Source organism: Ancylobacter dichloromethanicus (genome assembly GCF_018390645.1).
In the GTDB taxonomy this organism is placed as follows: Bacteria; Pseudomonadota; Alphaproteobacteria; order Rhizobiales; family Xanthobacteraceae; genus Ancylobacter; species Ancylobacter dichloromethanicus.
Genome location: NZ_JAHBGC010000029.1, coordinates 113141 through 168676 on the forward strand (window position 1 = coordinate 113141; position 55536 = coordinate 168676).

Sequence of the window (55536 nt, forward strand, 5' to 3'; positions counted from 1 at the left end):
GAAGGTCTCGCCTGGATCGAGGAGCCGACCCGCTACGACGATACGGCCGGCCATGCCCGTATCGCGGCCGAGACATGCACGCCGCTGCAACTCGGCGAAAACCTGTGGGGACCGGCGGCGATCGCCGAGAGCCTCGCGGCCGGCGCTTCCGACCTGATGATGCCGGACCTCATCAAGGTCGGCGGCGTCACCGGCTGGCTCGCCGCCGCCGCCATCTGCCAGGCCGCCCGGGTGCCGGTGAGCAACCACTTCTTCCAGGAGGCGAGCGCCCATCTCATGGCGGTGACGCCGACCGCCCAATTCGTCGAGTTCTTCGATCTCGCCGGACCGGTGCTGCGCACCGCCCTGACCGCGCGCGACGGCGCGGTGCGCGCGGGCGAGGAGCCCGGCCTCGGAATCGACTGGGACGAAGACGCCATCGCCCGCTACGCCGCGTGACGCCGACCCCGGGAAACCAACGGAGGACATCCCCATGAAGACCTACCCGCGATTCAAGGCGGCGGCCTGCCATGCCGCCCCGGTCTATTTCGACGCCGACGCCACAGTGGAAAAGGCCTGCGCCTGGATCGAGGAGGCGGCGAACAACGGCGCCGAGCTGATCGCCTTCCCCGAGGCCTTCATTGCCTCCTTCCCGGTATGGTCGGCGGTCTGGGCGCCCGTGGACGTGCACGATTTCTTCCGCGCCCTCGTCGGGTCCTCGGTGCGGGTGAACGGCCCGGAAATGGCGCGGATCCGTTCCGCCGCCAGGCGTCACGGCGTTTTCGTCTCGATCGGCATCAACGAGGCGACGCCGATCAGCGACGGCTGCGTCTTCGATACCAATGTGCTGATCGGTGACGACGGCGCGCTGCTCAATGTCCACCGCAAGCTGGTGCCGACCTATTGGGAGAAACTCACCTGGTCGAATGGCGACGGCAGCGGGCTGCGTGTCGCCGAGACGCGCATCGGACGCATAGGAGCCCTCGTCTGCGGCGAGAACACCAACGCCCTCGCCCGTTTCACCCTGCTCGCGCAGGGCGAGAACGTGCACATCTCCTCGTTCTCGCCGCGCTGGCCGACTCATCCGCCCGGCGAGCCTGCCTACGATCTCGAGGCGGCGATCCGGCTGCGCGCCGGCGCCCACGCCTTCGAGGGCAAGCTGTTCAACATCGTCGCTTCCGGCTTCCTGCCCCCCGAAGCCATTGACCTCATCAGCCGCGACAATAGCCGCGCGCGGCAGTTGCTCGAGGAGGCGTCCAAGAGCGTATCGATGATCATCGGCCCGGACGGTCAACCGATGGGCAAGACCCTCAAGGACGAGGAAGGCATCATCTATGGAGAGATCGACCTCGCACGCTGCGTGGTTCCGAAGCAGTTCCAGGATGTGGTCGGCTACTACAACCGCTTCGACGTGTTCCAGCTCAAGGTGAACCGTCGCGCGCTGGTTCCGGTGGAGTTCGTCGAATTCTCAGCCGAGAGTCCGTCCGCCGCCGAATTCGTCTCGCCCGGATTCGAGTTCGAGGAACCCACGACCTGAACCACTCCCCGCGAGGCCGCGCGCGGCGTGTGTGCCGGATCGCACCGGCGGGACAGGGCCAGAACGGCTGCTGTGCCTCGGTGCGATCATGGCCGAAGCGGGAGCGCGAACCGTCAGGCCGAGGGGGCGAAGGCTCCCTTTCGTCGACGCTGGCGCCCGCGCGGCCATCCCGGTCGCCATTGGCACCCGGCGGCGCGCGCCCTGTTTCGATGGCGTCACCTATGGCAGCACTCCCAGCCGCGGGGGCGCGTTCGCGATATGATCGGTCATCGTGGTTATAAGGGCCCGCAGCCGCTGAGACCCGCTATCTGACTTCCGATCACCTGCGGCAGGACGGCGATGCCGATGCCTTGCGGGCACATGCGACCCTGCACGTTCCGATTGTTCGAGCGGAGGGCGGGCCGCGCATTCGGGAAGCTCTATGGGGGCGGCCGTGGCCGTTGGAATTTCCACACGGTCCTCGGCACGCGCGCCGATGCGGCGGCCCTGCCGGGCACGCGCGAAAACGCCCGGCCGAAGACCGGCTCGGCCGCAGAGGGCGTTCCCCGCGAAGGCCATCGAACAGAGACGACATGCGGTCAACCATCGGTCGAGACGGTCACGGCCTTCCACGCCTCAATCTCATGCTTCAGGCGTTCGATCCTGTCCGACACGAGACCGAGGGCATCACTGCCCATCAGAAGCTGCGGCGGCGGGTTGCCGGACGCGATCAGGTCCAGGACGGCGGTCGCAAGCTTGTCGGGATCGCCAAGCTGCTTGCCGCTCTTGACCTGCCGCGCCTGCCGGATCGGATCGAACAGCGCGTCGTAGTCCGCGATCGAGCGCTCGGTCCTGATCATCGAACGTCCGGCCCAGTCGGTCCGGAATGAGCCGGGGCACAGCGCCGTCACATGGACGCCGAACGGCGCCATCTCCGCACGCATGACTTCCGAGATGCCCTGGAGGGCGAACTTACTCCCGCAGTAATAGGCGATGCCGGGCATGGTGATCATGCCGCCCATCGAGGTCACGTTGACGATGAACCCGCTGCGCCTTTCGCGGAATCGCGGCAGGAAGGCCTTGGCGACCGCGACCGCGCCGAAGACGTTCACGTCGAACTGGCGCCGCATCTGTTCGAGTGGCGCCTCCTCCAGAATGCCCTCATGACCGTAGCCGGCATTGTTGACCAGCACGTCCACCGGCCCGTTGTCCTCCTCTGCCTGCCGGACCACGTCGGCGATCCGGTCGAACTCCGTGACGTCGCAAAGGATGGACTGCACCGCCGGCAAACGCGCCGCGAGGCTCGCCCGTGACTGTTCCGAGCGAACGGTGCCGATGACCTTGTGGCCCCGGCGGATCGCGGCCGCGGCGATCGCGAAGCCGAAGCCCGAATTCGCGCCGGTGATGAAGAAGGTCTTCCCTGACATGATTGCACCTCGTTGCTACTGAGTGCCATGACGGATAATCTTCGGAACGGCGGCTCTCCAGCGTGAGAATTATGAAGTTCTTGCCAAATCCTATGAATGCGGAGAACGAGCACCCGGCGCGCCGTGAACTGGTGGCGCTGGCCGGGCTGCTTGCGCCCCGCCATGGCTACAACGCGACCGGGCTCGCCAATGTCCGCCTTCTCAGGACCGAGGCGGTGCTTCACGATATCCCCGTGCTCTACCGGCCGGGCGCGGTGTTCGTGCTGCAGGGCCGCAAGCAGGGCATGCTCGAGGGTGAGGTCTATCTCTATGACGAGGAGCACTATCTGGCGGTGTCGGTGCCTGTTCCCTTCCGGATGGAATCCGTGGCCAGCGCCGGGCGCCCGCTGCTTGCCGTCTATGTCGAATTCGACCTGCGTCTGGCCGCCGAGATCGCCTCGGAAGTGGGCGCGAGGCGTTCCGAGGCTGTGGCGGCCAGGGTAAGGGGTCTGGCCTCCAGCCGGATGGAACCGGAGATCGAGGACGTGGTGCGGCGTCTGCTGCGGGCGCTGCGCGATCCGGTCGAGTGTGCCGTTCTGGGGGCCGGCATCCTGCGCGAACTGCATTACCGGGTGCTGATCGGCCCGCAAGGCGGCGCGATGATTTCGGCTCTGCAGCAGCGGGGGCCGTCCGGCAGGATCGTGCAAAGCCTGGCCCGGCTGCGCGAGAGCTATGGTGCCACCATTTCCGTCGCCGCTCTGGCCAGCGAGGCGGGGATGAGCGTTCCCTCCTACCACGTCCACTTCAAGGCGCTGACGGGCAGCACGCCGATCCAGTATGTGAAGGCGATAAGGCTGCACGAGGCGCGGCGGATGATCGCCCGCCGGGACGGCACGATCGCTCAGGTCGCCGCATCGGTCGGCTATGCCAGTCCCGCCCAGTTCAGCCGTGACTTCAAGCGGCATTTCCGCCGGACGGCATCGGAGGAGGCCAGATGGGTTCGCCAGCATCTGGGCGAACTGGGCTGAACGGCGCGAGGTTTCCCGGTTGACCCCTGGACGACGCGGGAGTTGACAGTCTTCCTACTAGAAGGTAGACAGAGGCATGAGCAACCTGTCCACTACCTCCGACGACATCCTGACCTGTGCCCGTTCGCTGATCGTCGCCGGCGGCTATAACGGTTTCAGCTATGCCGACATCGCCGACGTGGTCGGGATACGCAAGGCAAGCATCCATCACCATTTTCCCAGCAAGGCCGATCTCGTCCGCACGCTGGTGGCGCGCTATCGCAAGGAAGCCGAGGCGGGGATGGCGAATCTCGAACGCCAGGTGTCCGATCCGCTCGAACGGCTGCGGTTCTATCTCGGCTACTGGGAGGCCTGCATCACGGACGCCAGCGCGCCGTTCTGTGTCTGTGCGCTGCTGGCAAGCCAGCTTCCGGTCCTTCCCGAGCAGGTGGGCGTGGAGGTCCGGGCGCATTTCCGCGCCTTGTCGGCGTGGCTGGCTTCCTTGCTGGAGCGCGGCGCGCTGCATGGCCGCCTTCAACTGGTGGGCAGCCCTTCCGCCGAGGCCGAAACCTTCATGGCGACAGTTCACGGCGCGATGCTTTCGGCACGCGCCTATGGCGATCCGAAGATATTCGCCGTCGTCACGGGCCCACTCCTGGAACGGCTCGCCGCGCGCTCGCCTTTGTGACGGAAGGCGCGCGCGGGCCGTCACAACCGAGAATCATGGCCGCCGGGTGATCGCGAAACCGACCCTCCTGCCGGCCGACGGATCCGAGCCCATCCGCACCTGCTGCGGGCAGGGCTGAACGAACGGCACTTTTCGTCGCCGGGAGACGCCAGATCGGTTGCGGCCGACTTCCGTCGAACGGCCCGGGGCGGCGGTGACGCTCGCCTCGCAAATCTACCTACTAGTTGAAAGGATTTTCCGATGACAATGACTCAAGACAATCTCGCCCCTACCGGGCAGGAACAGTGGCTGAAGCATTATTATTTCGCCCGCACGGTGTTTTCCGCTGCCTGGGTGGCGGCGGCGTTTACGGTCGGACGGCAATCCCCGACGATCGGGACCATCCTGCTCGTCGCATATCCCGCCTGGGACGCCCTGGCCAATTACATCGATGCGTCGCGTAGCGGAGGATTGGGCCGCAATCGCACGCAGGCGATCAACGTCGCCGTCAGCGTGGCGACAACGCTGGCCGTCATTCTCGCCCTGACGATGAGCATGAATTGGGTCATCGGGGTGTTCGGCGTCTGGGCGATCCTGTCCGGCCTGCTTCAGCTCGGCACCGCGCTGCGCCGGTGGAAAAGCTCCGGCGCGCAGTGGGCGATGATCCTGAGCGGGGCGCAATCCGCGCTGGCAGGCACCTTCTTCATCGTGCAGTCGCAAATGCCGATGCCGCCATCGATCGCCAACATAGCCGGCTATGCGGCTGTCGGCGCGCTCTACTTTCTGATTTCGGCCGTGTGGCTGACCGTCAGCCAATCGCGCAGGAAGGCCGCATAGGCCCTCCTATCCCGGCGGGGCCGGCCGTCCCGGCGACAACTGTCCACAGGAAGACACAGGCGCGCCGGCAGACGGCCGAACGGCGGGGTCCTTCGGGAGGCTGAATACCGCACGCCCGCCGGTCATCGCGTCCTGCCCCGTCGCGCGGAAGCCGATGGGAGAGCCGCCAGCCGTCTTCAAAGCCGAGCAGGCGGCAGGATGCGCCGGCCCGTATCGCCGCGCTTCGAAAAAGCCGCGAACCCGGGGCGGCCTGGTTTCGATCAGGAAGATGGAAAGGGAGATGGGCGGCCCTGGTCCCCGAATCGTCAGTCTGGGGAAATGGTGCCGCTTGTCAGACTCGAACTGACGACCTCCGCATTACGAATGCGATGCTCTACCAACTGAGCTAAAGCGGCACGCGCGGCTCTGATAGCGGCGAAGCGCGGCTTTTTCAAGCGCCGCGGCGCGCGGATGCGGCCTGAGGCGCCCGCCCCGGACCGATTCGAGGCTTCCGACAGGCTCAGCCTCAGCCCCAGGGCCCGCGCCGCTCCCCGCCGGAGCGGCGACGTCCCCACACCGCGCTCGATGGCTGCGACCGGCTGGCGCCCGCCCACGGGCCACCCTGTGGCGCGGCGCTCGGGCCGGCATCCGGCGACAATCCGCCTTGGGCGCCCATCTGCCGGGCCAGTGCCTCAAGCGCGGCGATCCGGTTCTCGGTGGCCGGATGGGTCGAGAACAGGCTGTCCATCCGCTCGCCCGACAACGGGTTGATGATGAACATGTGCGCGGTCGCCGGGTTGTGCTCGGCCGGCATGTTGGGCACCTGGTGCACGGCATTGGAGATCTTCGCCAGTGCCGAGGCCAGCCGCAGCGGCTGGCCGCAAATCTGCGCGCCGAGCTTGTCGGCCTCATATTCGCGCGAGCGCGACACCGCCATCTGCACCACCATGGCGGCCAGCGGGGCGAGGATCATCATCGCGATGGTGCCGATGATGCCGAACGGATTGTTGTTGTTGCGGTTGCCGCCGAAGAACATGGCGAAGTTCGCCAGCATGGAGATCGCGCCCGCCAGCGTGGCGGTGATCGTCATGGTCAGCGTGTCGTAATTCTTCACATGCGCCAGCTCATGCGCCATCACGCCGGCGACCTCTTCGCGCGAGAGCGAATTGAGCAGGCCGGTGGTGGCGGCCACCGCCGCATTTGCGGGGTTGCGGCCGGTGGCGAAGGCGTTGGGCTGCGGGTTGTCGATGATGTAGACGCGGGGCATGGGAAGCTGCGCGCGGGCCGCCAGTTCCTCGATCATGGCATGGAAGTCCGGCGCGCTGGCGCGGTCGACTTCGCGGGCGCCGTACATGGACAGCACCATGCGGTCGGAATTCCAGTAGCTGAACACGTTCATGCCGGCCGCGACCAGCAGCGCCAGCACCATGCCGCCCTGCCCGCCGATCATGTAGCCGACGCCCATGAACAGGGCGGTCATGCCCGCGAGCAGGATCGCCGTACGGAAATAGTTCATCGTTCCCTCGTTCGTGCCGCCTGTCGCGGCTTGTCGACGAAGAGAATGGGAAGCGCCGGCCCGCCGCGCAAGATTGCCGGCAGGGGGCCGGGCGCGGGACGGCCGGAGGCTTGACGCGGGCGCGCGCCCGGTGGTTCCAATGGAGCATGAGCCAGAGCGATCCCACCGGACCGATCGTACCGACGATCCACACCATCGGTCTCACCGGTCAGCCCGACCCCCCGCCGGCGCCGGCCCCGCGCCGGCCGCTGACCCCCGCCGCCGAGCGGGCGCTGGCCAAGGCCGCCGCCGGCCGCGCCGCCGCAACAGCGGTAGAAGCGCCGAAGGAGATCGATGGGCGCGGCGGCCCGGAGCCGGTCCGTTACGGCGACTGGGAAGTGAAAGGAATCGCCAGCGATTTCTAGGGGTTGGCGCCAGGCGTCAGTCCTCCGGGCCGGATGACGGGCGGTCGCGGCGCAGCGCCTTGACGCCGGCGCGCCGCGTCTTGCCCTCCAGCCGGCGGATCTTCGAGCCGAGCGTCGGCCGCGTCGGGCGGCGGGTGACCGGCACGAACGCCGCCTCGCGCACCAGTTCCACCAGCCGGGCCAGGGCGTCGGCGCGATTCTGCTCCTGTGTGCGGTAGCGCTGCGCCACCAGCACGAGGACGCCGTCCTTGGTGAGACGCCGGCCGGCCAGCCGCTCCAGCCGCTCTTTCACGTGGTCGGGCAAGGTCTTGGAGCCGCGCACGTCGAATCGCAGTTGCACCGCGCTCGACACCTTGTTGACGTTCTGTCCGCCCGGTCCCGAGGCACGCACGAAGGTCTCGTCGATCTCTTCCTCGTCGAGCCAGACCCGTGGCGTGACCGGGATCATGATCCCCTCTCGCCGTCGATCGCCTCCAGCCGCGCACGGACCCGGTCGAGGTCGGCGAGCGTGGCCGAGACCCTCTCGCTCAGCCGGCGCGTCAGTTCGCGCGCCGCATCGGGATAGCTCTCGAGCGTGCGCAGGAACACGTTGCGGGGAATGCGCACCACCTCGCCCGGCTCCAGCGCCGTCGCCGTGGCCGGCCGCCGGGTCTCGGTCAGCAGCGCCATCTCGCCGATCAGCGCGCCCTCACCCACCCGTGCCGAGTTGCCCGGCCGCGTGGCAAGATCGGGATCCTCCGGCGCGATGAGAAAGGTGCCGCTGCGCACCACATAGGCACAATCGGCGGGCTCCCCTTCGTGAAACAGCGCCTGTCCGCGCGTCAGCGTGAAATGCTCGACGCTGATGGCGATGACGCGCAGTGCCTCACGCCCCATCAATGCGAGCGTCGGCACACGTTCCAGGAAGGCGATGTCGTCCTCGATGGACATTCGGCGGGCGAAACTCCAAGGCAGGACGAATCAATCGGCCTGTCAGGGCAGCAATTTGTATCCCCCGGCCTCGGTGGCAAGCAGGCTGGGGTGGGACGGGTCCTTCTCGATCTTCTGACGAAGGCGATAAATATGCGTCTCGAGGGTATGGGTCGTCACGCCCGAATTATAGCCCCAGACCTCCTGAAGCAGGATTTCGCGCGCCACCGGCTTCTTTCCTGCCCGATAAAGGTATCTGAGTATTGCCGTCTCCTTTTCCGTGAGACGAATTTTCGAGTTGCGCTCCGTCACCAGCATCTTGGCGCCCGGCCGGAAGGTATAGGGCCCGATGGTAAACACCGCGTCCTCGCTCGCCTCGTGCGAGCGCATCTGCGCTCGGATGCGCGCGAGTAGCACCGCGAAGCGAAAGGGCTTGGCGACATAGTCATTGGCACCGGCCTCGAGCCCCATGATGGTGTCGCTGTCGGTATCGTGGCCGGTGAGCATGATCACCGGCGCCTTGAACCCGTTCTGGCGCATCACCCGCACGGCCTCGCGACCGTCCTTGTCCGGCAGGCCGACATCCATCAGCACCAGATCGACGCGGCTCGCCTCGACCTCGCTGATGGCCGCCTGGGCGCTGTCGACGGAAACGACCTCGAATTCGTCGTAGAGCGAGAGCTGTTCCACCAGCGCCTCACGCAGATCCTTGTCGTCGTCGACCACCAAAACTCGCTGAGCGTTCGCCATGTCGCTTTCCCGAATAGCCGCGTTCCTGAAAGGCCGCTGGCCGAAGCCCTTGTTCGTGGCGCCTCGCGCGTCCACTCTCGCGCGGTGCTGGAGTGAAATGCCGTCTGTCCCGAGTAGGCAGGCGGAGCACATTCGGCAAGAGACGATGGTCGCGCACGACGAAGTAGCTGCGGGTTCGTGACGTGATCGTGAACGGAAATCGCGTGAAGAAGAAGTCCCTTCGTACAGAAACACACGGGAAATCCCGATCCGCCTCCCGTCTGCGGGTGATCGCGCGCGCCGCCCGCTACCTTTTTGGCCGGCAGCGCGGCTGGCTGATCCTGGACGGCCGGCCGATTCCCGTGGCGCTCGGCCGCTCGGGCATCCGCGCCGACAAGCGCGAGGGCGACGGGGCGACGCCGAAGGGGGTGTGGCACGCGCGCGAGCTGCGCTATCGGGCCGATCGCGGGCCGCGCCCCATCACCTCCCTGCCCGTGCGCCCGATCCGCCGCGACGACGGTTGGTGCGACGACCCGCGGGACGGGCGCTACAACCGGCCGGTCCGTCTTCCGTTCAGTGCCTCGCATGAGGAAATGTGGCGGGCCGACGGGCTCTACGATCTCGTCGTGGTGCTCGACCACAACAGCCGGCCGCGCCGTGCCCGGCGCGGTTCCGCGGTGTTTCTGCACCTCGCCCGTGCCGGTTTCGAGCCGACCGCGGGCTGCGTCGCCTTTCGCCCGGCCGATCTGCGGCGGGTCCTCGCGCGACTGACCCGCGCCACGGCGATCGAGATCGTCTAGAAGATGGCCGCGACAGGTGGACCCCACCTGTCGCGGAACGTATGTCAGCGCCAGACATACCAGCAGCGGCGGACGCGACGGCCCCAGCGGTCACGGCGCCAGCCGCAGACCCGGCGCCGCCGACGCCGCCGCCGGCCCGGAGGCGGACCGGGAGGTCCCCACTGGGCGGGCTCGATGGAAGTGCCGTCGGGGGTGCTGCCACCGGCAGCCTCCCGGGGAAGTTCTTCGGAAAGCTTTCCGGGAATTCCTTCCTTGAGCTGGCCAAGCACCGCCGCCTGAGCCGGGGTGAGCAACGTGCCTGCCGCGGCCGCCGCTCCGAGGGCCCCAGCGAAACCGAGTAGAAAGCCTCGTCTGTCCATGTCGTCCTCCGCAATTTCCACCCGCACAGCCACGACGGCTTGCGATCCGGTAACGCAGCACGGGGTAGAACGTTCGCCGACCAACGGCAGGCTGGGCCACGATCGCGGCTTTCCCGCGGCATCCTGCCCTTAAGGAAGGGGCTCCGGAACACACTTGCCGCCCGCCTGCCGGCGACCGCTCGAATTGCGGCTTCCGCGCGCCGTCTCGCCCGCCCGCGGCATCGCCTCTTGCCGCCGGCACGGACGCGAGTGATAGTCGGGCAGACGAATCGCGGGGGTCGATCATGAGCGCCTTGGGAACGACGATGCGGGGCGGGCTTGCGATGGCCATCGCCCTGCCGCTGCTGGCGGTGAGCCCGCCCGCCGAGGCGAGCAATTCCACCGGCGCTCTTATCGGCGGCCTTGTCGCCGGGGCACTGGTCGGCTCGGTGGTGACGGCCGCCGCGACCAAGCCCAAGACCTATTACTACGCGCCCCCACCCCCGCCGCCGCCCGGCTATTATCCGCCGCCGCCGCGCCCAACCTATGGCCCGGGCTATTGCGGCGCGCCGCCCTATCCGCCGTGCCGCACACCGGTCTATTGAAGCGTCATCGTCCCGTTCTTCCGGTCAAGCACCAGAGCTTCCCCATGCTGAAGACGACCGTTACCGCGCTCTGCCTGCTGCTGGGCCTTGTTGCCGCCCACGCGCAGGAATCGACCGGCCCTTCGGCCGCCGTGGCCCCGCCGGCCCCGGAGGGGGATACACTCCCCGCCCCGATCGCCTGCTCTTTCGAAAAGGTGTTCGTGTGCGAAGCGTCGGGCTGCGCGCCGTCGCAGGAACTTGGCACGATTGACCTGCCGGCGCGGTTTCTCATCCATTTCGGCGAACAGATCATCGCCAGCACGTCGGATGACGATTTGCCTCATATCAGCTCGATCCAGAGCGTGATCGGGGACGGCGACACGCTGATTCTCGACGGCAACGACAACATGTCCGCCTGGGCCATTGAGCTGTCGCCGTCGAAGTCGGCGGCAACGCTCACCACACTCGCCGGCGGCAAGGTGCTGAGCGCGTTCGGAACCTGCCAGCCAGCGCCCTGAGCGGCGGTGGCCTCAACACCGGCCAGGCGCGCCACCCGCCGGGCGCTGCGGTGAATTTCCGTTCCGGCTTTTCGTCGCCGGCTTGCCACTTGGCGCCGCGCTCTTTTTCGTTATAGAGAACCGCACCATGCGGGCGTGGCGGAACCGGTAGACGCGACGGACTCAAAATCCGTTTCTGGTGACAGAGTGTCGGTTCGAGTCCGACCGCCCGCACCAGTTTTCCAGCATGGCGCTCGGCTTTCGAGCGACACTCGCGGACCGCGGCCGCTGCAGCAGTTCTTGCGCCTACGGCAGTTGGTGCAGCCGGTCAGCCGAGATATCCCTTCTTCAGCAGATAATCGAGAATCCGCTCCGCCGCCGCCTCGGCGGCGAGCGCGCCGCCGGCGATGGTGATCTCGGCGTGAAGCGGAGGCTCGTAGGGGCTGTCGATGCCGGTGAAATTGCGGATCAGGCCGGCGCGGGCGCGCTGGTAGAGGCCCTTCACGTCACGTTCCTCCGCGACCTCCAGCGGGGTATCGACGAAGATCTCGACGAACTCGCCCTCCTCGACCAGTTCACGGGCCATCTGCCGTTCGGCGCGGAACGGGGAGATGAAAGAGACCAGGACGATGAGTCCCGCATCGACCATCAGCCGAGACACTTCCGCGACGCGCCGGATGTTCTCGACGCGGTCGACATCGGTGAAGCCGAGGTCCTTGTTGAGGCCATGGCGGACATTGTCGCCGTCGAGAAGGTAGGTGTGCTTGCCGAGCGCGGTGAGGCGCTTCTCCACCAGATTGGCGATGGTCGACTTGCCGGCGCCGGAGAGGCCGGTGAACCACAGCATCACCGGCTTTTGGAGCTTCAGCTCGGCCCGGCTCGCCTTGGAGACGTCGAGTGCCTGCCAGTGCACATTGGTCGCCCGCCGCAGCCCGAAATCCACCATCCCAGCGCCGACCGTCTGGTTGGACATGCGGTCGATGACGATGAAGGCGCCGGTCTGCGGAATCGCGGCGAAGGGGTCGAGCGCGACGGGATCGTGGGTGGCGACGTTGACGACGGCGACATCGTTGAGCGACAGGGTCTTGGCGGCAAGCTTCTGGAAGGAGTTGACGTCGATCCGGTGCTTGATCTCGGTCACCGACATGCCGACGGTGCGGGTGCCGATCTTCATCAGATAGGGCCGGCCCGGCAGCAGCGGCTCCTCGTGCATCCAGATGAGGTGGGCGGCGAACTGGTCGGACACTTCCGGCCGCGCCCCGGCCGCCGCGATCACGTCGCCGCGGGAGGCGTCGATCTCGTCTTCGAGGGTGAGGGTGATGGCCTCGCCGGCGCCGGCTTCCGCCAGTTCGCCGTCGGCGGTTACGATGGCGGCGACGCGCGAGGTCGCACCAGACCCGGCCACGACCACCGGCTCGCCGACCCGCACCGTGCCGGACGCCACCGTGCCGGAGAAGCCGCGGAAATTCAGGTCGGGGCGGTTGACCCATTGCACCGGCAGGCGGAACGGACGCGTATCGGCGCCGCTTTCGACGTCCAGCGTGTCGAGATGGTCGAGCAGCGAAGGGCCGTCATACCAGGGTGTATTGGCGCTGCGGGCAATCACGTTGTCGCCGTGGCGGGCCGAGATTGGAATCGGCACGAGGGTGCGGAAACCGAACTCCGCCGCGAAGGCGCGGTAGTCGGCGACGATCCGGTCGAACACGGACTGCGAATAGTCCATGAGGTCGATCTTGTTGACCGCCAGCACCACGTCTTTCAGCCCGAGCAGCGAGACGATGAAGGAATGCCGGCGGGTCTGGGTCAGGATGCCCTTGCGGGCGTCCACCAGGATGACCGCCACGTCGGAATTGGAGGCGCCGGTCGCCATGTTGCGGGTGTACTGCTCGTGGCCCGGCGTGTCGGCGACGATGAACTTGCGCCGTTCGGTGGCGAAGAAGCGGTAGGCCACGTCGATGGTGATGCCCTGCTCGCGCTCGGCGGCGAGCCCGTCCACCAGCAGCGCGAAGTCGAGATCCCCGCCGGCGGTGCCGTGCTTGCGTGAATCGGAGGCCAGCGTCGCCAGCTGGTCCTCGAACAGCAGCTTGGTGTCATAGAGCAGTCGGCCGATAAGGGTCGACTTCCCATCGTCCACGCTGCCGCAGGTGAGGAAGCGCAGCAGCCCCTTGGCCTCGTGGGCCGCGAGATACTCGGCGGTGCCGAACGGCGCGATGGCTTCGTTCATCAGAAGTATCCCTCGCGCTTCTTCTTTTCCATCGAAGCGGCCTCGTCATGGTCGATGAGGCGGCCGGCGCGTTCGGAAGTCCGCGCCAGAAGCATCTCGCCGACGATGGCCTCCAGCGTGTCAGCGTCGCTTTCGATGGCGGCGGTGAGCGGGTAGCAGCCCAGCGTGCGGAAGCGCACCCGCTTCATCTGCGGCACCTCGCCGGGCGCCAGCGGCAGGCGCTCGTCGTCCACCATGATGAGCTGGCCGTCGCGCACCACCACGGGGCGCTCGGCGGCGAAATACAGCGGCACGATGGGGATGTTCTCGGCGAGGATGTACTGCCAGATGTCGAGTTCGGTCCAGTTGGAGAGCGGGAACACACGGATCGATTCACCGGGCCGGACGCGGGCATTGTAGAGGTTCCACAGCTCCGGCCGCTGGCTCTTCGGGTCCCAGCCATGGTTGGCGGTGCGGAACGAGAACACCCGTTCCTTGGCCCGGCTCTTCTCCTCGTCGCGCCGGGCGCCGCCGAACGCGGCGTCGAAGCCGTGCAGGGTGAGCGCCTCCTTCAGCGCTTCCGTCTTCATGACATGGGTGTAGAGCGAGGAGCCGTGATCGAACGGGTTGATGCCCCGGGCGACGCCGTCCTGATTGGTGTGCACGAGGAGCTTGAAGCCCAGCCGCGCGGCGGTGGCGTCGCGGAAGGCGATCATCTCGCGAAATTTCCACGTCGTGTCGATGTGCATCAGCGGGAAGGGCGGCGGCGAGGGATGGAACGCCTTTGCCGCCAGATGCAGCATGACGGCGGAGTCCTTGCCGATGGAGTAGAGCATCACCGGGTTGCGGAATTCCGCCGCCACCTCACGCATGATGAAGATGGATTCGGCTTCCAGACGCCTCAGGTGCGTCATCCGTTCTGACGACATCAAATCCCGCCTATCTACCAGCGACTTATTGCGAATCGTCCGGCGGGCGAATGTCTGCTTCCACCGCGGCGGCGGGCGGTGGCGACCATTCGGCTAGGAGGACGCCAGGGCAGAGTCCCGCGGCGAGGCCCAAGGCCAAGCCATGCTGCGAGCATCAATCCTGTGCCAATCATGTAAAGGCGGCCGGCGCCGGGGTCAATATCTCACAGATAAAAATCGTGATCGCTCAATAATACCAAAAATTCATGGTGATCAATTTACATTTCCGCAGTGAGAATGGAGATGCCGTCCACCATGCCCGACGACCGGTCAGCCGACCGTCGGGCCTTGTGAGCCTGGGCGCCCGGGAATTCGGGCGTGCTCTATCGATAATTTGGAGACTGATTCACCGATCAGGCCCTAGAGCAGCGCCTTGGCGAGCAGCATGTGGACGCCCTTGTTGCCGTCCACCATCTGGGTCACGCGCAGGTTTCCCGCCAGCGAGCACAGCATGTAGGCCTGGTTGCGCGAGAGATTGGTGCGCTCGCACACATGCTTCACCATTTCGCGCGTCGCCTGCTTGGCGGCGTCGTCGAGATCCTCGTCGAGGCCGATCGACATCAGGTGCGTGGCGCTTTCGGCAAAGGGCCAGTCGAGCGGCATGTCCTTGCGCAAGGTGAGGCGGAACGTACCGGTGACGCCGGTCTCCAGCGCCGTGATGCACACCTCGCCATCGCCCTGCACGCCGTGCCCGTCACCGGCGAAGAACAGCGCGCCCTCGTTGAACACCGGCAGATAGAGCGTGGTGCCGGCGCGCAGTTCCTTATTGTCCATGTTGCCGCCGAAGGCGCGCGGCACTGGCGAGCCACAGCGGCCCCAGGCCGGTGGCGGGGCGGTGGCGATGATGCCGAAGAACGGGTCGAGCGGAATCTCGGTGCCCCAGGGCATGACGCAGACATTTTTCGCATGGTCGACGACGGGATGGATGGTTTCGTAATCGGTGAACTCGTCGGGCAGCGTGCCGAGCAGCGGCAGGATGGAGACGAAGCCCCAGTCCTGGCGCACCTTTACGTCGAGAATGTCCACCTGCAGGGTGTCGCCGGGCTTGGCGTCCTGCACATAGACCGGGCCGGTGATGAAATGGGGGCCGGGACCCTGCGGCAGGGTGTCCAGCGCCGCCATGTAGTCGGCGGGAACGGGCAGGGTGTCCGGCAGCGTCTCCTTGCCGCCGGCGGGGAAGGAGTGCAGCGTCACCACATCTCCGGAGGCCACCTCCAGCACCGGGGGCGTGGTGCTGTCGAGATAGCCCAACACCATGTTCTCCGGCGTGGCGGGGATTTCGAAGCGGCGCGACATGGGGAACTCCTGAGGGTCGACGGGATAAGGGTTCAGACGGCGATGAAGCGGGAGAGGTGGTCGCGGGTCATTGCCTCGGCGCGACCGGCCTCGACGACCGCCCCGCGCGAGAGGATGACGAAGGCGTCGGCGGTGTCGATGGCAAAGTCGAGATATTGCTCCACCAGCAGCACCGAGACGCGCCCCTTCAGCGCGCGCAGCACTTCGCCAATGGCGGCGACGATGTTGGGCTGGATGCCCTCCGTCGGTTCGTCGAGGATGAGCAACCGCGGCTGCGTGACCAGAGCGCGCGCAAGGGCGAGTTGCTGCTGCTGGCCGCCGGAGAGCGCGCCGCCGGGCCGTTTCCACATCTCGCGCAGTACCGGGAAGAGGTCGATCGCCTCCTCCATGGCCTGCGTGCCATAGGTGCCATGGGCGCGGGCGGCGGCCTCGACATTCTCGCCCACCGTCAGTTCGGAGAAGATCTCGCGGCCCTGCGGCACATAGGCGAGGCCGGCGCGGGAGCGCCGGTGGGCCGACCAGCCGGTCGCATCTGCCCCGTCGATGCGCACCGTACCGGCAGCGGGAGGTATCAGCCCCATCAGGCACTTCAGCAGGGTCGACTTGCCGGCGCCGTTGCGCCCGAGCACGGCGAGGCATTCGCCCGGCGCGATCTCGAAGCTGATCTGCCGCAGCACCTGCGCCGAGCCGTAATGCTGATCGAGGGTTTCGACGTGGAACTCCATGGCTAGCGTCCCAGATAGACGTCGACGACCGCCGCGTCGGCGCGGACATGGGCCATCGAGCCCTCGAACAGTGTGCGGCCTTCATGCAGCACGGTGACCCGGTCGGCGATGCGCTCGACGAAATCCATGTCGTGCTCCACCACCACGATGGCGCGGTCCGGCCGCCTGAGCGCGCGCACCAGCGCCGCCGTGCGCTCCGTCTCCTCGTCGGTGAGGCCGGCGACCGGCTCGTCGAGCATCAGCACCTTGGGGTCGGAGGCGAGCACCATGCCGATCTCCAGCCACTGCTTCTGCCCGTGCGACAACTCGCCGGCGAGGCGGCCGGCCTGATCGGCCAGCCCGACGATCTCCAGCACCTCATCAATACGATCCTCCAGCGCCGGAGCGTCGAGACGGGCGCGAAAGCCGACATCGGCGCCGATGGCGATGTGCCGGCGCACGCTCAACCCCTTGAAAACACTGGGTTTCTGGAACTTCCGGCGCAACCCCGCGCGGGCGATGGCGGCTTCACTTATCTCGGTCAGGTCGGTGGCCCCATCGAAAAGCACGCGGCCCTGCTTCGGCCGGGTGATGCCGGAGATGACATCGAGCAGGGTCGTCTTGCCGGCGCCGTTCGGGCCGATGATGGCACGCACCTCGCCATAGTCGATGGCCAGCGACAGGTCGTCGAGGGCGCGGAAGCTGCCGAATCGCACGGTCACGCCGTCGACGAGCAGTGCGGTCAGGCTCATGGCCGCGACTCCCCGAGATCGGCCGCCAGCCGCTTGGCTCCCATGGGGCGCACGAACTTAAATTTCGCGATGTCCATCAATCCGTTAGGGAAGACCAGCACCACCAGCACGATGAGGCCGGAGAGGATGAACGGCCAGATTTCCGGCGCGGCGGAGGACAGCCAGAACTTGACCGCATTGACCAGCAGGGCACCGATCACCGCCCCGACCAGATGCCCGCGTCCGCCAATGGCGACCCAGACCGCGATCTCCAGCGACAATTCGGGCGAGAGCACGCGCGGGTTGATGATGCCGACCTGCGGCACATAAAGCATGCCCGCCAGCATGGCGATGAGGGCGGACAGGCACCAGACGATGAGCTTGAGCCGCAACGTTTCGTAACCCATTGTGCGCAGGCGGGTTTCGTCGTCGCGGGTGGCGAGCATCAGCGCCCCGAAGCGGCTGCCCACGAGCCAGCGGCAACCCAGCAGAACCCAAGCCAGCACCAGCAGCGAGGCGACGGCCAGCGCCGTGATCATGCCGGATGTGCCCATCGGCCAGCCGAACAGAACCGTGAAACCGGTCATGCCGTTATTGCCGCCGAAGCCGGTGTCGTTGCGGAACATCAGCAGCATGGCGACATAGACCAACGCCTGGGTGATGATGGCGAAATACACGCCGCCGACCCGCGAGCGGAACGAGACATAGCCGAAGATGCCGGACACCAGCAGCGTCACCACCACCGCCACTGCCAGTGCATAAGGGAAGAACTCGAACCCCGCCCAGTAGAACGGGAAGTCCTTCCAGCCCATGAACTGGAGAAAATCCGGCACCGTGGCGGTGATCTCGAAGGAATGCTTGAGCAGATACATCGCCATGAGGTAGCCGCCCAGGGCGAAGAACAGTCCGTGGCCGAGCGACAATATGCCGAGATAGCCCCAGATGAGATCGAGCGAGATCGCCAGCACGGCGAAGGCGGCGAGCTGGCCGATGGCGTTGGCGAGGTAGCGCGACAGCGCGAACTCGGTTCCCGCCAGCCCCGCCATGGCCATGGCGACGAGGATGATGAGGCCGATGAGGAGGACGATGGGGCTGGTGGGACCGATACGGCTCATTTGCGGCGCCCCTTCACGGCGAACAGGCCCTCGGGCCGCCATTGCAGGAAGGCGATGATCATCAGGAGCACGATCACCTTGGCCGCCACCGCGCCCCAGAGCGGCTCGATCAGCACATTGATCTGGCCGATGCCGAGCGCGGCGACGACGGTGCCGGCGATGGTGCCGACCCCGCCGAGCACCACCACCATGAAGGCGTCAATGATGAAGTTCTGGCCCATTTGCGGGTTCACCGAATAGATCGGCGACAGCGCCAGCCCGGCGAGCCCGGCGAGGCCCGAGCCGAGGCCGAACGCCATCATGTCGACCCGCCGGGTGGGGATGCCGATGCAGGCGGCCATGTCGCGGTTCTGCGTCACCGCGCGGATGTTGAGCCCGAACGGCGTGCGCCGCACCAGCGCCCAGGTCAGCGCCAGGGTGAGGGCGGCGAAGGCAATCGCGAACATGCGGTTCCAGGTGAAGATGAAGTCGCCGATCACCGGCACGCCGCCGGTGACGTAGAACGGGGTCTCGAATTGCAGGTTCTGGGTGCCGAACACGACGCGCACCAGATTCATCAGGAACAGGCTCACCGCCCAGGTGGCGAGCAGGCTCATCAGCGGGCGCTTGTAGAGGTGGCGCAGCAGGCTGGCTTCCAGCGCGATGCCGATGGCGGCGGTGACGAGGAACGCCACCGGGATGGCGAGGATGAGGTACCAGTCGAGCAGCCCGGGCGCGACCGCGCGCAGCCCCTGCTGCACCAGCCAGGTGACATAGGCGCCGATCATGATCAGCTCGCCCTGGGCGAGATTGATCACGCCCATCAGCCCGAAGATGATGGCCAGGCCGATCGCCGCCATGAACAGGATGGAGGCGAAGCTGAGGCCGTTATAAAGCGTCGCCAGCGCGTCGCCGATAGCGATGCCGCGCTCGATGCGCGCGGTGGCGGCGTCGACGGCGGCGCGGAATTCCGGGTTCGCCTCATAGGCGGGATCGCGGGCGAGCGCGGAGATGCGGGTCAGCGCGCGGCGGCTGGGGTTTTCCGCCACGCGGCCGATGGCACGGATGCGCGCGGCCGGATCGGCGGCGTTGAGCGCGGCGGTCTGCGCCAGCGTGTCGATCTGTTCTTTCAGCCCGGCATCGGTTTCCGCTTCGGCCGCCCGGTCGAGCAGCCGTTCCGGGATCAGCGCCGGGCGACGCTCCAGCGTCTTCAGCGCGGCGGCGCGCCGGGCCGGGTCGGGCGCGCCGCGCAGGGCGAAGGCGGCGTCGCCAAGCTCGAAGACGGGACGGTTCCTGAGGCTGAGCAGGGGCGCGCGCGGCGTGCCCGTGGCCGCGCGCGGGGTGCGGGTGACGGCATCGAGCCCGCCCTCCTCAAGCACCGCGCCAGTCTCGTCGCAGCCGAGCTTGCGGTCGATGGCGGCGCGCGCCAGCGGCGCGGCCCAGGCGCGGTCCTCGTCGGAGCCGGCGGCGGCGGTCGCCGCCAGAGTGGCGCCGGCCCGGCCCATCGCGCCGGCATCGCCGCACAGCTCCTGTACCAGGCCGGCGCGGTCGAGCGCCTGCGCCTGCGCCCGCGCCGGCGGGGCGAGGAGAAGGGCGCCGGCCAGGCCGGCAAGGAGGAGAGCGGAACGCGCCAGCTTCATCGGGAACTCAAAGCCGCACACGGTGAACGGCCGGGTGCGGCGGGTGAAAGGCGGAGTGGGTCGGGGCCGCCGTCGCGGCCCCGACGCCTCGGGCGAGGAAAAGCGTGAATCCCCGGGCCAGACCCGGGGATGAGGGGTGACGACGGCCCGGTGACGTTGTGACCACGAGCCGGCGATGACGGGATGCGAGCGCCGCGGCGCCGCGCGCTCGCGGGGCCCTCCCGTCAGCCATAGGGGCTGAACGGCACGGGCTTGGGCGTGTCCTTGGACTGCCAGAGGATGTCGAAGCCCTGGGCGTCGTTGACCGAGCCGATGAACACGCCGCGGGCGACGTAGTTGTTTTCGCCGGTCATCGAGATCTTGTAGCCCGAGGGGCAGTCGAAGGTGAGGCCGGCGAACGCCTTGGAGACCTCCGGCACGTCGAACGAGCCGGCCTTGGCCGCCGCCATCGCCCACAGGTGCACCGAGTCGTAAGCGGAAACCATCGGGTCGATGGAGACCGTGCCGCTGAACGGCACGTTGTTGGCCTTCACATAGCCGGCCCAGTTGTTCAGGAACGCCTCGTTGGCCGGGCCCTTGGCGTTCTGCAGATAGGCCCAGCAATTGAGGTGGCCGACCAGCTTGGCGGTGTCGAGGCCTTCGAGGTCGGCCTCCACCATGTCGAGGCCGAGCACCGGAATGTCGGTGGCGAGAATGCCCTGATTGGCGAATTCGCGCATGAAATCCGGGATCGAATTGCCGACCACGGTGAGGATCACCACCGGCTGGCCGCCGCCCTCGTCGGCGAAGGCACGGATCTGGTTGACCAGGGTCTGGAAGTTGGAGAAGCCGAAGGGGACATATTCCTCCTTCCAGGCGCTTTCCGGGATGCCCTTGGACTTCCAGTAGCCCTTGAGCTGCTTGTTGATGGTGCGCGGCCACACATAGTCCGAGCCCAGCATGAAGAAGCGCTTGGCCGAGACGCCTTCCTCTCCCATCAGATAATCCACCGCCGGGAGCACCGAGCTGGCGGGCGGCGAGTTCACATAGACGACGTTCTTGGAGTTCTCGTCGCCCTCGAAATGCAGGGGATAGTACAGCAGGGCGTTCTCCTGCTCGACCACCGGCAGCACGGTCTTGCGCGACACCGAGGTCCAGCAGCCGAACAGGGCCGAGACCTTCTCCTGCTGCAGCATCTGCTTGGCGGACTGGGCGTAGAGCGGCCAGTCCGAGGCGGGATCGGAGACCAGCACGTCGATGGTGCGCCCGTTGACGCCGCCCTTGGCGTTGATCTCCTCGGCGGCCATCTTGACCACATAGTTCAGCCGGCCTTCGAGATTGGCCATCGTGCCGGAGGAGGAGAACAGACAGCCGAGCTTGACCGGGCCGGACTGCGCCTGGGCGCCGCGCAGGAAGGCCGGGGCACTGAGCGGGGAGGCCAGCCCGACGGCGGCAAGGCCGCTGGCCTGGAGGAGGGAACGCCGGGAGAACTTGACCATGGACCACACCTCAATGTTCGGAAGGTGCGGGAATTGTGTTGGCGCGCGCGGCGCGCGCAACTTCATATAATGTTCAGCCCTGCCCAATGCCGCGCCAGATCGCTGCCGGGGCCGGGCTTTCTGGCGGGATTGCCAGAATGCGCGCGCGTTCCGGGGCGGCGCGTACCTCGCACGGCGGACGGCGAAGCGGATGGCCGGCGGGCGCCGCAGACGCGCGGCAGGCGGCGGGGATCGGGCGCGGGGATCGGGCGGCGAGAAAGTGCATTCACCTTGCCGGGCCCTCAGTCTATAGTGCTGCTCACAGGAAGCGCACGCCGAAATTATGTGCGCCGCCTGACGCGATCGCCGGGGGCGGCGGGCCGGCCTGCGTCAGGGCACGCCTGTTCGCCAAGGTCCGTTTGCCAAGACCTATCCGTGTCCGAACCCTGAGGACGAGCCGATGCGACGTTCGCAGTTCACCGACAGCGAGATCCTCCACCTCATCCGCGAAGCCGATGCCGGGGTGTCGATCCCCGAAATATGCCGCACCGCGCAGGTGTCGCTGCGCACCTTCTACCGCTGGCGCCGGCGCTTCGGCGGGCTCGACCAGGCCGCCGTGGTGCAGATGAAGGAATTGCAGGCGGAGAACCGTCGGCTCAAATCGCTGCTGGTGAGCCTGTCGCGCCAGCAGCGCCCGGTGCCCTATGGCAAGGACGGCGAGTCGCGCCGGGGGCCCGGCCTGCAGCCGGCGCGCGCCTCGGCGCTGGCGGCGGAGCGCTGCGGCGGCGCCGTGGTCGGCCGCTTCGCCTCGGTGCGGGTGACGCGCTGAGCGCGGCCTATTGAATGAGCCGGCCATGTATCAGGTCGGCGGCGGCGCGGCGGTCACGTCGCGTTACGTCGCGACCGCCGGCAGCGCCTTCAGCGCCACGGCGAGGCGCTGGGCGAAGCGGGCGGAGGCGACCGGCAGCGTGCGGTTGCGCCGCCGGCCGAGGATGAGGCTGCCGGCCGGCACGTCCTGCGCCGCCAGCGGCCGGAACACCAGCGAGCCGTCCGGCGGCGCGCGCAGGCCGATGGGGATCTGGAAGCCGACCGCGCGCTCGTGCAGCACGTAATGGCGGATGAGCTCGAAGCTCTCGGTCTCGACGATCGGGGCGAGGCGGCGCGTGCCCCGCCGGGCGGCCTGGTCGAGCAGATGGCGCACGCCATATTTCGCCGCCGGGGCGACATGCGGGCCGTCGAGGCAGTCGCGCAGCCGCAGCTCCGGGCGGGTCGCCAGCGGGTGGTCGGCCGCCATCACCGCGTATACCGGCTGGGCGATGCTGGCGATCACGTCGAAATCCACCAGATAGATCGGCTCGAAGACGAGGGCGAGGTCGCTGGCATAGGAGGCGAGCTCGGCCTCGGCCTCGGCGCGGTCGCGCACCTTGACGGCGAAGGTGACGCCGGGATGCCCGGCGCGGTAGGCGGCGATCTGCTCGGGCAGGAAATAGGGCAGCAGCGCCTGCGAGCAGGCCAGCGAGACATGGCCGCGCCGTTCGCCCGCGAGGTCCGCCACCTGCTCGCGCACGCGGGCGAGGTCGGACAGGGTGGCGCGGTAATGCGCCAGCAGCAGCTCCCCCGCCGCGTTGAGCCGCACGCCGCCGGGCAGGCGCTCGAACAATTCGGCGCCGAAATCGGCCTCGAAGCGGCGGATACGGCGGTTCAGCGCCGAGGCGGTGAGGCTCATATCCTCCGCCGCCCGGCGCATCGAGCCGGCGCGCGCGGCGGCCTCGACAAGCTGCAATGTGTAGAGGTGGCGCATGGCGCGTCTCCCGCGAGCGGTGCCTAAAAGGCAACGCGATGGTGAAATCATAGCATTTTATCGAACGGGCCGGCGCAGGCAGGATAGCGGGCGCGTTCTCCTCGCCCGTCTGTCACTCCCGTCGTTCCTGTCCTTCCCGTCGTTCCCGCTCCGCGCCATGTCCTTTCCAAGGGGTCTGCCCGATGCCTCGCGATCTCATGTTCTCGCTCGCCTCGCTGCGCGCCGCCTATGCCGAGGGGCTGCGGCCGGAGGTGGTGGTGAAGGAGGCCTTCGCCCGGCTCGACGCCCTCGCCGACCCCGGCATCTTTCTGTTCCAGGCCCGCGAGGCGGCGCTGGCCGAGGCGCGGGCGCTCGGCGTGCCGGACGGGCGCCCGCTCTGGGGCATTCCCTATGCGGTGAAGGACAATATCGACGTCGCGCTGATGCCGACCTCGGCGGCGTGCCCCGATTTCGTCCACCGGGCCGAGGTCGATGCCGGCGTGGTGGCGCGGCTGCGGGCGGCGGGGGCGATCTGCCTCGGCAAGACCAATCTCGACCAGTTCGCCACCGGGCTGGTGGGCACGCGCACGCCCTATCCGGTGCCGCGCAACGCGCTCGACCCGGCGCTGGTGCCGGGCGGCTCGTCCTCCGGCTCGGCGGTGGCGGTGGCGCGCGGGCTGGTGGCCTTCGCGCTGGGCACCGACACCGCCGGCTCGGGGCGGGTGCCGGCGGCGTTCAACGACATTGTCGGGCTGAAGCCGAGCCTCGGGGCGCTGTCCTCCTCCGGCATGGTGCCGGCCTGCCGCACGCTCGACACCGTCTCGCTGTTCGCCTCCAGCGTCGCGGACGCGTGGGAGCTGTTCGAACTGACCGCCGGCTACGACCCCGCCGATCCCTGGTCCCGCCCGCTGCCGCGCCCGCGCCGCGCGCCGCTGCCGCGCGGCATCACCGTGGCGGTGCCGGACGCTTCGAGCCTGCGCACCTATGGCGACGAGGCGCAGGCGAGCCATTTCCGCGCCACGGTGGCGCGGCTGGGCGAGGGCGGCGCGCAGGTGCGCGAGATCGACCTCGCCCCGTTCAATGCGGTGGCGGAACTGCTCTATGGCGGCCCCTGGGTGGCCGAGCGAGTGGCGGCGGTGGGCGCGCGGCTGGCCGACGCGCCGGAAACGCTGCACCCGGCAACCCTGGCCATCCTCGCGCCGGGCCTCGAATTCTCCGCGGTCGACGCCTTCAAGGGGCTTTACCGGCTGGAGGAACTGCGGCGGGCCTGCGCGCGGGCGCTCGATGGCGCGGATTTCCTCTGCGTGCCGACCATTCCGTGTTTCGTCACGCTGGCGGAGGTGGCGGCCGACCCGTTCGGGCCGAACAGCCGGCTCGGCACCTACACCAATTTCGTCAACCTGCTCGACCTGTGCGGCATCGCCGTGCCGACCGGGCCGCGCCCCGACGGGCGTCCCGGCAGCCTCACCGTGCTGGCGCGTCGCGGCGAGGACGCACGCGCCGCGGCGCTGGCGCTGCGGGTCGAACGCGGCGGAGCGGGCGAGGCCGCGACGAACGGGATCGCGGCGAATGACGTCGCGGAAGATGAGATCGCGATCGCGGTCTGCGGCGCGCACATGGCCGGCCTGCCGCTTAATGGCGAGCTCACCCAGCGCGGGGCGCGCTTGCTGCGCGCGTGCCGCACCCGTGCCGACTACCAGCTTTATGCCCTGCCCGGCGGCCCGCCGGCGCGACCGGGGCTGGTGCGCGCGGCGGAGGGGCAGGGCGCCGCCATCGCAATGGAGGTCTGGGCGCTACCGCGTGTGGCCTTCGGTGACTTCATCGCCGGCATTCCCGCGCCGCTGACCATCGGCACGGTGGAACTGGCGGACGGCAGCGCGGTGAAGGGTTTTCTGTGCGAGCCGCACGGGTTGATCGGCGCCCGCGACATCACCGCGACCGGCGGCTGGCGCGCGGCGCTGGCGGAAACGCCCCGGAGCATTTCCCCGATTGATTGAATCGGGGAAATGCTCCGGCATGTTGAGTTCACGCGTTTTCCTGCCGCGAACCGGTATCCATTTCGCTCGAAAGCGCGCCAGCCGGCGTTCAGCGGAGCGGCTCCATCAGCTCGGCGATGCGCGCGCCGACGGCGGCGAAGGAATGGTTGCGCCGGAGAAGCCGGTAGCCGGCCAGCGCCCGCCGCGCGGCGGCGGCCGGGTCGCCATGAATGTCGCGCAGCATCTGGGCGGCATGGGCGACGCTGGGCTCGGCCCAGTGGTTGCCATCCGCGCCCGGATAGGCGCCGGGGGGCACCGGCACGATCCGGTATTCGACGGGATAGCCGGTCTCCGGCGTGATGAAATCGCGGGTTCCGCCGAAATCGGTGGCGACGACCGCCTTGCCGCGCGCCAGCGCCTCGGCACCGCCGAGCCCGAAGCCCTCCGCGCGATGCAGCGAAAGGAAGACGTCGCACGCCTGCATCAGCGCCGCCATCTCCTCGCGGGGGATGGTTCTGTCGACGACGGTGATCCGGGGGTCCTGCGCCGCGAGCCGGGCCAGATCGGCGCGGGCCTGCGGGCCCGACATGCCACGCGCCTTGACCAGCAGCCGCGCCTCCTCGCGCCCGGCCGGAAAGGCCAGCCGGAACGCCTCGATCGCCGCCAGCGGGTTCTTCCGCGCCATGGCCGATTCATAGTCGAAGAAGGTCAGGATGCGGAGCGGGCCGCGAAAGTCCGGCGGCGCGGGCGGCTCGTCCGGCAGCGCCACGGGCTGCGGCACGAGATGGACCGGGCGCTTCTGCGAGGCGACCAGCAGGTCGTGCACGAAGGCGGACGGCGCCCAGCAGGCGTCGAAACGGTCGAAGACGGGCCGCAGGTGCTCGGGCGCCCTCGGCAGTTCCCAGGACGTGTAGTGAATGTTGACGGCCCCCCGGCAGAGCCGCGCGGCCATGTCGGGCAGCGAGAGCACGCCGGAAACCGTCAGCGTCGCCGCGTGACGGGCCGGCTGCCCGAGGCGCGCATCGAGCGAGCGGTCGGCGTCACGGCCGGGGAGCCAGATGTCGATCGGGCTGGTCGGCAGCCCGGCCGCATCGACGGCGCGGACGATCAGACGCGCGGCCTCGCCCAGCCCGATCTCCGAGCGCAGATAGCCGACGACGTCGAGTCCGAACGCCAGCCGCCCCGCGTGCAGCCAGCAGGGCGTCACCGCACGGGGCGGGCAATTGGCCGGCACGCGCAGCCATTTGCGCATCCGGCGGATGAGGCCTTGTTTTGCCATCGGGACTCGCCGGGCGGGATCGTCGGGAGCGGGTTCGAGGCCCTCCCACGCCGGCGCGGCAGGGGTGCGGGGCGTCAGCCCTTCGCGCCCTGTCCGCGCGCATAGACATCCTCATAGCGGATAATGTCGTCCTCGCCGAGATAGGTGCCGGTCTGCACCTCGATGAGCACCATCGGCACCTTGCCGGGATTCTCCATGCGGTGCACGGCGCCGAGCGGGATGTAGACCGACTGGTTCTCGGTCAGCAGCCGCGGCTCGCCGTCAATGGTGATGCGCGCGGTGCCGGACACCACGACCCAGTGCTCGGAGCGGTGGTAGTGGCTCTGCAGCGACAGTGCCGCGCCGGGATGGACCACGATGCGCTTGACCTGGAAGCGCTCGCCCAGCGCCAGCGTCTCGAACCAGCCCCAGGGCCGGTGGTCGCGCGGAAAATGCTCGGCCTGCCGGGCGCCGCGCGCCTTGAGCGCGGTGACCGCCTGCTTGACCTCCTGCGAGCGGGAACGGTCGGCCACCAGCACCGCGTCCGGCATGGCGACCACCAGCATGTCCTTGAGGCCGATGCCGACCAGTTCCAGTCCCTCGGCCTCCGAGCGCAGCAGCGAATCGTCGCAGTCGATGGCGGTGACCGGCCCGTGCGCCACGACATTGCGCCCGTCCGCCGCGCCCTCGCGCATCACCGAGGCCCAGTCGCCGAGATCCGACCAGTCGCCGGCGAACGGCACCACGTCGAGATTGGCCGAGCGCTCCATGATGGCGTAGTCGATCGAGATATCCTGCGCCTGCTGCCACGGCGCGGGGGCGAGGCGCAGGAAATCGAGGTCGACCACCGCCTCCTCCACCGCCTGGCGTACCGGCGCCAGCATCTGCGGGGCATGGGCCGCGAACGCCTTGCGGGCGGTTTCCACCGAGAACAGGAAGATGCCGGCGTTCCACAGGTAATGGCCGTCGGCGAGCATGGCGGCGGCGCGGGCGGCATCGGGCTTCTCGACGAAGCGGCTGAGCGGCACGGCGGCGGGGGCCTCGCCTTCCGGCGGGCGGCCGAGTTCGAGCCAGCCATAGCCGGTTTCCGGCCGGGTCGGGCGGATGCCGAAGGTGACGATGCGCCCATTGCGGGCCGCCGGCAGGCCGGCCTGCACGGCGGCGGAGAACGCCGCGCCGTCGGGCATCACCTGGTCGGAGGGCATCACCAGCAGCAGCGCCTGCGGATCGCGCGCGGCCAGATATTCGACCGCGGCGAGAATGGCGGGGCCGGTGTTGCGCGGGCTCGGCTCGATCAGCACGGCCCCGGCGGGAATGCCGGCCTCGGCCAGCTGCTCGGTGACGATGAAGCGGAAATCGGCATTGGTGACGATGACCGGCGGGCGCACCTCCGGCCCGGACAGCCGCCGGGCGGCGGCCTGGAACAGCGTTTCGCCGTCGCCGAGCTTGACGAACTGCTTGGGGAAGCTCTTGCGCGAGAGCGGCCATAGGCGGGTGCCGGAGCCTCCGCAGAGAAGTACGGGATAAAGATGTGCCATGGAGCCTGATCGTTCGCGGAGGGAGAGCCTGAACGCCCGAAGTGTGGGCGGCGGGGCGGCCAAAGGCAAGGTGGAACAGCCATCTTGATCTCTCGCCGTGAAGCCCTTATCGCCCGATGGCGGGCGCGAGGCTCCCGCCTCAAGGAGAGGTACGCCCATGCTCACCTGCTTCAAGGCCTACGACATTCGCGGACGGCTCGGCGAGGAGCTGGACGAGGCGATCGCCCGCCGCATCGGGCGGGCCTTTGTCGAGGGGCTGGGGGCCCGCCGCGTGGTGATCGGGCGCGACTGCCGCGCGTCGTCGCAGGCGCTGGCGGCGGCCTGCACCGAAGGGCTGCTGGCGGGCGGGGTCGAGGTGCTGGACCTCGGCCTGTGCGGCACCGAGGAGATGTACTTCGCCGTGACCCATCTCGGCGCCGATGGCGGCATCGAGGTGACCGCCTCGCACAACCCGATGGACTATAACGGCATGAAGCTGGTGCGCGCCGGCTCGGCGCCGCTCGACACCGCGACCGGGCTGGCGGCGATCCGCGCGCTGGCGGAAGGCCCCGACCTGCCGGACCGCGCGGGCGGCCGCGTGGTGCCGGCGGAAGCCACCCGCGCCGCCTATGTGGAGCGCGTGCTCTCCTTCGTCGACACCGGCGCGCTGCGCCCGCTCACCATCCTCGTCAATGCCGGCAATGGCGCGGCGGGGCCGACCTTCGACGCGCTGGCGCGCGAGCTGGAAGCGCGCGGCGCGCCGCTCACCTTCGTCCGCCTGCATCACGAGCCGGACGGCAGCTTTCCCAACGGCATCCCCAACCCGCTGCTCCCCGAGAATCAGCCGGTGACCGGCGAGGCGGTGCTGGCGGCCGGGGCCGACATGGGGGTGGCGTGGGACGGCGATTTCGACCGCTGCTTCCTGTTCGACGAAACCGGACGATTCATTCCCGGCGAGTACATCGTCGGCCTGCTGGCGCAGGTCTTCCTCGCCAAGGAGCCGGGCGCGCGCATCGTCCATGACCCGCGGGTGGTGTGGAACACCCGGGACCAGGTGGCGCAGGCGGGCGGGCAGGCGCTGCAGGCGCGTACCGGCCACGCCTTCCTGAAGCAGGCGCTGCGCGACACCGGCGCCGTCTATGGCGGGGAAATGTCGGCGCACCATTATTTCCGCGACTTCATGTGCTGCGATTCCGGCATGATCCCGTGGCTGCTGGTGGCCGAGCTGATGGGGCGCAGCGGGGCGCCGCTCAGCCGGCTGGTCTCCGAGCGCATGGCGGCGTTTCCCTCCTCGGGCGAGATCAATTTCCGCCTCAGCGACCCCGCCGGCGCGGTGGCGCGGGTGGAGGCGGCGTTCACTGGCGAGAACCCCGCGCGCGACGAGACCGACGGGCTCTCGCTCGACTTCGGCGACTGGCGGCTGAATCTGCGCCGCTCCAACACCGAGCCGCTGCTGCGGCTGAACGTGGAGGCGCGCGGCGCGCCGGAGACGGTGGCGCGCCGGGTGGCGGAAATCACCGCCCTGATCCGTGCCGGCGCGGCGGGCTGAGGCTACCGCGAAGGCAGCGTTTCCACCACGTGGCGCGGCCAGGGGTTGCGCCCGTCGCGCAGCCAGATCAGCGTGTCGAGCCAGAAGCCGCTCGCATGGCTGTCGTGGAACAGGCTGAAATGGCCGATCGCCGCGCGGCCGTAATCGGCCGGGGCAAGGCGGACCAGCGTGCGCCGGGCGCCGGTGTAGTAGCCGAGCGTGCGGCGCAGCGCCGGCACGGTGCCGAACGGGTCGTCGGCCATCGAGAGCGCGAGAATGTCCGCCTTCACCGCCGCCATGCGGGCGCGCACGGCGGCCCGCTCGGCGCGGGGATGGCTGGTCTCGAAGCGCGGGCCGCGAAAGCTCCACTCATGGGCGACACCGGCGGGAAGATCCTCCAGCCAGCCGAGGCGCCGGCCGGGGAAATAGCCCAGCAGCGCGGTGAGGGCGGGCATGGCGAGGTGCCATTTCAGCAGCAAACCGGCGCGCTGGCGCGGGGCATAGTCCATCCACCACGCATATTGCGCGCCCATGGTCAGCATGCGGCTGATGCTCGCGCCGCTCCCGGCGAGGCCGGGCAGGAAGCCGCCGATGGAGTGGCCGACGACCAGCAGCGGCACGCCATCCGCCTCCCGCGCCAGGAAGCGCAGCGCGGCGTCGCAGTCGCGCTCGCCCCAGTCGCGCCAGCGGGTGGGTGAGCCGCGCAGGTTGGCCGGGCGCGACAGGCCGATGCCGCGATAATCATAGGTCAGCACACCGAAGCCATGGCCGGCGAGGAAGCGGGCGTAGCGGTGATAATAGCGGGCCGCGACGCCGGTGGCGGGATTGACGAGCACGGCGCCATGGGCCGCGCCCGGCGCGCCGGCCGATGGCCAGACATGCCCGCCGAGCACCACGCCGTCCCGGCAGGCGATCGTTACCTCGCGCGGCCCGCTCCCGTTCATGTTCGCTCTCCGTATTCCCGCCCGGATGGGAGACGCTAGAGCCGAAAGCGCTTCACGTATATTCACTGGTCAGTATACTTGGAGAATGGCCACGAGACCCGATTCCAGCGCCGACGGCCGGACCGGTGCCGTCCCCGTGCCGACCCGCGAGCGCATCCTGCTGGCGGCGGGCAAGCTGTTTCACGGCGAGGGCATCCGCGCCGTCAGCCTGGATGCGGTCGCCGCCCGAGCGGGGGTGACCAAGCGCACCGTGTACTATCATTTCCGCAGCAAGGACGATCTGGTCGCCGCCTATCTGGAGGCGCGCGATCCGCCCAATCTCGACTGGTTCCGGCGCCACTACAGCGAGGCGGCCGGCGATGTGGCGACGCGGATCGAGGCGCTGTTCGCGGCGCTGGCCGGCGCCGCCGCCCATCCGCGCTGGAAGGGCTGCGGCTTCCTGCGCAGTTCGGTGGAACTGGTGAAAACGCCGGGCCATCCGGCGATGAACGCGGCGCGGGCGCACAAGAAGCGGCTGGAGGACTGGCTGTGCGGCCTGTTCCAGGTGGCGCGGGCCGATGGCGCCCGCGAACTGGCGCGGCAGATCGTGCTGCTGATCGATGGCGGCTTCGCCGTGGTGCTGCTGAACCGCGACGCGGGCTATATGGACTCGGCCGGCCGGGCCGCCGGCACGCTGGTGCGCGCGGCGCTGGCGCGCGGGCGGGAGCCGCGGCACGGCGAGGGAGGCGGCGAGGGCAACGGGGGCGGCAACGGGGACGGGTAGCGGGGGCGGCCCGCCCGAAACGACATCGGCCCGGTCTGGGACCGGGCCGACATTGGGCCGTCGAAGAAAGGCGCCGGGCTCAGTTGGCCGAGCGCAGATTGCCTTCGACCTGCTCGCGGATGGCGGCGTCGCCATTGCGGGCGGCCAGGTTTTCCGTCGCGTTGCGGCCTTCGACCACGGTCTGGGTCGCCGGGGCCTTGTGATAGCGGGTGGCCGCCTCGGCCGACACCGCGCCGAGCGCGAGAGTGGTGGACAGGATGGCGAGAGTGACGATCTTGTTCATGGAAATTCTCCGATTTCACCGAGCCCCGGGGTGCGGCCCAGCCATGGAGAGAACCTAGCCGGCGGCCCGTCAGGCCGGTATCATGCCTGTGCTTAGCCGGATCATAGATTGATTTGGTGCAACTAACCTTAGGGATGATGACGCAGCGTAAGTTGCCGCCGGGCAGGCGAGGAGGGGCTCGTGGCGGCGGACCCGGCCGACGGGCTGGCCGGACAGTTCCGCGCGGTTTCGAAAGAGCGACGCGGTGGGCTGCCCTTTAGTAAACGGCGCCGCCAACGGGCGGCAGGCGTGCCGGCACGGGGCCGGCGCCGGGGAGGGCCCGATCATGCAGGACGTACGGACATTGTTCGCGCGCATGGCCCGTCGGCCGCGGCCGCTGGCCGCGCTGTGTGTCGGCGCGGCGCTGGCGTTGCTCCCGCCGCAGCCCGCCCGTGCCGGCGATGCGCGGGATTTCTACAGCGTCTCCAGCGCGCAGCTGCGCGGGCGGCCCGGCACGCTGATCCGTGCCGAGCCGCTCTCCCCGCCGCCGGGCGCGGTGGCGGCCTACCGTATCCTCTATCGCTCGCGCGGCGCCCGTGGCGAGCCAGTCGCGGTTTCCGGCGTCGTCGCCGCCCCGGCGCCGGAGGCGCGGCGCGCGCCGGTGGTGACCTGGGGCCACGGCACCACCGGCATCGAGCCGGGCTGCGCGCCCTCGCGCTTTCCGCGCCGCGACTTCGCCAGCATCAGCGGGCTCGGCGACCTGCTCGCCGATGGCGTCATCGTGGTGGCGACCGACTATCAGGGCCTCGGCGCCGGCGCCGTCCACCCCTACCTGGTCGGCGCCAGCGAGGCGCATGCGATGATCGACGCGGTGCGCGCGGCGCGGGCGCTGCCGGGGCTGGGGGCGGGCACCCGCTTCGCCAGCTGGGGCTTCTCGGAAGGCGGCCAGGCGTCGCTGTTCACCGGCGCGCTGGCGGCGCGCTACGCCCCGGAACTGCGCTTCGAGGGCGCGGCGGCGGTCTCCGCCCCGACCGAGCTGCGCCGCCTGCTGGCGGGCGACATCGGCACCCCGGCGGGCGAGGCGGTCGCCTCCTACGCCGCCTGGTCGTGGAGCCGGCTCTATCACCTGCCGCTGGGCGAGGTGGTGCGGCCCGCCGCCGTGCCGACGCTCGAACACATCGCCACGCTGTGCAGCCTCGACGCGCCGCAGCGGCTGACGCTGGGCCTTTCCACCTTCGGCTATGGCGCCGCCGGCCTGCTGCGGCACGGCGCCAGCGCCGTCGCCGGCCTTGGCGCGCCGGGGTCGGGCGGCGATGTCCTCGACCGCGGACCCTGGGCCCGGCTGATCGCCCGCAATTCGCGGCCGACGCCGCGCGGGGTGCCGGTGTTCCTCGCCCAGGGCGCGGACGACACGCTGGTCGCGCCATCGACCACCCGCAACTATGCCCGCCAGCTCTGCCGCGACGGGGTGAGGCTGGACTATCGGGAGATCGCCCTCGCCGACCATGGAGGCGCCGAGCTGGCGAGCGCCGAACCGGCCACGCATTGGCTGGCGGCGCGGCTGGCCGGCGCCCGCCCGCCGAGCGACTGTGCCGCGCTGGACCGGCACCGGCCGGCGGCCGCCCGGCGCTGAGACGTCACCGCAGCCGCCGGGCGATCCGCCGCCGCAGCCCGGTCAGGGTGCGGCGCAGCCGGTCCTTCAAACGGTCGAGCCGCAACGCGGCGACGATGCGCGCGCGCAGCGCGTTGGCGGTGTCGATGATCCAGGCCATCCACGGCAGGGCCATCAGCTTGGGCCGGCCGGCGGCGAAAATGCGTTCGATCAATACGAAGCTGAGCAGATAGGCGAACACGAGCAGCGCCGCGCCGCGCTTTTCCCACCCGCCGGCGATCCAGATCAGGCCGACGAATTTCAGCGGTTCGACCGTGGCGTAGGGAATGACCAGCAGCGCGAGGATGGTCCAGACCGAGCGGGCGGCGACCCAGCGCTCGAAGGCGTGCACCACCCGCAGCGCGGCGATGCGGGCGACGAGCGGGCGGTAGACCGGCCGCGCCAGTTCGTCGAGCAGAATCAGCAGCGCGCAGACAAGGCGGAACAGGAAGCCGAGGCTCGCCCGCAGCGGGCGCTGCCGGAAGGTGTGGCGCGCGGATGTTTGGCGCGGGCGCTCGGGCGCCGGGGCGGCCGCGGGGGAGGGGGGGCGAGGCGGCGCGGAGTCCATCGGCACGGTATCGACACTTCCCGGCCCGGCTGCAAGCGGGAAGGAGGCCGGGCGTCAGTGGCTGGAAGCGGCGCCGCCCTCGCCCAGCGCACGGTCGAGGCAGGCGATCATGGCGTCGCCGTCGAACGGCTTGGCGAGGAAACCGAAGGCGCCGGCGGCCTGGACCTGGCGGCGGATGCGCTCCTCGGGGAAGGCGGTGATGAAGATCAGTGGCGTGCGGTCGCCGCGCGCGCGCAGGGTGCTCTGCAGCTCGACGCCGCTCATGCCGGGCATCTGTACATCGGTGATGACGCAATCCGTCCTGCCCAGCGACGGCGAGTGAAGGAAATCCTCGGCGGAAGCGAAGGTGCACGCGCTGAAACCGAGCGACCGAATGAGGCTCTCAGTTGCGGTACGCACCGATTCGTCATCGTCGATGATCGTGATCACCGGGGTGGAAGACACGTGGAGCTACCTCGTCAGGAGACTTCCGGACCTTGAACTGCGGCACCGGGTTGAGTTCCATATAGCTCCAGAACGGATTATTTTCTAAGTATACGCAAGTTTGTCCTATCATCCCTTGGCAGGGGAAAGGCCCAACGTTTCGGCCATGCGGACGAGGTCGGCGAGCGAACGCGCGCCCATTTTGCGCATGACATGGCCGCGATGGATCTTGACCGTGATCTCGCTCAGCCCGACCTCGGCGGCGACCTGCTTGTTCATCAGCCCCGAGGTGACAAGCGCCATGATCTGCTTCTCGCGCGGGGTCAGCGATTCGTAATGGTCCTGCACGTCGGAAAGCGCCTGCCGCGCCGTCCGCCGCTCGCGGTCGAGCGCCAGCGCGGTGGTGACCGCGTCGAGCATGTCCTGGTCGCGGAACGGCTTGGTGAGGAAGTCGACGGCGCCGGCCTTCATGGCGCGCACGGTCATCGGGATATCGCCATGGCCGGTCATGAAGATGGTCGGCATCTCGATGTCGGAACGGCCGAGCTGGGACTGGAAGTCGAGCCCGCTCACCCCCGGCAGCCGGATGTCCAGCACCAGGCAGCGCGGCACATCCGGCAGCTTCGCGGCGAGCAGTTCGGCGGCGGCGGCGAAGAGCTGCACCTGCAGCCCGACCGAGCGGAACAGGCTGGAAAGCGCCTGCCGCAGCTCGGCGTCGTCATCGACCACGATGACCAGCGGATCGGGGGAGACGGCGGCGGATTGCGGCGCTTGGCGGCTGGTCACGAGGCGTGTTCCTTTGGCGGCAGTGAGGTGGGCAGCGAGACGGTGAACAGCATGCCGCCCTGCTCGATTCCGTCGGCGGCGATGCGCCCGCCATGGGCCTCGACGATGGAACGCGAAATGGACAGGCCCATGCCCATGCCGTCCTTCTTGGTGCTGTAGAAGGCGTTGAACAGCTTCGGCAGGTTCTCCGGCGGGACTCCCGGCCCGCCGTCGCGAATCTCGATGACGAGGCAGCGGCGGTCCGGTCGCTCCTCGGTGCGGGTGAGGATGGTGAGCCGGCGGCGCGGCTCCTCGACGAGGGCCATCGCCTGGACGGCGTTGAGCGCGAGATTGAGCACCACCTGCTGGAGCTGCACCCGGTCGCCGAGGATCACCGGCAGGCCCTCGGCCAGCGCCAGTTCGAGCGTGACGGCGTGCATCAGCCGCTCGCGCTCCAGCAGCGGGAGAATCTCGTCGATCATCTCGTTGACGTGGACCGGGGCCTGGTCCTGCTCGTCGCGGCGGGCCAGCGCGCGCAGCCGCGCCACCACCTCGCTGGCGCGGCGGCCATTGGCGATCATCCGTTCCACCGAGGCCCTGGCCTCGCCGATATCGGGCGCGGCCCGCCCCAGCCAGCGCAGGCACGCCTCGCCATTGGTGACCACGGCGGCCAGCGGCTGGTTGACCTCATGGGCGATGGAAGCGGTCAGCTCGCCCAGCGTGGTGACGCGGGTGACATGGGCCAGTTCGGCGCGGGTCTGGTGGAGCGCGTCCTCGGCGTGCTTGCGCCCGCTGATGTCGCTGTTGGTCTCCATGGCGGCGAGCGGGCGCCCGCGCTCGTCGCGCTGCAGCGACCAGCGGCTCATGACGGTGACCTGCCGGCCGTCACGGCAGGTGTGGAGAAGTTCGCCCTCCCAGCGCCCGGTCTCGAACAGCTCGGCGCGGATATTGGTGAGCGGGACCGGGAACACCGTGTTGAGCAGCGCGATCGCGTTCTGGCCGACCGCCTCCGCCGGCGTCCAGCCATAGAGCCTTTCGGCGCCGAGGCTCCAATAGGTGATGGTGCCGCCGATATCGCGCACGAAGATGGCGTCGTGGGTGAGGTCGAGCAGCGCCGCCTGGCTGCGCAGCGACTGGGTGGCATACTGGTTGTCGAGGCACAGCAGCGTGGTGACGGTGATCGCCGCCAGGCTGACGAGGCAGCGCATGGTCGCCGCCAGATCGTAATCGTCGCTGTGCATGATGACATAGCTGAACACGGCCAGCGCGACGCAGAAGCCGGCGACGACGAGCAGCCCGCGCCGGTCGGACGTGCTCGCCGACAGCAGCACCACCACGACATAGAGCACCGCGATCGCCATATCGAGCGAGGAGAAGGTGTCGATGGCGAAGATCGCCGCCGCCAGCAGGGCGGCGATCGCCGGCATCAGCCATCGGTTCGACGGTCGGTCGTTCAAGATCAGGCCTCTTGAATTGTACATGGTCGCCTCGTCGCCGATCCCGGAAGAATGGGCTGGAATCGTATTTTACGCGAGGTCATGCGGACGGGCGAGGCTGACGGAGACGCGCCGCGCGGTCTTTCGCTTCCGCCGGACGCTGTCGCGATCGCACGGGCGATGCCTGTTCCGCACCGGCTGCAAAACCGCCGCGCCGGTCGCCGCCCGAGCGTGCCGACCGGCCTCCTAGGCCGTCCGCCGCGTCAGGGCGACGGCGAGGGCGGCGGCGAGAAGCACCGCGCCGAGCACCGCGAAGGTATCGGAAAACCCCATGATCAGCGCCTGCTGGGCGATCAGCTTGCCGAGCAGCACCTCGGCCTGGTGATGGGCGTCGGCCGGGTTCGGCATGCCGTGATCCATGAAATAATGCTGCATTCGGTCGAGGAAGCCGCGCACCGTCTCGCCATAGGGCGTCACCGACTGGCCGATGATGTTGGAGTGGAACTGCTCGCGCTTGCTGATGATGGTGGCGAGCACGGCGGTGCCGATGGCGCCGCCGAGACTGCGCATCATGTTGAACAGCCCGGAGGCCTGGCCGGAGAATTCCGCCGGCATGCCGAGCATGGTGATGCTGGCGAGCGGCGAGAGCACGATGGCCTGCCCCAGCGCGCGCACGATGTTGGTCATCATGAGCTGGTCGCCGCCATCGTTGAAGCTGAGATGGGTGTTCATGAAGCAACTGGCGGCGAACACGGTCAGCCCGACGATGACCATCAGCCGCGAGTCGATCCGCTTCATCATCACCGGCACGAAAGGGATGATGATGAGCTGCGGCAGCCCGACCCAGGCGAGCACCGTGCCGATCTGCTGGGCGCTGTAGCCCTGCACCGTGTCGAGATAGGTGGGCAGCACATAGACCGAGCCGAACAGCGCGAAGCCGACGATAGTATTGGCGATGATGCCGAGGGCGAAATTGCGCCGGCTCAACAGCCGCAGCTGCAGGGTGGGCTTTTCCACCCTGAACTGGATGACGATGAAGACGGTGAGACAGAAGGCGGCGATGAGCGAGAGCCGGACGATCAGCGGCGAGCCGAACCAGTCGTCCTTGTTGCCCTCGTCCAGCACGGTCTGCAGACAGGCGAGGCCGACCGCCATGAAGCCGATGCCCCACCAGTCGCCCTCGCGCAGCAGGCCGAGATTCATCCGCCCGCGCTCCAGCGTCGGCACCAGCAGGCCGAGCATCACCGCGCCGGGAATGAGGTTGATGAAGAAGATGGTCGGCCAGCCATATTGCTCGGTCAGGTAACCGCCGATGGTCGGCCCGATGGCCGGGCCGAAAGTGGCGGTGAGGGCGAAGGCGGCGAGGCCGATGGGGCGCTGGTGCACCGGCAGGCGCGTGAGCACCGCGGTGAAGGCGAGCGGGATCAGGCAGCCGCCGAAGAAGCCCTGCAGCCCGCGCGCGGCGATCATCTGGTTGAGATCGGTGGCGAAGGCGCAGGCCATCGAGAAAACCAGGAACAGCGAGGTCGAGCCGAGGATGAAGCGGCGGAAGCCGAACACCCGGGTCATGTAGTCGGTCAGCGGGATCATGATGATCTCGCCGATCAGGTAGGAGGTGGAGATCCAGGTCCCGTTGTCGGAGCCGGTGCCGATGCCGCCCTCGATCTGCGGCAGCGAGGAATTGGTGATCTGGATGTCCAGCACGGCGATCAGCGCGCCGAGCAGGCAGCCGAACACGGCGATCCAGGTCCGCACGCTGGCGCCCTGCGGCAGGGGGGAAGCGGCGGCCGGCACGGCAGCAGGGGCGACGGTGTTCATCGCGGTGCTCCTTGAAGCTCGATGTCGAGGGCGTCGGCTCGCGGATCGGCGAGCTTCAAGAAGCCGGCTTCTGAACAGCCGGCCCGGGTGAGGCCGGGTTGGGTGAGGCCGGCTTGGGCGTGCCCGGCTTGGGCGTGGCGGCGGCCGGCGCCGCGGCCGCGTCGCCGCCGGTGCGGATCGTGGTCTCCACCGACATGCCGGGCCGGATGAGGCCGGCGAGCGGGTCGGTCGGGTCGAGGTCGATGCGGACCGGGATGCGCTGCACGACCTTGGTGAAGTTGCCGGTGGCGTTGTCCGGCGGCAGCAGGGCGAATTCCTGGCCGCTGGCCGGGGCCAGGCTGGTGACGAAGCCGTGCACCGCGGCGCCGGGGAAGGTGTCGACGTCGATCGTCACCTTCTGTCCGGGCTTCACATCGGTGAGCTGCGTCTCCTTGTAGTTGGCGATGATGTAGGTGGCCTGCAGCGGCACCACGGCGAGCAGCTCATTGCCGGGCTCGACGAACTGGCCGACCCGCAGCGTGCGCGCGCCCACCACCCCGTCCACCGGGGCGACGAGCCTGGTGTAGCCGAGATTGAGCGCGGCGGTCTCGCGCACCGCCTCGTTGTGGGCGAGGCTGGCCTTCGCCTCGGCGAGCTGGGCGGTGAGGGTGGCGACCTGCTTGTTCGCCGCTTCCAGCGCCGCCGTGTCGCGGGCGAGCTGCGCCTGCGTCTGGCGGATCTGCGAGACCGCCTGCTCGGCGGTCTGGACCGGGCCGAAGCCGTCACTGGCCAGCTTGCTGAAGCGGGCATCGTTCTGCTGGGCGAAGGTGACGGCGGCCTTGTCGGCGTCGGTCTGCGCCTTCGCCTGGGCAATGACGGCCTGCTGCTCGTCGAGCTGCGCGGCGCGGTCGTCGATGGTCGCCCTGGCCTCGGCGACATCGGCCTCGGCCTGGTCCAGCGCCGCCTGATAGTCGCGCGGGTCGATGACGGCGAGCACCTCGCCCTTGTGGACCTTCTGGTTGTCGGTGACGTTGACCGTGGTGAGATAGCCCGAGACCTGCGGCGCGATCGGCACGATGTCGGCCTGCACATAGGCGTCGTCGGTGGTCACGTTGAAGCGCCAGTCGGTCCAGTATTCGTAGAAGGCGGCGCCCGCGCCCACAAGCAGCAGCGCGGCGGCGGCCGCTTCAAGCAGGCGGCGCATGGTCAGGCGGCGCGCCGGCGGTGTCGGCGCGGAAAAGTCCGGCAGGGCGGGAATCGGCACGGCCGGCGCCGAAACGTCGGATCGGGCGTCCGGCGGCGTCGCGAGGGGGCGGGCGTCGAGTTTGGCGGGGTCGGTGGCGATAGTCATTGCCGCCTCCATGGCGCGAGGAGTGTGGCGGCAGGGTGCGCCGCCCCGGGCGCCGTTTCTTCCCTTGCGCCACGTCTATTCCTCAAATGCACCGGCCCCCCGGCACGTTTTACGTGGGGCGTGCCGGCCCGGTCCGCAACGGCCCGCATATACCAAGGTATGGGGCTGGCAAACTCATCATATAAGCGCTGAAACCCTCGTAGAATGGAGCCGAACGGGCACGCCTCTACTCTGGACACATCGCCAGCCGATGTCTGGTCGGGCTGAACGGGAGATGAGGTCGACGCAATATTTGATCCGGCGTGTCGTGTACCACCGCGTCAAATATTGGGCCGGTCCTTCCGGACGGAACGTCCAGCGGCTTTTCCCTTCGCGGACCCTCGGAGTCCAGGCCATGTCGATCCACGTTTCGCCGCTAGCCAGCCATTTCCGCTCGCGCGCCGTCGAGGCCCTGTCGCCCGCCGCCGGCCTTTATGTCGTGCCGACGCGCCCTGTCCCGGCGCAGCCCTCGCAGAATACGGCCTCGCCGGAGGGCCTTGCCATTCGCCTCGGCCATATGGGCGTCGTCGTGGCGGTCACCGCCCCCGTCCCCGCCACGGGCGACACGTCGGCGCCCGTGCCGCCCGTGCCGCGCGAGGTGCGGCTGGTTGCGGACGGTGCCGACACCATCCGCCTCGAAGTTTCCCCCGAGCGCCTGGCCCGCTGCACCGAACTTCTTGCCAGCGTCGCCCGCCCGCAGGGGGCGGACACGAGCGATCCGGTGGTGCGGCGCCTGTCGCAGGCGCTGGAAGCCGCCGAGCGCGGCGAGCGCGACCATGGCGGGCTGTATGCCGACGCGATGCGCCTCGCCATCCTGGCCCGGCTGCTCGGGACCCCCTCCCGCATGGAGGCCGCGGCCGATGGCATGCCGGGGGCTGGCACGGAAGGGCCGGGCCTGCTGCGCGAGGCCCCGGCCCCGCAGGACGAGCCCGCCGCCCGGCGCCGGCTGAAGTCCGGCCTGCCCAAATGGCGCCTCAAGCGGGTGACCGCCTATGTCGAGGAAAATCTCGGCGAAAGCGTCACGCTGGCCGGCATGGCGGAGGCGGCGGGGCTGAGCCGCATGCACTTCGCCGCCCAGTTCCGCATCGCCACCGGCCTGCGCCCGCACGACTATCTGCTGCGCCAGCGGATCGAGCGCGCCCAGGCCATGCTGCTGGAGACCCGCGACCCGCTGGTCGAGATCGCGCTCGCGGTCGGCTTCCAGACCCAGGCGCATTTCACCACGGTGTTTCGCCGCTTCGTCGGCGACACCCCCTATCAGTGGCGCTGCGCCAATCGCGCCGCCCGCCACTGACCGGCCCGGTCTTCGCCTTTCGGTTCCCCAAGGCCTTCTTCCCCGGAGGTCCACCTCGAAACCCCGGCTCTCGCGAGCCGGGGTTCTTTTTGTCTGCGTCTCTACTTTCCGCTTCCGGCCGCCGCGTCAGGCCGTGCCGCGCCCGCCGCGCGGCGAGGCCATGCTGCCCCAGACGCCGTCGCGAAACACCAGCGCGTGGAGCAGTGCCGCGGCGAGGTGGAGGAGAAACACGGCGAACAGCGCCAGCGCCAGCACCGTGTGCGCCTCCCGGAGCCACGCATAGACCATGACGTCCTGCGGCAGGATCGGCGGCAGTTCGAGCGTGCCATACAGCACGATCGGCGCGCGGGCGGCCGAGAGCATCGCCCAGCCGACCAGCGGCACGGCGAACATCAGCCCATAGAGCACGATGTGGGAGGCGTGCGCCGCGACGCGCAGCGGGGCGGGCATGTCCGCCGGCAGCGGCGGCGGCGGGTTGATCTGGCGGTTCGCCAGACGCACCGCGACCAGCACCAGAATGGCGATGCCGAGCGGGCGATGGATCGACAGCAGCCAGTGATAGTCGCCGAGGGAGGAGACCATGCCGATGCCGATGAACAGCATGGCGAGGATCATCAGCGCCATCAACCAGTGCAGCAGGCGCGAGAGGACGGGAAAGCGCGGGCCGTTCACGGTTCACCTCCGGTTTTCGGAAGGTCGGCCGCCGCCGGGCGGGCGGGCGGGGGCTGGACCTCGCTCGGCGTCTTCGGTTCGCCAGCGCGGCGGGTGAAGGACACCGAATAGGCCGCCGAGCGCGCGCTCAGCAGCGGGTCGTCGGACGCGGCGATGCCGTCGGGCAGCACCAGCGGGTCGTAGTTGATGTCGCGGCAATTGCCGGGGCCCTCCGCTTCCACATGGTCGAGGGTCAGCGTGCCGGCATCGACCTGTTGGCGCCCGGCCGGCCACGGCAGCGTCGCGTCGCCGGTCGGGTCGCCGGGCTGTCCCACCGTGACGACGAAGCGATAGCGAAGCGGGCCGGCGTCGAGGCGGGCGACGAGGTCATCGAAAAGGTAGTTGGGGTCGCGCGCCCCGGCCGGCGGCGGGGTCTGCGCGACGAAGGGGTCGAGGGCGACCATCGACCAGCGCACCGGCGTGGAGCGGCCGGCGGCGTCGACGAAGCGGAAGGCGTCGAGCCCGTTGTAGCTGGCATTGGCGAAGCCGGTCGAGAACGGCCGTGCCCGGATGAGGGCAAGGGCCCGCGCCGTTTCGGGGTGGGCGGCGAGAAAGTCCTTCATCCGCGCGGGGTCCGGCTTGCCGGTGCCGGGATCGGCGGCGGAAGCGGCCATGAGCGCGTAAAAGCCTTCCGCGTCTTTCACCGGAAAGACCGGGATGTCGTTCATGCCGGTGCGCCACTCCTCGCCGCCGGCCGGGCGGAAGCTGAGCGCGAGGCTGCGCACCTCGGTCCCGTTGTCGGGCAGGAAGGGCTTGCCGATGCCGACGGCGAAGCGGCCGATGACGGGGACGCTGCCCGGCGCGAAGACGGCGGCGCGGGACAGGCGGGCGCCGAGACCGTTGCTGGCGAAGGTGCCGGTGACGCACACGCCCTTGGCGTGGTTGCGGCGAAAGCCCGGATGCACGCCGTTTATGGCCTGGAAACGGTCGATGATGCGCGTCTGGGTGAGGGCGCCGGGCGACAGCAAGCCGCCGGTATAGGCGAAGGCGCCGGCCACGCCGGCGATCACGAGGCCGGTCGCGCCGAGCCCGGCAAGGACGCCGGGGCCCGGCGGCCACGGCCAGTAGCGGCCATGGGCCGATTTTTTCAAAGTCATCCGATCGAACTCCCGGGTGAGAGGCCGTGACCGGAACATGCCGGCACGGGCCGCCGCGTCGCGCGGGCGACGCACGACGGCACGTCAGCAGAGGAAGGGGAGGCCGCCGCAGTCTATCCGGTTCGAACGAGCCGCGATCGCCGCCGTGCGCATCGGCATGGGCGGCGCGGCGGGAGCCCCGCCCCCACCTGCCGCCCCCTGCGGCTCAGGCGGCGATCTCGTCCACCAGCCGCGCCAGCATCAGGTCGCAGCGGGCGAGCTGGTCGCGGCTGACATATTCGTCCGGCTTGTGGGCGTCGCGTATGTCGCCCGGCCCGCACACCACGGTGGCGATGCCGAGCCTTTCGCGGAACAGCCCGCCCTCGGTGCCGAAGGCGATCTTGCGCAGCGGCCCGGCGCCGTTGAGGCGGCGCACCATCGCCACCACCTCGGCCTCGGGCGGCGTCTCCAGCCCGGGATAGGCGTTGACGATGTCGACCGAGACCCCGGTGCCGGGAAAGCGCGCCTGCGCCTGCCGGGTCAGCTCGGCCGCCCTGTCGAACAGCCGGTCCATCAGCCCGGCCGGGTCGTCGCCCGGCAGGTTGCGGATCTCGAAATCCACCGTGCAGGCGTTTGGCACGATGTTGAGCGCGGTGCCGCCGTGGATGGTGCCGGCATGGACGGTGGTGAAGGGCACGGCATAGGCGTCGTCCTGCGGGCCGGCGACCAGTTCGTCCTGCAGCGCCCGCATCGCGCCGACCATGTCGGTGGCGAGATGGATGGCGTTGAGCCCTTCCGGCGCGTGGCTGGAATGGCATTCCCGGCCCCGGCAGGTGACGCGCGCAGCCAGCTTGCCCTTGTGGGCGACCACGGTCTCCAGCAGGGTCGGCTCGCCGATGATGCACAGCGCCGGCAGGTCTGGCGCGCCGGCAAGCCGCTCGATCAGCCCGCGCACGCCGACGCAGCCGATCTCCTCGTCATAGCTGAAGGCGAGGTGCAGCGGCCGATTGAGCCGCCGCGTCGTCGCCGTCTCGGCCGCCGCCAGCGCGCAGGCGAGAAAGCCCTTCATGTCGCAGGTGCCGCGTCCCAGCAGCCGGTCCTCGCGGGCGGTGAGCCGGAACGGGTCGGTGCTCCACGCCTGCCCCTCCACCGGCACCACGTCGGTATGGCCGGAAAGCAGCACCCCGCCGCCGCCCTCCGGCCCGAGCACGGCGTGGAGATTGGCCTTGGTGCCGGCCGCGTTGGGCACCAGTGCCAGCCGCGCCCCCAGCGGCGCCAGCAGCGCGCGCACATAGTCGATCAGGGCGAGGTTGGACTCGCGGCTGACGGTGGGAAAGGCGACCAGCCGTTCCAGCAGGTCGATCGAGCGGGAAGAGGTCATGGGCGGCCGTCGGGCTGGGCGGGGGGAGGCGCTCGCCCGCAGGATGAAGCCTCGCCGCCGATCGGCAAAACAGCAATTTCCATAAAGCTGGATAGGAAAAGCTGAAGGTGTCGGCCGCGACCGGCCGGTCCCGCCACCGTTTACCCGGCGGCGCGGGCGAAGCTGCGCTCGAAACCGGCGGCGCGTTCGGCGATGTACCGCATGAAATCGTAGATCGGCCGTTCCAGATAGGAGAGGTGGCCGGCGCGGGCGCGGTCCGCCTTCATGCCGCGGAACACCTTCTCGGTGCAGCCGCGATCCTCCTCGTTCACCTCGTCCAGCAGGCCCTTGAGCGTGGCGAGGTACGCGTCGACTCGCGGATCGGCCATGAAGTCGGGCGAGAGGCCGCCGCCGAACAGCAGCGCCACCTTGTCCGGGCCCTGCGGGTGCAGCGAGAGATACCAGAAATAGCCCGGCGTCAGGGTGATGAGGTGGCTGGGGTAGAGCGCGAGCAGCGCCGTGGTCTTGCGCCAGTGGCCTTCCAGCCGCGTATTGGAGGGATGTGCGTTGCCGATCGGCAGCGAGGCTTCCTTGGTGATCCAGTGGTAGTTGAAGGCCGGCAGGCCCGGCGGGCACTCCATCTCCTCCAGCTTCGAATGGCCGCCGACGGTGGCGGCGTGGCACACCGGTAGGTGGTAGCTTTCCATGAAATTCTCGGCGAGCACCTTCCAGTTGGTGTCCCAGACATGGGTCTCGCGGAAGCACTCGACATAGTTCTCCATGCCGTAGGGGGCGATCATCGCCGCCAGCGGGGCGAGCGTCTCGGCCACCGGCGGCAGGGCGTCGTCGAGCGTGACGTAGATCCAGCCGAGCCACTCCTCGCAGCGTATGGCGGGCAGGGCGTAGTCCTCCTTGCAGAAGCCGGTGGTCTCGGCCATGAACGGCGCGCCGCGCAGCCGGCCGTCGAGGCCATAGGTCCAGGCATGGTAGGGGCAGACGATGGCGCGGCGGTTGCCCGTGCCCTCCAGCAGGGTCGACATGCGGTGCAGGCAGACATTGGAGAACGCCCTGAGGGTGCCGTCGCGGTCGCGCAGCACCATCACCGGCTGGCCGGCCAGCTCATGGGTCAGATAGTCGCCGGGCTCGCCCAGCGAACTCGCGCGGCCGACGCAGATCCATTCGCGGGCGAAGATGGTCTCCAGCTCGCGGGCGAGGAAATCCGGGCTGGTATAGACGCTCGGCGGCATCGCCCTCGCGTCCTCGAACGGACGGCCGGCGGCGGCCAGCAGCTCGGCGCAGGGGTTCTCGGCGCGAGGTTTCTCGGCTGAGCCGGGAGCGAGGGGCATGACGGCGATCCTGTCGTCGAACGGCATGGCGCCGTGGCAAGGGCTTTGACGCAGACTGGACCCGTCCTAACATAGACAAAAGCTCGATTTTCCGAGCATCGAGCCAGGTAAAACATGGTTTGCGGCTGATGGTTCGCTACACGCTCCGCCAACTCGGCTATTTCCGCGCCGTCGCCGAACAGGGCGGCATCGCGCCGGCGGCGCGGGCGCTCAACATCTCCCAGCCCTCGATCGCGCAGGCGCTGCAGAAGCTCGAGGGCGCTCTGGGCCTGACCCTGTTCGAGCGCCACCACGCGCGCGGGCTGACGCTGACGCTGCAGGGGCGGCTGTTTCTGCAGCATGCGGCGGCGCTGGCGGCCGGCGCCGAGCAGGTCGAGCGCGAGGCGCGGGCGCTGGCGGCGGAAACGGCGGGGGAGATAAGGCTCGGTGTCTTCCGCACCCTCGCCCCGTTCTACGCCGCCGAGCTGATACGCGGCTTCGCGCAGCAGGCGCCCGGCGTCGTAGTCCGCCCCGCCGAAATGGCGCTGACCGAGCTGGCCGAGGCGCTGCGCGCGGGCGAGATCGACCTCGCCCTGACCTATGACCGCGGCGCCGACCTCGCCGATCTGACGGTCCTTGAACTCGCCGCGCTGAAGCCGGTTGTGGTGGTGGCGGCCGACCATCCTCTGGCCGCGCGCGGCGCGGTGACATGGGGAGAGCTGGCGCGCGAGCCCTATGTGATGCTCGATGGGCCGGGCAGCCGGGCCTATTTCGAGGACTTGCTGGCGGAGGGCGGCATTGCCCCGCCGGTCGCCTATGTCTCCACCTCGCTGGAGGCGGTGCGCAGCGCGGTGGCGGCGGGCTTCGGCTTCACATTGCTGGTGATGCGCCCGCCCTCCGACATCACCTATGACGGGCGGCGGGTGACGACGCTGCCGATCGACGGCCCGGTGCGGGCGCTGCGCATCGTGCTCGCCGCGCGCTACGCTGCGCCGCGCGGCCTGCTGCGGCGATTCGCCGACCATGCCGCGCGCTATTTCGACGGCCAGGCGGCAGTCGAGACTTTGGCACGGAGAGCGGACGAATGAACCAGCAGACCGGCAATATGCGCGTCGATGGCGGGCGGCTGTGGAGCAGCCTGATGGAGATGGCGCAGATCGGCCCCGGCCTTGCCGGCGGCAACAACCGGCAGGCGCTGACCGATGCCGACCGCGAGGGCCGCCTGCTGTTCCAGCGCTGGTGCGAAGAGGCGGGCCTCACCGTCGGGGTCGACGCCATGGGCTCGATGTTCGCCCGCCGCGAAGGGACGGACGCCGACGCGCTGCCGATCCTCGTCGGCTCGCATCTCGACACCCAGCCGACCGGGGGCAAGTATGACGGCGTGCTCGGCGTGCTGGCGGCGCTGGAGGTGGTGCGCACCCTGAACGACCTCGGCCTGCGCACGCGGCGGCCGGTGGAGGTGGTGAACTGGACCAATGAGGAAGGCTCGCGCTTTCCCCCGGCGATGATCGCCTCCGGCGTCTATGCCGGCGTCCACACGCTGGACTGGGCGTATGAGCGCACCGACGCCGACGGGCGGCGCTTCGGCGACGAGCTGGAGCGCATCGGCTTCAAGGGCGAGGAGCCGGTGGGCCAGCGCAAGGGCCACGCCTATTTCGAGCTGCATATCGAGCAGGGGCCGATCCTGGAGGAGGAAGGCGTCGACATCGGCATCGTCACCCATGGCCAGGGGTTGCGCTGGGTCGAGGTGACGCTGACCGGGCGCGAGGCGCACACCGGCACCACGCCGATGGACCGCCGGCTGAATGCCAGCCTCGGCGCGGCCCGCATCATCGACCGCATCGAGACGATCACCCGCGCCCATGGGCCGAAGGCGGTGGGCGCGGTGGGGCAGCTGGTGTTCGCGCCGAACTCGCGCAACATCCTGCCCGGCAAGGTGGTGTTCACCGCCGATCTGCGCCATCCCGAACGGGCGGCGCTGAATTCCATGGCGGAGGCGGTGAAAGAGGCCGCGCGCGAGATCGCCGCCGCGCTCGGCATCGGCGTGTCGATCGAGGAAGTGGGCGCCTTCGACCCCACCGCCTTCGACGAGGGATTGCTGGCGGGGCTGCGCGCGGCGGCGGAGCGGCTCGGCTATTCCCACCGCGACATGGTATCGGGCGCCGGGCACGATGCCTGCTGGGTGGCGAAGACCATGCCCTCCGCCATGCTCTTCTGCCCCTGCGTCGACGGGCTCAGCCACAATGAGGCGGAAGAGATCACCCCGGAATGGGCCAGCGCCGGCGCCGACGTGCTGCTGCAGGCGGTGCTGCAGGCCGCCGAAGTGGCGGAATAGGCGCCGCGCCGCGCTCCCTTGCCTCATGCCCGGGCTTGACCCGGGCACCCGGAGCGGCGGGGCCTTTCGCGGCGGGAGTTTCGCGATCAGCCGTGCGCGGACGTAAAGGCTGGGTCCCCGGGCCACGCCCGGGGATAAGGGTGGGCGCTCAGGGTTTGCGCCAGAGCGCGGCGCCGCCGGTGAGGCCGGCGTCGTTGTCGGCGAGGCTGACATTGGCCGGCAGATCGATCTCGACATGCTTGGCGTTGCCGCCGCCGAGATAGAGATGGTCGTAGTGCAGCAGCACGTAGAGCAGCTCGATCACCCGCTGGACATGGTGGTTCCAGTGCTTCTTGCCGTGCTTCTCATAGGCGGCGACGCCGAGATATTCGTCATAGGTCAGGTTGTCGTGCACCGGATGGTGCGCCAGCTCCATATGCGGCATCAGATCGCCATCGCGGAACAGCGCGGTGCCGGCACCGGTGCCGAGGGTGAGCACCATTTCCACCCCCTTGCCGGAAACGATGCCGTAGCCCTGCATCTCGGCATCGTTGATCAGCCGCGCCGGGGCGCCGAGGCGGGCCGACAACGTGTCGGCGAGCGCGAATCCCTCCCACAGCTCGGTGCCGAGATTGGGCGCGGTCAGTACCTTGCCGTTGCGCACCACGCCGGGAAAGCCGATCGAGATCCGGTCGAAGGCGGGGTGCTTGGCCGCCATGCCGGCATAGGCCTCGACAAGGACCTGCGGCGGGCAGGGATGGGGCGTGTCGACCCGCTCGCGCTCCGAGATCATGGTGCCGTGGTCGTCGATGACCGCGCATTTCAGCCCGGTGCCGCCGACGTCGATCGCGAGAATGCCCGCCGCCTTGTCCGTCATGTCGTGCTCTCCTGGAGGCCCCCCGATCGGGCAAAATCGCCCGATCGGGGGAAAAACGCTCCATCATCAATACATTGGAACATTTCCCCGATGCGACAGTCGATCCGTCATCGTGGAAAATGCGCTAGCTCGACGCCTTCGCCGGCTCGGCGAAACGCCGGCTCACCTCATGCTCGTCCTCGTCGGCGCTGGCGTGGAACAGCGTGCCGTCGCCATCGACGGTGACGGAGAAGTCCTCGCCCTCCCACGTCCCGGCCTCGGGCCAGAAGAAGGTGAAGCGCAGGTGCCGGCCATGCTGCCTGACAGTGGTCGGCAGGTCGGCGATGTGGAAGCCGAAGCCGGAGGGCCGCGTCGGCGTGTCCTGCGTCGTGGTCCAGCCATCGAGCGACCAGTGGATGATCGCCGGCGCCGGCAGCTCCACCCGCAAGGCGAGGCCGGCGGGCACGGAACGCAGCTTCTGGTTGAAGTGCCAGAGCCGGCGCGGCGAGGTCACCTTGTCGACCAGATAGCGCTGGACGGTCTGCGGCGGGGTGTCGAACACCTTGCCGTCATGCAGCGAGCGCATCAGCTTGATGTGCTCGGAATGGGCCCAGACCAGCGGCATGGCGCTGCCCGAGGGGCGGCCCTTGAACAGCTCCCGCTCGGGAATGTCGTCCTGGTCCCATACCTGCTCGGGCAGCAGGCCGCCCGGGCCGGCGCAATCCTCCAGCGTGACCAGCAACTGCTCGGCGCGCACCAGATTGCCGGCGGCGATCTCGTAATGGGCGCGCTCGCCGGTGAGCAGCGGCCAGGCCCGGCCGACGCCGGTGCCGTCGAAAGGCGCGCCGTCCTCGTGCTCGCCATAGCCGTCGCCATTGTAGCGGTACCAGACCGGCCCCTGCGGCAGTTCCACCTTGAGGATGGCGTCGATGGCCTTGATGGTGGCGAGGATGCGCGGATCGTCCGGCGCGCGCAGGCCGAAACGCACCAGCGCCAGCGCGTCAGGCGAGATGAGCTGCGCCGCCGGCTGGTCGGTATCGGCCGGCGGGCGGTTCTTCACCGGCACGAAGCCGTCGAGCGGCGAGGCCGCGTCCGCCGTTTCCGGCGGGGCGACGCGCACATAATAGCCCTCGATCCCGAGCCGGTCGGCGAGATCGGTGCCGGTGGCGAAGGTCCAGTGCTCGATCGAATCGTTCCAGGCGTCGGCCTTCTCGCGCAGATACTGCGCCCGCTCCTTGTGGCCGAACTGGTCCATCATGTCGGCGGCGGCCAGCAGGGCGGCGATTTCCGCCGCCAGGGTGAAGGGCGAATAGCCGGCATCCTCCTCCCAGCGGTCCTGCCCGGTGACCGGGCCGTTGAGAACGATGAAGCGGGCGGCGCGCTCGATCATGTCCATGTAGGATTCAAGCTCGCCATGGGCGAAATGGCCGCCGCGGCGGATCATGTCGGCGAGCAGGATGGGGAAGGCGCACTCGTCCATCTGCACGCCGCCCCAATAGGGCACGCCGTCGAGCCAGACATTCTGCGACCAGTGGCCGTCCGGCTCCTGGATCGCGCGCAGATAGCCCAGCACCGCCTTCGCCTCCTCCGAGGCGCCGGCCGCGAGCAGGCCGCCAGCGTTCTCCACCAGGTCGCGCGGCCACACCAGATGGTAGCCGCCGATGTCCTCGTCGCCCTTGTTGAAGCCCCAGGGAATGGAGAGGCTGGCGATGATGGCGCCGGGCACCGAGTCGGGCTGGTGGGTGGCGAGCACGATGGTGCTGGCACGGTAGGTGTTGATGTTGGAGCGGTTCTGCGGGTGGTCGAGCGGCAGCAGCGTGCCCTGCCAGGCGCGCCAGCCCTGCACGAAGGTGCGGCGCAGTTCCTCGAAGCCTTCCTTCAGGCTGGAGACGGCGCGGAACCCGGCCTCCTCCGGCCGGGCGCCGAAGCCGAGCGCGACCAGCATCTCGCCGTCGCAGGCGGCAAGGTCGATCTCGGCGGCGAGCGCGATATTGCCGGATTCGGCGCGGCGGTAGCGCTCGTCCAGTGCGCCGTTTCGACTGAGCTGCTGCCAGCCGTCGGAGGTGCCGACATAGCCCACCGAGCGCGCCTTCCACGGCACCGAGCAGGCCAGCGCCAGCGACTGGCCGCGGCGGCCGGAGGCGAACACCATCGGCGTGCCCTTGTAGTCGCCGACCCAGCCTGTGTTGTCGGCCCCCACATTGATGAGGTGCGGCGCCAGCAGCGCGAACAGGCGGTAATCGGAGATGTCGCCGATCAGCGCCTCGAAGGTGATCTTCTGGATCAGCACCTCGCGGCGCGGATCGGTGAGGATCTGCTTCTGGATGCGCCAGCGCCCGTCATTGGCGGTGTTGAGCAGGTGATAGGCCGGCACGCCGTGTTCGAGCACGCCGACCTCGTGATCGGCATCGCGCTTCTCCTCGGCGAAATAGCCGTCCGGCCCGGTGACCAGAAAGCCGAAATCGCGGGTGCAGGCGGTGTCGACGCGGGGGTAGTAGATCTCGTTGAGGATGCCGTGGCTCAGGGTGAACCAGAGCCGGCTCGCCGCGGTGCGCGCCGTGCCGACACCGACCTTGGCGCTCGACGTCCAGCGAGCGGGGCCCCCGGGGCCGCCCGGCGGTGTCAGATCTCCATCGTCGCTCATCGCTTCCCCCTGACGCGCCCTGAGAACGGGCGATCTCTCATTCTGAGGGGCGGGCCGAATCCGGCACGCGGCACCCCCAGGCACCACGCCGGAAACCTGCGAGAGATTTGCTGTGCGGTCAATCGGGCATCGGCCTCGCCCGGCGCTCCGGCGCCCGCGCGCCCCGCCGGCACCCGAGGAGGCCGGTGGGTGGCGATGACGTGCGCACGTCAAACCACCTCATTCCGCTGCGCGCCGCCCGGCCGTCAGCGGCCGTCACGGAGGGCGCGCCTGACGCCCGCCGACACGCCGGGCGCGCCGAAACGCGCGAATGATCCGGTCACGCGGCCCGTTCACGACCCGTTGAACGCGGAGGCGGCCCGGTCCGCTGCGCCGCCTCCGCTCCGGGCCGGGCTCGGGGGGTCGGGAAGGGAGTGACGTACGTACATCATGTTTCCCCTTGAAGGCGACGCGAGAACTCCGTTACGTTACGGACAGCCAATCAAAAGAACAGAATTGTTGGCCGGCTTGCCGGTCGGGAGGAAAACATGCGGACCATCAAGGGGCCGGGCCTGTTTCTGGCCCAGTTCATCGGCACTGACGCGCCGTTCGACAGCTGGCACAACATCACACGCTGGGCCGCCGAGTGCGGCTATGAGGGCGTGCAGGTGCCGACCAGCGACCCGCGCATTCTCGATCTCGACCAGGCGGCCGCCTCGCGCGACTGGTGCTCGGAATGGGCCGGGCAGGGGTCGCAGAACGGTGTCGTGGTCACTGAACTGTCCACCCACCTGCAGGGGCAGCTGGTGGCGGTCCACCCCGCCTATGACGCGATGTTCGACGGCTTCGCGGCGCCCGAGGTGCGCGGCAACCCCGCCGCGCGGCAGCAATGGGCGGTCGACCAGATGAAGAAGGCGCTCACCGCCTCGAAGCATCTCGGCCTCACCGCCATGGTGACGTTCTCCGGCGCGCTGGCCTGGCCCTATGTGTACCCGTGGCCGCAGCGTCCGGCCGGGCTGGTGGAGGAGGCCTTCGACGAACTGGCCCGCCGCTGGCGCCCGCTGCTCGACGTCGCCGACGAATGCGGCGTCGACCTGTGCTTCGAGATTCATCCGGGCGAGGATCTGCACGACGGCGACACGTTCGAGATGTTCCTGGAGCGGGTCGATAATCATCCGCGCGCCAAGATGCTCTACGACCCCTCGCACTATGTGCTGCAGCAGCTCGACTATCTCGACCATCTCGACATCTATGCCGAGCGCATCGGCATGTTCCATGTGAAGGACGCCGAGTTCAACCCGACCGGCCGCAAGGGCGTCTATGGCGGCTACCAGCCCTGGCTGAAGCGGGCCGGGCGGTTCCGCAGCCCCGGCGACGGGCAGGTCGATTTCAGCGCCATCTTCTCCAAGCTCGCGGCGATGGATTTCGACGGCTGGGCGGTGGTCGAATGGGAATGCTGCCTCAAGCATCCCGAGGACGGCGCGCGCGAGGGTGCCGATTTCGTGCGGAGCCACATCATCCGCGTCACCGAGAAGGCGTTCGACGATTTCGCCGCCGGCGCCACCGACCGGAACGCCAATCGCGCCCTGCTGGGGCTCGACCGATGAGCGGCGGTTCCCCCACGCCTCATGCCCCGCTGCGCCTCGGCATGGTCGGCGGCGGCGCGGGCGCCTTCATCGGCGCGGTGCACCGCATCGCCGCCCGGCTCGACGGCGAGTTTCAGCTCGTTGCCGGCGCGCTCTCCTCCACCCCGGAAAAGTCCCGCGCCTCGGCTGAGGCGCTAGGGATTGCTCGCGCCTATGACGACTATCTCGCCATGGCCAAGGGCGAGGCGCGGCGCAAGGACGGCATCGACGCGGTGGCGATCGTCACCCCCAACCACATGCATGCCGGCCCGGCGATCGAATTTCTCAAGCGCGGCATCCATGTCATCTGCGACAAGCCGCTGACCGCGACCATGGCCGAGGCGAGGAAGCTGGCCAAGGTGGCTTCAACGGCCGACGCGCTGTTCGTGCTGACCCACAACTACACCGGCTATCCGATGATCCGGCAGGCCCGCGCCATGGTGGCGGCGGGCGAGATCGGCCGCCTCCGCCTCGTGCAGGTGGAATATGTGCAGGACTGGCTGACCGAGGCGGCGGAGAAGGCCGGCTCCAAGCAGGCGGAATGGCGCACCGACCCCGAGCGCTCCGGCGCCGGCGGGGCGACGGGGGACATCGGCACCCATGCCTACAACCTCGCCTGCTTCGTCTCCGGCCTGACGCCTGAGGCGCTGGCGGCGGACCTCTCCATCTTCGTGCCCGGCCGCGCGCTGGACGATAACGCCCATGTGCTGCTGCGCTTCGAGGGCGGGGCGCGCGGCATGCTGTGGGCGAGCCAGGTGGCGCCCGGCAACGAGAACGGGCTGCGGCTGCGCCTCTATGGCGACAAGGGCGGGCTGGAATGGGCGCAGGAGGACCCGAACTATCTCTGGCACGCCCCCTTCGGCGAGCCGCGCCGGCGCATCACCCGCAACGGCGCGGGAGCCGGCCCCGAGGCCGGCCGGGTCTCGCGCATTCCGCCCGGCCATCCCGAGGGCTATCTCGAAGGCTTCGCCAATATCTATGCCGAGGCGGCGCGCGCCATCCGCGCCCACCGGAAGGGCGAGCCGGCGCCGGAGGACGTCGTCTTCCCCACATTGGCGGACGGGCTGGCCGGCATGCGTTTTGTGGAAGCCTGCGTGCAGTCCTCCCGGCGCAATGCCGGCTGGGTGACGCTGTGAGCGGCGCTGCGGTGCTCGAACTCGTCGATGTGCGCAAGAGCTTCGGCCCGATCGAGATATTGCACGGCATCGACTTCGCGCTCCATGCCGGGGAGGTGCACGCGCTGATCGGCGAGAACGGCGCCGGCAAGTCGACCATCATGAAGATCCTCGGCGGGTTCCTCGCGCCGACTTCCGGCGCGGTGCGGCTCGACGGGGCGCCAGCGCCCTACACCACCGGCGCCCAGGCGGAGGCGGCCGGCGTGGTGGTGATCCACCAGGAGTTCAACCTCGCCCCCGACCTCACCGTGACCGAGAATATCTGGCTGGGGCGCGAACTGGGCGGGCTGTTCCTCGACCACCGGGCAATGCGCGCGGGGGCGCAGGCGCTGCTCGACCAGCTCGACAGCCCGATCCGCCCCGAGGCGCGCATCCGCGACCTGCCCGTTTCCGACCGGCAGATGGTGGAGATCGCCAAGGCGCTGTCGCGAAACGCGCGCGTGCTGATCATGGACGAGCCTTCCGCCGTGCTGACGCATCGCGAGGTCGAGGTGCTGTTCCGCCAGATCGAGCGGCTGCGCGCGCAAGGGGTGGCGCTGCTCTACACCTCGCACCGGCTGGAGGAGATCACCCGCCTCGCCGACCGCCTCACCGTGCTGCGCGACGGGGCGGTGGTGCGGCGGGCCGGGCGCGGGGAATTGACCGAGGACGGCATGGCCACCGCCATGGTCGGGCGCGACCTGCAGGACATCTACCCGCCCAAGCGCCACCATGCCGGCTCGGTGGCGCTGGAGGTGCGCGGCTTCTGCGTGCCGCCGCTGGTGCGGGACGTCTCCTTCACGCTGCGGCGCGGCGAGGTGCTGGGCATTTCCGGCCTCGTCGGCTCGGGCCGCACCGAGCTGGCCGAGGGGCTGGTCGGCCTGCGCCCGGCCACCGGCGAGATATTGCGCCACGGCGTGCCGGTCGTCCTCGGCTCGGTCCGCGAGGCCGCCGCCCACGGCATGGCGTATCTCACCGAGGACCGGAAGGAACACGGCCTGCTGCTCGACAAGAACCTCACCGAGAACCTCACCTTGTCGACGCTCGCCCGCTTCGGCTCGCCCTTCATCAAGGCGGCCCGCGAGGAAGAGGCGCTGACCAAGGCGATCGGCGATTTCGACATCCGCGCCCCGCGCCGCGACATGAAGGTGGGCAACCTCTCCGGCGGCAACCAGCAGAAGCTGCTGCTCGCCAAGACCATGCTCGGCGATCCCGAGGTGGTGATCATCGACGAGCCGACGCGCGGCATCGATGTCGGCACCAAGAGCCAGATCTACGCCTTCATCGACGCGCTGGCCGCCGAGGGGCGCAGCGTCGTCGTCATTTCCTCCGACATGCCGGAAATCCTCGGCCTGTCCGACCGGGTGCTGGTGATGCGCCATGGCCGGCTGGCCGGCGAACTCGAGGGCGCGCGTGTCACCGAGACCGACGTGGTGCGCCTGGTGATGGGCACACAGGAAACGGAAACCGAAACCGAAACCGGCACGCCAGCAACAGGGACGCCGGCAACAGGAACGCCGGCAACAGGCACGCCGGACACGGCGGCCACACGGGCTTCAGGGAGCGCCTCGCATGTCTGACCTCACGCGCTCCGATACCACGCGGCCTTCCCTCGCCGCGCGCCTGCCCGGCCTGTCCGCGCTCGGCCCACTGCTGGCGCTGGTCCTGCTGGTCGCGCTCGGCGCCTATCTCAACGACAATTTCCTCTCCGCCGGCAACGTCACCAACGTGCTCGCCCGCTCCGCCTTCATCGGCATGATCGCGGTAGGCATGACCTTCGTCATCACCTCCGGCGGGCTCGACCTCTCGGTCGGCTCGATGGCGGCCTTCATCGCCGGGGTGATGATCCTCGCCATGAACGCCCTGCTGCCGATGATGG

At 69.3% G+C, this 55536-nt stretch carries 51 protein-coding genes and 2 tRNA genes (2 of these 53 only partly in view); 22 read left to right on the forward strand and 31 right to left on the reverse strand.

All coding sequences use genetic code 11. The annotated features are described in order from the left end of the window. Together KHC23_RS14935 and KHC23_RS14940 are read left to right on the forward strand one after the other, a co-directional pair. On the forward strand, positions 1-438 hold the 3' end of the coding sequence (locus tag KHC23_RS14935; RefSeq protein WP_246544630.1) for an enolase C-terminal domain-like protein. It extends 642 nt beyond the left edge of the window; the window shows 438 of its 1080 coding nt (coding positions 643-1080); its start codon lies beyond the left edge, outside the window; it ends in the stop codon at positions 436-438. Positions 439-472: 34 nt separating this feature from the next. After that, a complete protein-coding gene (locus tag KHC23_RS14940) occupies positions 473-1516 on the forward strand; it encodes a carbon-nitrogen hydrolase family protein (protein WP_213373456.1) in 1044 nt (347 codons plus the stop codon). 578 nt (positions 1517-2094) lie between these two features. Here KHC23_RS14940 and KHC23_RS14945 read toward each other — a convergent pair. Then, complete coding sequence (locus tag KHC23_RS14945; protein WP_213373457.1) at positions 2095-2922, reverse strand: oxidoreductase; 828 nt, start codon at positions 2920-2922, stop codon at positions 2095-2097. A gap of 71 nt (positions 2923-2993) precedes the next feature. Between KHC23_RS14945 and KHC23_RS14950 the strand changes: the two genes are divergently transcribed. The 3 genes from KHC23_RS14950 to KHC23_RS14960 all read left to right on the forward strand — a co-directional run bounded on the left by KHC23_RS14950 (position 2994) and on the right by KHC23_RS14960 (position 5412). After that, entirely contained in the window at positions 2994-3929 is a 936-nt protein-coding gene (locus KHC23_RS14950) for an AraC family transcriptional regulator (protein ID WP_213373458.1), read from the forward strand. Between the two features lie 76 nt (positions 3930-4005). Then, the gene (locus KHC23_RS14955) at positions 4006-4596 is read left to right on the forward strand and encodes a TetR/AcrR family transcriptional regulator (protein ID WP_213373459.1); all 591 of its coding nucleotides are present in this window, start codon (positions 4006-4008) and stop codon (positions 4594-4596) included. 240 nt (positions 4597-4836) lie between these two features. Beyond that, positions 4837-5412: a DUF308 domain-containing protein gene (locus tag KHC23_RS14960; protein WP_213373460.1), complete on the forward strand. Its 576-nt coding sequence runs from the start codon at positions 4837-4839 to the stop codon at positions 5410-5412. A 319-nt stretch (positions 5413-5731) separates the two neighbouring features. Here the strand turns inward: KHC23_RS14960 and KHC23_RS14965 are convergent. Together KHC23_RS14965 and htpX are read right to left on the reverse strand one after the other, a co-directional pair. Beyond that, positions 5732-5807: transfer RNA gene (locus KHC23_RS14965), tRNA-Thr, on the reverse strand. Positions 5808-5917: 110 nt separating this feature from the next. Beyond that, a complete protein-coding gene (gene htpX / locus KHC23_RS14970) occupies positions 5918-6907 on the reverse strand; it encodes a zinc metalloprotease HtpX (RefSeq protein WP_213373461.1) in 990 nt (329 codons plus the stop codon). A 194-nt stretch (positions 6908-7101) separates the two neighbouring features. Here htpX and KHC23_RS24430 point away from each other — a divergent pair, with 194 nt between their 5' ends. Beyond that, positions 7102-7311 (forward strand): DUF1674 domain-containing protein, encoded by a 210-nt coding sequence (locus tag KHC23_RS24430; protein ID WP_271188695.1) that lies wholly within the window; start codon positions 7102-7104, stop codon positions 7309-7311. A 16-nt stretch (positions 7312-7327) separates the two neighbouring features. On the opposite strand, the gene arfB is transcribed toward KHC23_RS24430, so the two are convergent. The 3 genes from arfB to KHC23_RS14990 are packed head-to-tail and all read right to left on the reverse strand — an operon-like array spanning position 7328 to position 8970. Further along, the gene (gene arfB, locus KHC23_RS14980; protein ID WP_213373463.1) at positions 7328-7759 is read right to left on the reverse strand and encodes an alternative ribosome rescue aminoacyl-tRNA hydrolase ArfB; all 432 of its coding nucleotides are present in this window, start codon (positions 7757-7759) and stop codon (positions 7328-7330) included. Beyond that, positions 7756-8241: a cyclic nucleotide-binding domain-containing protein gene (locus KHC23_RS14985; RefSeq protein WP_213373464.1), complete on the reverse strand. Its 486-nt coding sequence runs from the start codon at positions 8239-8241 to the stop codon at positions 7756-7758. Before KHC23_RS14985 ends, arfB begins: the two co-directional genes overlap by 4 nt. 42 nt (positions 8242-8283) lie before the next feature. Then, the gene (locus KHC23_RS14990; RefSeq protein WP_213373465.1) at positions 8284-8970 is read right to left on the reverse strand and encodes a response regulator transcription factor; all 687 of its coding nucleotides are present in this window, start codon (positions 8968-8970) and stop codon (positions 8284-8286) included. Between the two features lie 203 nt (positions 8971-9173). Here KHC23_RS14990 and KHC23_RS14995 point away from each other — a divergent pair, with 203 nt between their 5' ends. The 4 genes from KHC23_RS14995 (at position 9174) to KHC23_RS15010 (ending at position 11405) form a co-directional block, all read left to right on the forward strand. After that, positions 9174-9749, forward strand: coding sequence for a L,D-transpeptidase family protein (locus tag KHC23_RS14995; RefSeq protein ID WP_271188687.1), 576 nt, complete (start codon positions 9174-9176; stop codon positions 9747-9749). Positions 9750-10392: 643 nt separating this feature from the next. Beyond that, positions 10393-10692, forward strand: coding sequence for a hypothetical protein (locus tag KHC23_RS15000; RefSeq protein ID WP_213373467.1), 300 nt, complete (start codon positions 10393-10395; stop codon positions 10690-10692). 44 nt (positions 10693-10736) lie between these two features. Beyond that, the gene (locus KHC23_RS15005; RefSeq protein ID WP_213373468.1) at positions 10737-11189 is read left to right on the forward strand and encodes a hypothetical protein; all 453 of its coding nucleotides are present in this window, start codon (positions 10737-10739) and stop codon (positions 11187-11189) included. A gap of 129 nt (positions 11190-11318) precedes the next feature. Next, positions 11319-11405, forward strand: a tRNA-Leu gene (locus KHC23_RS15010). Positions 11406-11496: 91 nt separating this feature from the next. Here KHC23_RS15010 and cysN read toward each other — a convergent pair. The 8 genes from cysN to KHC23_RS15050 all read right to left on the reverse strand — a co-directional run bounded on the left by cysN (position 11497) and on the right by KHC23_RS15050 (position 21282). Further along, a complete protein-coding gene (cysN, locus tag KHC23_RS15015; protein WP_213373469.1) occupies positions 11497-13392 on the reverse strand; it encodes a sulfate adenylyltransferase subunit CysN in 1896 nt (631 codons plus the stop codon). Next, on the reverse strand, positions 13392-14321 hold the full coding sequence (cysD, locus tag KHC23_RS15020; protein ID WP_271188696.1) for a sulfate adenylyltransferase subunit CysD: 930 nt from the start codon (positions 14319-14321) through the stop codon (positions 13392-13394). Before cysD ends, cysN begins: the two co-directional genes overlap by 1 nt. A 378-nt stretch (positions 14322-14699) precedes the next feature. Next, positions 14700-15635 (reverse strand): acetamidase/formamidase family protein, encoded by a 936-nt coding sequence (locus KHC23_RS15025; RefSeq protein WP_213373471.1) that lies wholly within the window; start codon positions 15633-15635, stop codon positions 14700-14702. A 32-nt stretch (positions 15636-15667) separates the two neighbouring features. Continuing rightward, on the reverse strand, positions 15668-16360 hold the full coding sequence (gene urtE, locus KHC23_RS15030) for an urea ABC transporter ATP-binding subunit UrtE (RefSeq protein ID WP_213373472.1): 693 nt from the start codon (positions 16358-16360) through the stop codon (positions 15668-15670). A gap of 2 nt (positions 16361-16362) precedes the next feature. Continuing rightward, entirely contained in the window at positions 16363-17091 is a 729-nt protein-coding gene (gene urtD, locus KHC23_RS15035; protein WP_213373473.1) for an urea ABC transporter ATP-binding protein UrtD, read from the reverse strand. Then, entirely contained in the window at positions 17088-18185 is a 1098-nt protein-coding gene (gene urtC / locus KHC23_RS15040; RefSeq protein ID WP_213373474.1) for an urea ABC transporter permease subunit UrtC, read from the reverse strand. The genes urtD and urtC overlap by 4 nt, the downstream gene beginning before the upstream one ends. After that, positions 18182-19804, reverse strand: coding sequence for an urea ABC transporter permease subunit UrtB (gene urtB, locus KHC23_RS15045; RefSeq protein WP_213373475.1), 1623 nt, complete (start codon positions 19802-19804; stop codon positions 18182-18184). Before urtB ends, urtC begins: the two co-directional genes overlap by 4 nt. Before the next feature lie 224 nt (positions 19805-20028). Next, positions 20029-21282: a transporter substrate-binding protein gene (locus KHC23_RS15050; protein WP_213373476.1), complete on the reverse strand. Its 1254-nt coding sequence runs from the start codon at positions 21280-21282 to the stop codon at positions 20029-20031. Positions 21283-21721: 439 nt separating this feature from the next. Here KHC23_RS15050 and KHC23_RS15055 point away from each other — a divergent pair, with 439 nt between their 5' ends. Next, positions 21722-22090, forward strand: a complete 369-nt coding sequence (locus KHC23_RS15055; protein WP_213373477.1) for a transposase — start codon at positions 21722-21724, stop codon at positions 22088-22090. A 63-nt stretch (positions 22091-22153) separates the two neighbouring features. Here the strand turns inward: KHC23_RS15055 and KHC23_RS15060 are convergent, their stop codons facing one another. Continuing rightward, positions 22154-23062 carry a LysR family transcriptional regulator gene (locus KHC23_RS15060; RefSeq protein ID WP_213373478.1) on the reverse strand — a complete coding sequence of 303 codons (909 nt, stop codon included), beginning with the start codon at positions 23060-23062 and terminating at the stop codon, positions 22154-22156. Positions 23063-23244: 182 nt separating this feature from the next. Between KHC23_RS15060 and atzF the strand changes: the two genes are divergently transcribed. Beyond that, positions 23245-25038 carry an allophanate hydrolase gene (gene atzF / locus KHC23_RS15065; protein ID WP_213373479.1) on the forward strand — a complete coding sequence of 598 codons (1794 nt, stop codon included), beginning with the start codon at positions 23245-23247 and terminating at the stop codon, positions 25036-25038. A gap of 88 nt (positions 25039-25126) precedes the next feature. On the opposite strand, the gene KHC23_RS15070 is transcribed toward atzF, so the two are convergent. Together KHC23_RS15070 and KHC23_RS15075 are read right to left on the reverse strand one after the other, a co-directional pair. Continuing rightward, positions 25127-26296 carry a glycosyltransferase gene (locus KHC23_RS15070; RefSeq protein ID WP_213373480.1) on the reverse strand — a complete coding sequence of 390 codons (1170 nt, stop codon included), beginning with the start codon at positions 26294-26296 and terminating at the stop codon, positions 25127-25129. Between the two features lie 74 nt (positions 26297-26370). Continuing rightward, positions 26371-27813 carry a mannose-1-phosphate guanylyltransferase/mannose-6-phosphate isomerase gene (locus KHC23_RS15075; protein ID WP_213373481.1) on the reverse strand — a complete coding sequence of 481 codons (1443 nt, stop codon included), beginning with the start codon at positions 27811-27813 and terminating at the stop codon, positions 26371-26373. 157 nt (positions 27814-27970) lie between these two features. Between KHC23_RS15075 and KHC23_RS15080 the strand changes: the two genes are divergently transcribed. Continuing rightward, positions 27971-29341 carry a phosphohexomutase domain-containing protein gene (locus KHC23_RS15080; protein ID WP_213373482.1) on the forward strand — a complete coding sequence of 457 codons (1371 nt, stop codon included), beginning with the start codon at positions 27971-27973 and terminating at the stop codon, positions 29339-29341. A gap of 2 nt (positions 29342-29343) precedes the next feature. Here the strand turns inward: KHC23_RS15080 and KHC23_RS15085 are convergent, their stop codons facing one another. Next, the gene (locus KHC23_RS15085) at positions 29344-30264 is read right to left on the reverse strand and encodes an alpha/beta hydrolase family protein (protein ID WP_213373483.1); all 921 of its coding nucleotides are present in this window, start codon (positions 30262-30264) and stop codon (positions 29344-29346) included. Between the two features lie 85 nt (positions 30265-30349). Between KHC23_RS15085 and KHC23_RS15090 the strand changes: the two genes are divergently transcribed. Beyond that, complete coding sequence (locus KHC23_RS15090; RefSeq protein ID WP_213373484.1) at positions 30350-31027, forward strand: TetR/AcrR family transcriptional regulator; 678 nt, start codon at positions 30350-30352, stop codon at positions 31025-31027. Between the two features lie 79 nt (positions 31028-31106). Here the strand turns inward: KHC23_RS15090 and KHC23_RS15095 are convergent, their stop codons facing one another. Then, the gene (locus tag KHC23_RS15095; RefSeq protein WP_213373485.1) at positions 31107-31310 is read right to left on the reverse strand and encodes a hypothetical protein; all 204 of its coding nucleotides are present in this window, start codon (positions 31308-31310) and stop codon (positions 31107-31109) included. 325 nt (positions 31311-31635) lie between these two features. On the opposite strand from KHC23_RS15095, the gene KHC23_RS15100 reads away from it, so the two are divergent. After that, on the forward strand, positions 31636-32922 hold the full coding sequence (locus tag KHC23_RS15100) for a lipase family protein (protein WP_213373486.1): 1287 nt from the start codon (positions 31636-31638) through the stop codon (positions 32920-32922). Between the two features lie 4 nt (positions 32923-32926). On the opposite strand, the gene KHC23_RS15105 is transcribed toward KHC23_RS15100, so the two are convergent. From KHC23_RS15105 to KHC23_RS15130, 6 genes are all read right to left on the reverse strand, one after another. After that, complete coding sequence (locus KHC23_RS15105) at positions 32927-33508, reverse strand: hypothetical protein (RefSeq protein WP_213373526.1); 582 nt, start codon at positions 33506-33508, stop codon at positions 32927-32929. 54 nt (positions 33509-33562) lie between these two features. Continuing rightward, positions 33563-33952, reverse strand: coding sequence for a response regulator transcription factor (locus KHC23_RS15110; RefSeq protein WP_271188688.1), 390 nt, complete (start codon positions 33950-33952; stop codon positions 33563-33565). A 108-nt stretch (positions 33953-34060) separates the two neighbouring features. After that, complete coding sequence (locus tag KHC23_RS15115) at positions 34061-34717, reverse strand: response regulator transcription factor (RefSeq protein ID WP_213373487.1); 657 nt, start codon at positions 34715-34717, stop codon at positions 34061-34063. Next, positions 34714-36153, reverse strand: coding sequence for a sensor histidine kinase (locus KHC23_RS15120; RefSeq protein WP_246544631.1), 1440 nt, complete (start codon positions 36151-36153; stop codon positions 34714-34716). The genes KHC23_RS15115 and KHC23_RS15120 overlap by 4 nt, the downstream gene beginning before the upstream one ends. A gap of 225 nt (positions 36154-36378) precedes the next feature. Next, a complete protein-coding gene (locus tag KHC23_RS15125) occupies positions 36379-37950 on the reverse strand; it encodes a DHA2 family efflux MFS transporter permease subunit (RefSeq protein WP_213373489.1) in 1572 nt (523 codons plus the stop codon). Between the two features lie 55 nt (positions 37951-38005). Continuing rightward, on the reverse strand, positions 38006-39280 hold the full coding sequence (locus KHC23_RS15130; RefSeq protein WP_213373490.1) for an HlyD family secretion protein: 1275 nt from the start codon (positions 39278-39280) through the stop codon (positions 38006-38008). A 394-nt stretch (positions 39281-39674) separates the two neighbouring features. Between KHC23_RS15130 and KHC23_RS15135 the strand changes: the two genes are divergently transcribed. Continuing rightward, positions 39675-40613, forward strand: a complete 939-nt coding sequence (locus KHC23_RS15135) for a helix-turn-helix domain-containing protein (protein ID WP_246544632.1) — start codon at positions 39675-39677, stop codon at positions 40611-40613. A 126-nt stretch (positions 40614-40739) separates the two neighbouring features. Here KHC23_RS15135 and KHC23_RS15140 read toward each other — a convergent pair whose 3' ends face one another. From KHC23_RS15140 to KHC23_RS15155, 4 genes are all read right to left on the reverse strand, one after another. After that, entirely contained in the window at positions 40740-41285 is a 546-nt protein-coding gene (locus KHC23_RS15140; RefSeq protein WP_213373491.1) for a cytochrome b, read from the reverse strand. Continuing rightward, complete coding sequence (locus tag KHC23_RS15145; RefSeq protein ID WP_213373492.1) at positions 41282-42421, reverse strand: catalase family peroxidase; 1140 nt, start codon at positions 42419-42421, stop codon at positions 41282-41284. The genes KHC23_RS15140 and KHC23_RS15145 overlap by 4 nt, the downstream gene beginning before the upstream one ends. Positions 42422-42626: 205 nt before the next feature. Next, on the reverse strand, positions 42627-43781 hold the full coding sequence (gene argE, locus KHC23_RS15150; RefSeq protein WP_213373493.1) for an acetylornithine deacetylase: 1155 nt from the start codon (positions 43779-43781) through the stop codon (positions 42627-42629). Between the two features lie 140 nt (positions 43782-43921). Further along, positions 43922-45106, reverse strand: coding sequence for an aromatic ring-hydroxylating oxygenase subunit alpha (locus KHC23_RS15155; RefSeq protein ID WP_213373494.1), 1185 nt, complete (start codon positions 45104-45106; stop codon positions 43922-43924). A gap of 128 nt (positions 45107-45234) precedes the next feature. Here KHC23_RS15155 and KHC23_RS15160 point away from each other — a divergent pair, with 128 nt between their 5' ends. Both KHC23_RS15160 and KHC23_RS15165 read left to right on the forward strand, forming a co-directional pair. Next, positions 45235-46173: a LysR family transcriptional regulator gene (locus KHC23_RS15160; protein ID WP_213373495.1), complete on the forward strand. Its 939-nt coding sequence runs from the start codon at positions 45235-45237 to the stop codon at positions 46171-46173. Next, entirely contained in the window at positions 46170-47420 is a 1251-nt protein-coding gene (locus KHC23_RS15165; protein ID WP_213373496.1) for a Zn-dependent hydrolase, read from the forward strand. The genes KHC23_RS15160 and KHC23_RS15165 overlap by 4 nt, the downstream gene beginning before the upstream one ends. 148 nt (positions 47421-47568) lie before the next feature. On the opposite strand, the gene KHC23_RS15170 is transcribed toward KHC23_RS15165, so the two are convergent. Next, positions 47569-48276 (reverse strand): ROK family protein, encoded by a 708-nt coding sequence (locus tag KHC23_RS15170; RefSeq protein WP_213373497.1) that lies wholly within the window; start codon positions 48274-48276, stop codon positions 47569-47571. 124 nt (positions 48277-48400) lie between these two features. Further along, positions 48401-50899 (reverse strand): glucan 1,4-alpha-glucosidase, encoded by a 2499-nt coding sequence (locus KHC23_RS15175; protein WP_213373498.1) that lies wholly within the window; start codon positions 50897-50899, stop codon positions 48401-48403. Between the two features lie 527 nt (positions 50900-51426). Between KHC23_RS15175 and KHC23_RS15180 the strand changes: the two genes are divergently transcribed. The 4 genes in view from KHC23_RS15180 to KHC23_RS15195 are tightly spaced (each overlapping or abutting the next) and all read left to right on the forward strand, a layout consistent with a single transcriptional unit that may run on beyond the window. Beyond that, positions 51427-52485, forward strand: coding sequence for a sugar phosphate isomerase/epimerase family protein (locus KHC23_RS15180; RefSeq protein WP_213373499.1), 1059 nt, complete (start codon positions 51427-51429; stop codon positions 52483-52485). Continuing rightward, on the forward strand, positions 52482-53639 hold the full coding sequence (locus KHC23_RS15185; protein ID WP_246544633.1) for a Gfo/Idh/MocA family protein: 1158 nt from the start codon (positions 52482-52484) through the stop codon (positions 53637-53639). Before KHC23_RS15180 ends, KHC23_RS15185 begins: the two co-directional genes overlap by 4 nt. Continuing rightward, positions 53636-55237, forward strand: a complete 1602-nt coding sequence (locus KHC23_RS15190; RefSeq protein ID WP_271188689.1) for a sugar ABC transporter ATP-binding protein — start codon at positions 53636-53638, stop codon at positions 55235-55237. Before KHC23_RS15185 ends, KHC23_RS15190 begins: the two co-directional genes overlap by 4 nt. Continuing rightward, positions 55230-55536: the beginning of an ABC transporter permease gene (locus KHC23_RS15195; protein WP_213373500.1), read on the forward strand. Its footprint extends 701 nt past the window's final position; the window shows 307 of its 1008 coding nt (coding positions 1-307); its start codon is at positions 55230-55232; its stop codon lies off the right edge, out of view. Before KHC23_RS15190 ends, KHC23_RS15195 begins: the two co-directional genes overlap by 8 nt.

Coding starts and splice junctions, on each gene's coding strand:
- KHC23_RS14960 (WP_213373460.1), top strand. CDS start 4,837: ATGACAATGACTCAAGACAATCTCGCCCCTACCGGGCAGGAACAGTGG.
- KHC23_RS14950 (WP_213373458.1), top strand. CDS start 2,994: ATGAAGTTCTTGCCAAATCCTATGAATGCGGAGAACGAGCACCCGGCG.
- cysN (WP_213373469.1), bottom strand. CDS start 13,392: ATGAACGAAGCCATCGCGCCGTTCGGCACCGCCGAGTATCTCGCGGCC.
- KHC23_RS15175 (WP_213373498.1), bottom strand. CDS start 50,899: ATGAGCGACGATGGAGATCTGACACCGCCGGGCGGCCCCGGGGGCCCC.
- KHC23_RS14940 (WP_213373456.1), top strand. CDS start 473: ATGAAGACCTACCCGCGATTCAAGGCGGCGGCCTGCCATGCCGCCCCG.
- KHC23_RS15105 (WP_213373526.1), bottom strand. CDS start 33,508: ATGGACTCCGCGCCGCCTCGCCCCCCCTCCCCCGCGGCCGCCCCGGCG.
- urtB (WP_213373475.1), bottom strand. CDS start 19,804: ATGAAGCTGGCGCGTTCCGCTCTCCTCCTTGCCGGCCTGGCCGGCGCC.
- KHC23_RS15170 (WP_213373497.1), bottom strand. CDS start 48,276: ATGACGGACAAGGCGGCGGGCATTCTCGCGATCGACGTCGGCGGCACC.
- KHC23_RS15185 (WP_246544633.1), top strand. CDS start 52,482: ATGAGCGGCGGTTCCCCCACGCCTCATGCCCCGCTGCGCCTCGGCATG.
- KHC23_RS15100 (WP_213373486.1), top strand. CDS start 31,636: ATGCAGGACGTACGGACATTGTTCGCGCGCATGGCCCGTCGGCCGCGG.
- KHC23_RS14990 (WP_213373465.1), bottom strand. CDS start 8,970: ATGGCGAACGCTCAGCGAGTTTTGGTGGTCGACGACGACAAGGATCTG.
- urtD (WP_213373473.1), bottom strand. CDS start 17,091: ATGAGCCTGACCGCACTGCTCGTCGACGGCGTGACCGTGCGATTCGGC.
- KHC23_RS15000 (WP_213373467.1), top strand. CDS start 10,393: ATGAGCGCCTTGGGAACGACGATGCGGGGCGGGCTTGCGATGGCCATC.
- KHC23_RS15125 (WP_213373489.1), bottom strand. CDS start 37,950: ATGAACACCGTCGCCCCTGCTGCCGTGCCGGCCGCCGCTTCCCCCCTG.
- atzF (WP_213373479.1), top strand. CDS start 23,245: ATGCCTCGCGATCTCATGTTCTCGCTCGCCTCGCTGCGCGCCGCCTAT.
- arfB (WP_213373463.1), bottom strand. CDS start 7,759: ATGATCCCGGTCACGCCACGGGTCTGGCTCGACGAGGAAGAGATCGAC.
- argE (WP_213373493.1), bottom strand. CDS start 43,781: ATGACCTCTTCCCGCTCGATCGACCTGCTGGAACGGCTGGTCGCCTTT.
- KHC23_RS15130 (WP_213373490.1), bottom strand. CDS start 39,280: ATGACTATCGCCACCGACCCCGCCAAACTCGACGCCCGCCCCCTCGCG.
- KHC23_RS15165 (WP_213373496.1), top strand. CDS start 46,170: ATGAACCAGCAGACCGGCAATATGCGCGTCGATGGCGGGCGGCTGTGG.
- KHC23_RS15055 (WP_213373477.1), top strand. CDS start 21,722: ATGCGACGTTCGCAGTTCACCGACAGCGAGATCCTCCACCTCATCCGC.
- KHC23_RS15095 (WP_213373485.1), bottom strand. CDS start 31,310: ATGAACAAGATCGTCACTCTCGCCATCCTGTCCACCACTCTCGCGCTC.
- KHC23_RS15155 (WP_213373494.1), bottom strand. CDS start 45,106: ATGCCCCTCGCTCCCGGCTCAGCCGAGAAACCTCGCGCCGAGAACCCC.
- urtE (WP_213373472.1), bottom strand. CDS start 16,360: ATGGAGTTCCACGTCGAAACCCTCGATCAGCATTACGGCTCGGCGCAG.
- htpX (WP_213373461.1), bottom strand. CDS start 6,907: ATGAACTATTTCCGTACGGCGATCCTGCTCGCGGGCATGACCGCCCTG.
- KHC23_RS15180 (WP_213373499.1), top strand. CDS start 51,427: ATGCGGACCATCAAGGGGCCGGGCCTGTTTCTGGCCCAGTTCATCGGC.
- KHC23_RS15050 (WP_213373476.1), bottom strand. CDS start 21,282: ATGGTCAAGTTCTCCCGGCGTTCCCTCCTCCAGGCCAGCGGCCTTGCC.
- KHC23_RS15070 (WP_213373480.1), bottom strand. CDS start 26,296: ATGGCAAAACAAGGCCTCATCCGCCGGATGCGCAAATGGCTGCGCGTG.
- KHC23_RS15080 (WP_213373482.1), top strand. CDS start 27,971: ATGCTCACCTGCTTCAAGGCCTACGACATTCGCGGACGGCTCGGCGAG.
- KHC23_RS15090 (WP_213373484.1), top strand. CDS start 30,350: ATGGCCACGAGACCCGATTCCAGCGCCGACGGCCGGACCGGTGCCGTC.
- KHC23_RS14955 (WP_213373459.1), top strand. CDS start 4,006: ATGAGCAACCTGTCCACTACCTCCGACGACATCCTGACCTGTGCCCGT.
- KHC23_RS15060 (WP_213373478.1), bottom strand. CDS start 23,062: ATGCGCCACCTCTACACATTGCAGCTTGTCGAGGCCGCCGCGCGCGCC.
- KHC23_RS15085 (WP_213373483.1), bottom strand. CDS start 30,264: ATGAACGGGAGCGGGCCGCGCGAGGTAACGATCGCCTGCCGGGACGGC.
- KHC23_RS15135 (WP_246544632.1), top strand. CDS start 39,675: ATGTCGATCCACGTTTCGCCGCTAGCCAGCCATTTCCGCTCGCGCGCC.
- KHC23_RS15145 (WP_213373492.1), bottom strand. CDS start 42,421: ATGACTTTGAAAAAATCGGCCCATGGCCGCTACTGGCCGTGGCCGCCG.
- KHC23_RS15160 (WP_213373495.1), top strand. CDS start 45,235: ATGGTTCGCTACACGCTCCGCCAACTCGGCTATTTCCGCGCCGTCGCC.
- urtC (WP_213373474.1), bottom strand. CDS start 18,185: ATGAGCCGTATCGGTCCCACCAGCCCCATCGTCCTCCTCATCGGCCTC.
- KHC23_RS15075 (WP_213373481.1), bottom strand. CDS start 27,813: ATGGCACATCTTTATCCCGTACTTCTCTGCGGAGGCTCCGGCACCCGC.
- KHC23_RS14985 (WP_213373464.1), bottom strand. CDS start 8,241: ATGTCCATCGAGGACGACATCGCCTTCCTGGAACGTGTGCCGACGCTC.
- KHC23_RS15005 (WP_213373468.1), top strand. CDS start 10,737: ATGCTGAAGACGACCGTTACCGCGCTCTGCCTGCTGCTGGGCCTTGTT.
- KHC23_RS14945 (WP_213373457.1), bottom strand. CDS start 2,922: ATGTCAGGGAAGACCTTCTTCATCACCGGCGCGAATTCGGGCTTCGGC.
- KHC23_RS15025 (WP_213373471.1), bottom strand. CDS start 15,635: ATGTCGCGCCGCTTCGAAATCCCCGCCACGCCGGAGAACATGGTGTTG.